This window comes from Ramlibacter monticola (assembly GCF_016722785.1).
GTDB lineage: Bacteria > Pseudomonadota > Gammaproteobacteria > Burkholderiales > Burkholderiaceae_C > Ramlibacter > Ramlibacter monticola.
The window spans coordinates 56,965-111,176 of the sequence record NZ_JAEQNE010000002.1; the positions used below are offsets into that span (position 1 = coordinate 56,965).

At 68.6% G+C, this 54,212-nt stretch carries 57 protein-coding genes and 1 pseudogene (2 of these 58 only partly in view); 28 read left to right on the top strand and 30 right to left on the bottom strand.

What is annotated here, in order from left to right; translation table 11 throughout:
* The 5 genes in view from JJ685_RS08250 to JJ685_RS08270 are tightly spaced (at most 16 nt apart) and all read right to left on the bottom strand, a layout consistent with a single transcriptional unit that may run on beyond the window.
* Positions 1–1,607, bottom strand: partial view of a VirB4 family type IV secretion/conjugal transfer ATPase gene (locus JJ685_RS08250; protein ID WP_201673783.1) — the 5' portion only. It extends 889 nt beyond the left edge of the window; the window shows 1,607 of its 2,496 coding nt (coding positions 1–1,607); the start codon lies at positions 1,605–1,607; its stop codon lies off the left edge, out of view.
* The gene (locus JJ685_RS08255; protein WP_201673784.1) at positions 1,591–1,923 is read right to left on the bottom strand and encodes a type IV secretion system protein VirB3; all 333 of its coding nucleotides are present in this window, start codon (positions 1,921–1,923) and stop codon (positions 1,591–1,593) included. The genes JJ685_RS08250 and JJ685_RS08255 overlap by 17 nt, the downstream gene beginning before the upstream one ends.
* Positions 1,924–1,939: 16 nt before the next feature.
* Complete coding sequence (locus JJ685_RS08260; protein WP_201673785.1) at positions 1,940–2,230, bottom strand: TrbC/VirB2 family protein; 291 nt, start codon at positions 2,228–2,230, stop codon at positions 1,940–1,942.
* Entirely contained in the window at positions 2,227–2,736 is a 510-nt protein-coding gene (locus JJ685_RS08265; RefSeq protein WP_201673786.1) for a lytic transglycosylase domain-containing protein, read from the bottom strand. Before JJ685_RS08265 ends, JJ685_RS08260 begins: the two co-directional genes overlap by 4 nt.
* A gap of 11 nt (positions 2,737–2,747) precedes the next feature.
* Positions 2,748–3,311, bottom strand: a complete 564-nt coding sequence (locus JJ685_RS08270) for a hypothetical protein (protein WP_236598843.1) — start codon at positions 3,309–3,311, stop codon at positions 2,748–2,750.
* A 197-nt stretch (positions 3,312–3,508) separates the two neighbouring features.
* On the opposite strand from JJ685_RS08270, the gene JJ685_RS08275 reads away from it, so the two are divergent.
* Positions 3,509–4,594, top strand: coding sequence for a rhodanese-like domain-containing protein (locus tag JJ685_RS08275; RefSeq protein WP_201673787.1), 1,086 nt, complete (start codon positions 3,509–3,511; stop codon positions 4,592–4,594).
* A 102-nt stretch (positions 4,595–4,696) separates the two neighbouring features.
* On the opposite strand, the gene JJ685_RS08280 is transcribed toward JJ685_RS08275, so the two are convergent.
* Positions 4,697–5,659: a helix-turn-helix transcriptional regulator gene (locus JJ685_RS08280; RefSeq protein WP_201673788.1), complete on the bottom strand. Its 963-nt coding sequence runs from the start codon at positions 5,657–5,659 to the stop codon at positions 4,697–4,699.
* Between the two features lie 1,012 nt (positions 5,660–6,671).
* On the opposite strand from JJ685_RS08280, the gene JJ685_RS08285 reads away from it, so the two are divergent.
* A complete protein-coding gene (locus tag JJ685_RS08285; protein ID WP_201673789.1) occupies positions 6,672–6,971 on the top strand; it encodes a hypothetical protein in 300 nt (99 codons plus the stop codon).
* Here JJ685_RS08285 and JJ685_RS08290 read toward each other — a convergent pair.
* The 3 genes from JJ685_RS08290 to JJ685_RS08300 all read right to left on the bottom strand — a co-directional run bounded on the left by JJ685_RS08290 (position 6,965) and on the right by JJ685_RS08300 (position 8,413).
* Positions 6,965–7,195, bottom strand: coding sequence for an AlpA family phage regulatory protein (locus JJ685_RS08290; protein ID WP_201673790.1), 231 nt, complete (start codon positions 7,193–7,195; stop codon positions 6,965–6,967). The genes JJ685_RS08285 and JJ685_RS08290 overlap by 7 nt on opposite strands.
* A 430-nt stretch (positions 7,196–7,625) precedes the next feature.
* Entirely contained in the window at positions 7,626–8,123 is a 498-nt protein-coding gene (locus JJ685_RS08295) for a GNAT family N-acetyltransferase (protein ID WP_201673791.1), read from the bottom strand.
* The gene (locus JJ685_RS08300) at positions 8,120–8,413 is read right to left on the bottom strand and encodes a type II toxin-antitoxin system TacA family antitoxin (protein ID WP_201673792.1); all 294 of its coding nucleotides are present in this window, start codon (positions 8,411–8,413) and stop codon (positions 8,120–8,122) included. Before JJ685_RS08300 ends, JJ685_RS08295 begins: the two co-directional genes overlap by 4 nt.
* 554 nt (positions 8,414–8,967) lie before the next feature.
* On the opposite strand from JJ685_RS08300, the gene JJ685_RS30380 reads away from it, so the two are divergent.
* From JJ685_RS30380 to JJ685_RS08315, 3 genes and pseudogenes are all read left to right on the top strand, one after another.
* On the top strand, positions 8,968–9,117 hold the full coding sequence (locus JJ685_RS30380) for a hypothetical protein (protein ID WP_201673793.1): 150 nt from the start codon (positions 8,968–8,970) through the stop codon (positions 9,115–9,117).
* A gap of 85 nt (positions 9,118–9,202) precedes the next feature.
* A pseudogene (locus tag JJ685_RS08310) lies at positions 9,203–9,346 on the top strand (helix-turn-helix domain-containing protein); the annotation flags it as partial.
* Between the two features lie 141 nt (positions 9,347–9,487).
* A complete protein-coding gene (locus JJ685_RS08315) occupies positions 9,488–13,564 on the top strand; it encodes a chemotaxis protein CheB (protein ID WP_201673794.1) in 4,077 nt (1,358 codons plus the stop codon).
* A 76-nt stretch (positions 13,565–13,640) separates the two neighbouring features.
* On the opposite strand, the gene JJ685_RS08320 is transcribed toward JJ685_RS08315, so the two are convergent.
* The 6 genes from JJ685_RS08320 to mnmH form a co-directional block, all read right to left on the bottom strand.
* The gene (locus JJ685_RS08320; protein WP_201673795.1) at positions 13,641–13,874 is read right to left on the bottom strand and encodes a hypothetical protein; all 234 of its coding nucleotides are present in this window, start codon (positions 13,872–13,874) and stop codon (positions 13,641–13,643) included.
* A 117-nt stretch (positions 13,875–13,991) separates the two neighbouring features.
* Positions 13,992–14,183 carry a hypothetical protein gene (locus JJ685_RS08325; protein ID WP_201673796.1) on the bottom strand — a complete coding sequence of 64 codons (192 nt, stop codon included), beginning with the start codon at positions 14,181–14,183 and terminating at the stop codon, positions 13,992–13,994.
* A 182-nt stretch (positions 14,184–14,365) separates the two neighbouring features.
* A complete protein-coding gene (locus JJ685_RS08330; RefSeq protein WP_201673797.1) occupies positions 14,366–15,463 on the bottom strand; it encodes a fatty acid desaturase in 1,098 nt (365 codons plus the stop codon).
* Between the two features lie 2 nt (positions 15,464–15,465).
* On the bottom strand, positions 15,466–16,233 hold the full coding sequence (locus tag JJ685_RS08335; protein ID WP_201673798.1) for an autoinducer binding domain-containing protein: 768 nt from the start codon (positions 16,231–16,233) through the stop codon (positions 15,466–15,468).
* Positions 16,223–16,432, bottom strand: a complete 210-nt coding sequence (locus JJ685_RS08340; protein WP_201673799.1) for a hypothetical protein — start codon at positions 16,430–16,432, stop codon at positions 16,223–16,225. The genes JJ685_RS08335 and JJ685_RS08340 overlap by 11 nt, the downstream gene beginning before the upstream one ends.
* Positions 16,433–16,996: 564 nt before the next feature.
* Positions 16,997–18,118 (bottom strand): tRNA 2-selenouridine(34) synthase MnmH, encoded by a 1,122-nt coding sequence (mnmH, locus tag JJ685_RS08345; protein ID WP_201673800.1) that lies wholly within the window; start codon positions 18,116–18,118, stop codon positions 16,997–16,999.
* Between the two features lie 583 nt (positions 18,119–18,701).
* Here mnmH and JJ685_RS29705 point away from each other — a divergent pair.
* Positions 18,702–19,085, top strand: a complete 384-nt coding sequence (locus JJ685_RS29705; protein ID WP_236598845.1) for an IS66 family transposase — start codon at positions 18,702–18,704, stop codon at positions 19,083–19,085.
* A 251-nt stretch (positions 19,086–19,336) separates the two neighbouring features.
* Here JJ685_RS29705 and JJ685_RS08355 read toward each other — a convergent pair whose 3' ends face one another.
* Positions 19,337–20,275 (bottom strand): transporter, encoded by a 939-nt coding sequence (locus tag JJ685_RS08355; protein ID WP_201673801.1) that lies wholly within the window; start codon positions 20,273–20,275, stop codon positions 19,337–19,339.
* 61 nt (positions 20,276–20,336) lie between these two features.
* On the opposite strand from JJ685_RS08355, the gene JJ685_RS08360 reads away from it, so the two are divergent.
* From JJ685_RS08360 to JJ685_RS08375, 4 genes are read left to right on the top strand one after another with little or no spacing between them, the layout of a single operon-like run.
* On the top strand, positions 20,337–20,957 hold the full coding sequence (locus tag JJ685_RS08360; protein ID WP_201673802.1) for an FMN-binding negative transcriptional regulator: 621 nt from the start codon (positions 20,337–20,339) through the stop codon (positions 20,955–20,957).
* Positions 20,957–21,178, top strand: a complete 222-nt coding sequence (locus JJ685_RS08365; RefSeq protein ID WP_201673803.1) for a hypothetical protein — start codon at positions 20,957–20,959, stop codon at positions 21,176–21,178. The genes JJ685_RS08360 and JJ685_RS08365 overlap by 1 nt, the downstream gene beginning before the upstream one ends.
* Positions 21,175–22,413, top strand: coding sequence for a tRNA adenosine(34) deaminase TadA (gene tadA, locus JJ685_RS08370; RefSeq protein ID WP_330901731.1), 1,239 nt, complete (start codon positions 21,175–21,177; stop codon positions 22,411–22,413). Before JJ685_RS08365 ends, tadA begins: the two co-directional genes overlap by 4 nt.
* Positions 22,410–23,324, top strand: a complete 915-nt coding sequence (locus JJ685_RS08375; protein ID WP_201673804.1) for an LD-carboxypeptidase — start codon at positions 22,410–22,412, stop codon at positions 23,322–23,324. Before tadA ends, JJ685_RS08375 begins: the two co-directional genes overlap by 4 nt.
* A 57-nt stretch (positions 23,325–23,381) precedes the next feature.
* Here the strand turns inward: JJ685_RS08375 and JJ685_RS08380 are convergent, their stop codons facing one another.
* Positions 23,382–23,723 (bottom strand): hypothetical protein, encoded by a 342-nt coding sequence (locus JJ685_RS08380; RefSeq protein ID WP_201673805.1) that lies wholly within the window; start codon positions 23,721–23,723, stop codon positions 23,382–23,384.
* A gap of 236 nt (positions 23,724–23,959) precedes the next feature.
* The gene (locus JJ685_RS08385) at positions 23,960–24,412 is read right to left on the bottom strand and encodes a universal stress protein (protein WP_201673806.1); all 453 of its coding nucleotides are present in this window, start codon (positions 24,410–24,412) and stop codon (positions 23,960–23,962) included.
* 216 nt (positions 24,413–24,628) lie between these two features.
* On the opposite strand from JJ685_RS08385, the gene JJ685_RS08390 reads away from it, so the two are divergent.
* Together JJ685_RS08390 and fnr are read left to right on the top strand one after the other, a co-directional pair.
* Entirely contained in the window at positions 24,629–25,015 is a 387-nt protein-coding gene (locus tag JJ685_RS08390) for a response regulator (protein WP_201673807.1), read from the top strand.
* Between the two features lie 16 nt (positions 25,016–25,031).
* The gene (fnr, locus tag JJ685_RS08395; protein ID WP_236598846.1) at positions 25,032–25,874 is read left to right on the top strand and encodes a fumarate/nitrate reduction transcriptional regulator Fnr; all 843 of its coding nucleotides are present in this window, start codon (positions 25,032–25,034) and stop codon (positions 25,872–25,874) included.
* Between the two features lie 7 nt (positions 25,875–25,881).
* Here fnr and JJ685_RS08400 read toward each other — a convergent pair whose 3' ends face one another.
* Together JJ685_RS08400 and JJ685_RS08405 are read right to left on the bottom strand one after the other, a co-directional pair.
* Positions 25,882–26,772: a ribose-phosphate pyrophosphokinase gene (locus JJ685_RS08400; RefSeq protein ID WP_201673808.1), complete on the bottom strand. Its 891-nt coding sequence runs from the start codon at positions 26,770–26,772 to the stop codon at positions 25,882–25,884.
* A 45-nt stretch (positions 26,773–26,817) separates the two neighbouring features.
* Positions 26,818–27,468 carry a BON domain-containing protein gene (locus JJ685_RS08405; protein ID WP_201673809.1) on the bottom strand — a complete coding sequence of 217 codons (651 nt, stop codon included), beginning with the start codon at positions 27,466–27,468 and terminating at the stop codon, positions 26,818–26,820.
* A gap of 120 nt (positions 27,469–27,588) precedes the next feature.
* Here JJ685_RS08405 and JJ685_RS08410 point away from each other — a divergent pair, with 120 nt between their 5' ends.
* Positions 27,589–28,107: a flavodoxin gene (locus tag JJ685_RS08410; protein ID WP_201673810.1), complete on the top strand. Its 519-nt coding sequence runs from the start codon at positions 27,589–27,591 to the stop codon at positions 28,105–28,107.
* A 50-nt stretch (positions 28,108–28,157) separates the two neighbouring features.
* On the opposite strand, the gene JJ685_RS08415 is transcribed toward JJ685_RS08410, so the two are convergent.
* Positions 28,158–28,493, bottom strand: coding sequence for an HPF/RaiA family ribosome-associated protein (locus JJ685_RS08415; protein WP_201673811.1), 336 nt, complete (start codon positions 28,491–28,493; stop codon positions 28,158–28,160).
* Positions 28,494–28,530: 37 nt separating this feature from the next.
* Positions 28,531–29,154 (bottom strand): nitroreductase family protein, encoded by a 624-nt coding sequence (locus tag JJ685_RS08420; RefSeq protein ID WP_201673812.1) that lies wholly within the window; start codon positions 29,152–29,154, stop codon positions 28,531–28,533.
* Positions 29,155–29,283: 129 nt separating this feature from the next.
* On the opposite strand from JJ685_RS08420, the gene JJ685_RS08425 reads away from it, so the two are divergent.
* Entirely contained in the window at positions 29,284–29,916 is a 633-nt protein-coding gene (locus tag JJ685_RS08425) for a phosphoribosyltransferase (protein WP_201673813.1), read from the top strand.
* 59 nt (positions 29,917–29,975) lie between these two features.
* Entirely contained in the window at positions 29,976–30,839 is an 864-nt protein-coding gene (locus JJ685_RS08430; RefSeq protein ID WP_201673814.1) for a hypothetical protein, read from the top strand.
* A gap of 4 nt (positions 30,840–30,843) precedes the next feature.
* On the opposite strand, the gene JJ685_RS08435 is transcribed toward JJ685_RS08430, so the two are convergent.
* From JJ685_RS08435 to JJ685_RS08445, 3 genes are read right to left on the bottom strand one after another with little or no spacing between them, the layout of a single operon-like run.
* The gene (locus tag JJ685_RS08435; RefSeq protein ID WP_201673815.1) at positions 30,844–32,262 is read right to left on the bottom strand and encodes a bifunctional aminoglycoside phosphotransferase/ATP-binding protein; all 1,419 of its coding nucleotides are present in this window, start codon (positions 32,260–32,262) and stop codon (positions 30,844–30,846) included.
* Positions 32,259–32,447: a hypothetical protein gene (locus JJ685_RS08440; RefSeq protein WP_201673816.1), complete on the bottom strand. Its 189-nt coding sequence runs from the start codon at positions 32,445–32,447 to the stop codon at positions 32,259–32,261. Before JJ685_RS08440 ends, JJ685_RS08435 begins: the two co-directional genes overlap by 4 nt.
* A 55-nt stretch (positions 32,448–32,502) precedes the next feature.
* Positions 32,503–33,492 (bottom strand): zinc-dependent alcohol dehydrogenase family protein, encoded by a 990-nt coding sequence (locus JJ685_RS08445; RefSeq protein ID WP_201674705.1) that lies wholly within the window; start codon positions 33,490–33,492, stop codon positions 32,503–32,505.
* 88 nt (positions 33,493–33,580) lie between these two features.
* On the opposite strand from JJ685_RS08445, the gene JJ685_RS08450 reads away from it, so the two are divergent.
* The gene (locus JJ685_RS08450) at positions 33,581–35,335 is read left to right on the top strand and encodes a PHA/PHB synthase family protein (protein WP_201673817.1); all 1,755 of its coding nucleotides are present in this window, start codon (positions 33,581–33,583) and stop codon (positions 35,333–35,335) included.
* 17 nt (positions 35,336–35,352) lie between these two features.
* Here JJ685_RS08450 and JJ685_RS08455 read toward each other — a convergent pair whose 3' ends face one another.
* Positions 35,353–35,733: a TraR/DksA family transcriptional regulator gene (locus JJ685_RS08455; RefSeq protein ID WP_201673818.1), complete on the bottom strand. Its 381-nt coding sequence runs from the start codon at positions 35,731–35,733 to the stop codon at positions 35,353–35,355.
* Between the two features lie 550 nt (positions 35,734–36,283).
* On the opposite strand from JJ685_RS08455, the gene JJ685_RS08460 reads away from it, so the two are divergent.
* Positions 36,284–36,595, top strand: a complete 312-nt coding sequence (locus tag JJ685_RS08460; RefSeq protein ID WP_201673819.1) for a hypothetical protein — start codon at positions 36,284–36,286, stop codon at positions 36,593–36,595.
* 117 nt (positions 36,596–36,712) lie between these two features.
* Here the strand turns inward: JJ685_RS08460 and JJ685_RS08465 are convergent, their stop codons facing one another.
* Positions 36,713–38,644 (bottom strand): sigma-54-dependent Fis family transcriptional regulator, encoded by a 1,932-nt coding sequence (locus JJ685_RS08465; protein WP_236598847.1) that lies wholly within the window; start codon positions 38,642–38,644, stop codon positions 36,713–36,715.
* A gap of 253 nt (positions 38,645–38,897) precedes the next feature.
* On the opposite strand from JJ685_RS08465, the gene exaC reads away from it, so the two are divergent.
* The 3 genes from exaC (at position 38,898) to JJ685_RS08480 (ending at position 42,438) form a co-directional block, all read left to right on the top strand.
* Positions 38,898–40,418, top strand: a complete 1,521-nt coding sequence (gene exaC, locus JJ685_RS08470; protein ID WP_201673820.1) for an acetaldehyde dehydrogenase ExaC — start codon at positions 38,898–38,900, stop codon at positions 40,416–40,418.
* An 80-nt stretch (positions 40,419–40,498) separates the two neighbouring features.
* Positions 40,499–42,073 carry a multicopper oxidase domain-containing protein gene (locus JJ685_RS08475; protein WP_201673821.1) on the top strand — a complete coding sequence of 525 codons (1,575 nt, stop codon included), beginning with the start codon at positions 40,499–40,501 and terminating at the stop codon, positions 42,071–42,073.
* A complete protein-coding gene (locus tag JJ685_RS08480) occupies positions 42,070–42,438 on the top strand; it encodes a hypothetical protein (protein ID WP_201673822.1) in 369 nt (122 codons plus the stop codon). The genes JJ685_RS08475 and JJ685_RS08480 overlap by 4 nt, the downstream gene beginning before the upstream one ends.
* On the opposite strand, the gene JJ685_RS08485 is transcribed toward JJ685_RS08480, so the two are convergent.
* Positions 42,435–44,594 carry an AMP-binding protein gene (locus tag JJ685_RS08485; RefSeq protein ID WP_201673823.1) on the bottom strand — a complete coding sequence of 720 codons (2,160 nt, stop codon included), beginning with the start codon at positions 44,592–44,594 and terminating at the stop codon, positions 42,435–42,437. The two genes, JJ685_RS08480 and JJ685_RS08485, sit on opposite strands and share 4 nt — an antisense overlap.
* Positions 44,595–44,798: 204 nt before the next feature.
* Between JJ685_RS08485 and JJ685_RS08490 the strand changes: the two genes are divergently transcribed.
* The 6 genes from JJ685_RS08490 to JJ685_RS08515 are packed head-to-tail and all read left to right on the top strand — an operon-like array spanning position 44,799 to position 48,725.
* A complete protein-coding gene (locus tag JJ685_RS08490) occupies positions 44,799–45,035 on the top strand; it encodes a hypothetical protein (RefSeq protein ID WP_201673824.1) in 237 nt (78 codons plus the stop codon).
* On the top strand, positions 45,032–45,499 hold the full coding sequence (locus JJ685_RS08495) for a response regulator (RefSeq protein WP_201673825.1): 468 nt from the start codon (positions 45,032–45,034) through the stop codon (positions 45,497–45,499). Before JJ685_RS08490 ends, JJ685_RS08495 begins: the two co-directional genes overlap by 4 nt.
* Before the next feature lie 10 nt (positions 45,500–45,509).
* Positions 45,510–46,361 (top strand): response regulator, encoded by an 852-nt coding sequence (locus tag JJ685_RS08500; protein ID WP_201673826.1) that lies wholly within the window; start codon positions 45,510–45,512, stop codon positions 46,359–46,361.
* A 46-nt stretch (positions 46,362–46,407) separates the two neighbouring features.
* Positions 46,408–47,724 (top strand): cytochrome c3 family protein, encoded by a 1,317-nt coding sequence (locus tag JJ685_RS08505; RefSeq protein WP_201673827.1) that lies wholly within the window; start codon positions 46,408–46,410, stop codon positions 47,722–47,724.
* 10 nt (positions 47,725–47,734) lie between these two features.
* Positions 47,735–48,370 carry a cytochrome b/b6 domain-containing protein gene (locus JJ685_RS08510; protein ID WP_201673828.1) on the top strand — a complete coding sequence of 212 codons (636 nt, stop codon included), beginning with the start codon at positions 47,735–47,737 and terminating at the stop codon, positions 48,368–48,370.
* A gap of 19 nt (positions 48,371–48,389) precedes the next feature.
* Entirely contained in the window at positions 48,390–48,725 is a 336-nt protein-coding gene (locus tag JJ685_RS08515) for a c-type cytochrome (RefSeq protein WP_201673829.1), read from the top strand.
* A 276-nt stretch (positions 48,726–49,001) separates the two neighbouring features.
* On the opposite strand, the gene JJ685_RS08520 is transcribed toward JJ685_RS08515, so the two are convergent.
* Together JJ685_RS08520 and JJ685_RS08525 are read right to left on the bottom strand one after the other, a co-directional pair.
* Positions 49,002–50,429: a sigma-54-dependent transcriptional regulator gene (locus JJ685_RS08520; RefSeq protein WP_201673830.1), complete on the bottom strand. Its 1,428-nt coding sequence runs from the start codon at positions 50,427–50,429 to the stop codon at positions 49,002–49,004.
* Positions 50,426–52,060, bottom strand: coding sequence for a sensor histidine kinase (locus JJ685_RS08525; protein ID WP_201673831.1), 1,635 nt, complete (start codon positions 52,058–52,060; stop codon positions 50,426–50,428). The genes JJ685_RS08520 and JJ685_RS08525 overlap by 4 nt, the downstream gene beginning before the upstream one ends.
* 246 nt (positions 52,061–52,306) lie before the next feature.
* Here JJ685_RS08525 and JJ685_RS08530 point away from each other — a divergent pair, with 246 nt between their 5' ends.
* Positions 52,307–53,071 (top strand): substrate-binding periplasmic protein, encoded by a 765-nt coding sequence (locus JJ685_RS08530; protein ID WP_201673832.1) that lies wholly within the window; start codon positions 52,307–52,309, stop codon positions 53,069–53,071.
* A gap of 34 nt (positions 53,072–53,105) precedes the next feature.
* Positions 53,106–54,212 carry the 5' portion of a methyl-accepting chemotaxis protein gene (locus tag JJ685_RS30245; protein ID WP_201673833.1) on the top strand. Its footprint extends 537 nt past the window's final position, so 1,107 of the gene's 1,644 nt are visible here — the first part of the coding sequence; it begins with the start codon at positions 53,106–53,108; its stop codon lies off the right edge, out of view.

The window sequence follows — 54,212 nt, forward strand, 5'->3', positions numbered from 1 at the left end:
GGGGTTGCCTCCCGCTGCAGCGGGTTGCAGCCCGTGGGCTTGCCGGCTTCGAGGGTGAAGTAGCGGCCACCGAGCGCACGGATGGCGATCTCGCAGCCGCGATCCAGGTCGAAGAGCACGAGGCGCGGCGCCGGATCCCACTTGCGCGTGAGCGTCAGCAGGAACATCTCCAACGTCGTCTTGCCGACCCCCGTCGAGCCGATGATCAGCGTATTGCCCGGAAGCTTCTTGTCGACCGAGTCTTCGGCTTCGGGGCTGCTGTGTAGGTTCAGGTAGAAGGGCTGGCCCGAGGGTGTGCACAGCAGGGCCAGCGCCTCGCCCCAGGGATTGCCGTCTCGCTTGCCCCGGGCGAAGTTGTGTCCGCTGGACAGCGCCGCGAAGGCGCGGGAGCTGAGCTTGGACTCCCGGGGCCGCCACTGCCAGTTGCCCGGCATCTGCGCGAACCAGGCAGCATCGGCCACCAGGTCGACCGGCGACATTTGCAGGCTGGAGGCCTCGCCAACTGCACCAATGGCCTGGGCCGCCCGGCGGCCGGCATCGGCCACGCTGTCTTCACCCTGTGCGCCGAACACGACCAGGCTGTAGTGGTACTCGCCCATGCAGAACTGGCCATCGCCGAGTTCGTTCAGTGCAACGTCCATCTCGACGACCTGGCTGGCCACCACGTCGTCGCTGGCGATCAACTGGTCGCGCTGAAGTTCGAGTGCGCGCATGGCTTCGCGGCGCGGAAGGATGGAAAAGCTCTGGGTTTCGATGAACTCGCTGGCCTCGTAGAGCAACGCGTTGAGAATGCCGGGTTCGACCGCGTCGGCGTATTCCTTGATGTCAACCAGAGCCGCGTAGCGGCGCTGATCGCCCTGGCGCAGTTCGAGCTTGTCGCCGCCGAAGGACAGGCGGGTCGTCGGAAGCGTGCGGTACAGGGGCCCCGCCGTCATCGGGATCGGCCGCCAGCAGCCGTTGACCAGGTAGCCAAGGAATTCGGCCACTTCGGAGTACATTCGCCCGCGAAGTTCCCGCGTGCCCAGCACTTGGGGGCCGAAGCCGCGCAGCACCCGGCCGACCAGTGCGGTGCGTTCTTCCATGATCCGCAGGGCTTCGGCTTGCGCTTCGGCGATGGCGGCGTGCGTGCGCTGCGTCGATTGCAGCGCACGACCCACGCGGGAAACGGTGGGCCGGTAGACCAGCGTGAGGTACAGCTCGGTGCTCATCATCCGACGCTCGCCAATCCTGGCCTGGTAGGCGCGGGACAGGTCGCGCGCGAAGCCGGGCTCCGCGGGGTCTTGCAGCTTGTCGCTGACGACCCGGTGCAGGCGGTGCGTCCACACTGCCCACTGGCCGCCGGCGAGGTTGCGCAGCAGGCTGCACAGGGCCTCGTGCCGCTCGCCGATCTGATGCTCGTCGGCGCATTCGAAGGCCACGCCCTCGAGCCGCCAGACGCGCAGGTAGTCGCCACCGCGCGTGATCACGTCGTGTGGGCTGACCAGTGAGGAGAACGGGATGAAGCAGGCCAGCGCGTTCTCGGCCTGGGCTTGGGCCCAATGCCGTGGGCGAAAAATGCCCCGGCCATGCCTCGTGTCGGCGCCGTTGGCATTAAATATGCCAAGCATCGCGGGCTCCCCGGTAGAGGGTGGGTGCGTAGCTGCGCGCGTGCCAGAAGCGGCGGTTGCGGTCGTGCAGGCGCAACTTCAGGGCGACGAACATCTGACGGAAGCGCTGGTCGTCCTTGGCGGTCACGAAGCGCATCCACAGCAGCGCCGGCACGAAGGCCACCACGACGCCGAGGGCGATCCACCCGCTCACCAGGATGCCGCCCCACAGGATCAACAGCATGCCGGTGCCGAACAGCACCACCAGCGGCACGAGCGGGACGCCCAGCTTCATGGCCGGGCGCGTGGCGCCCTTGTAGATGGCTTCGCCTTGCATGTTGCCTCCGGCTGCGTCAGGTGACGATGTAGCTGGCGAAGGCGGCGGCGCCGCCGATCAGCGTGCCGCCGATCAGCACGTTCGCCACGTCGGCCAGACGGGCGCCCTGGAAGATCATCTTGAAGCCGGCCCAGATGATGGCGATCGTGACCACTGCGATCGAGATAGTCACCAGGATGGCGTTGACGTTGGTGACCGTGGTGTTGATCTTGTCGAAGCCCTGGGCCTGCGCCGCTTGCGACACCATGGCCGGCATCAGGGCTGCCAGTGCCAGCGCTGCGCGGCGGATCGATGCGAGGCGTCTCATACCTTTTCCTTCGGATGGACAGCGGGAACAGGGCGCGCAGCGATGCCCGCGGCGGCCACGACCTTGCGCACGTAGCCGTGGCGGAAGCCGGTGGCGAAGTTTCCGCTGTAGTAGCAGGACAGGGCCTGTCGCAGTGCTGCCTGATCGACTGGAGGGGTCGTGATTGGTGCGCGTGCCCGGTGGAAGCAATCGGCCAGCACGATCTGCATCGCTGCGAGGTTGGTGCAGGGCTCGAAGGCCGTTTCAAGCGTCAACCCCAGGCGCTCGAAGTTGCTGACGTTGATCTGCCCGAGGCCGACGCTGAAGTTCCAGCCGGCGGCTTGCAGGGCGCGAGCCGTGGCCAAGGCTTCTGCCGCATGTCGCGGCTGCCGCACCAGTGCGCCGCCCACCACCCCTATGGCCCAAGGGTTGAAGGCGCTCTCGACGCTGACGAGAGCGCGCGTGGTGTCGGGGTGCACCTGGGGTGCACAGGCCAATGCCAACGCGAGTAAAACAGAGGTATCCATGGTCCGATGCCTCAGTAGCCGGACTCGGTCGGCGAGGCCGGCGGCGGCAGCGCGGAAAGCCATGCGGCGTAGTCCTCGTCGAAGCGCGTATCCCAGGTGCCAAGCTGTGCCTTCGCGGCAGGACTGAACTCGGTGACCGTGTCACCAGCAATCTTCCACCAGGTGCGGGCGAAGGGCGCGCCGTTGACCGAGACGGAGACCGCGCCGGTGTATTCGCAGGAGTAGATCGGCCCGCTCTCGCCGTCGAAGACCCGCGTGTACTGGGGCGGGCAGTAGCTGGAGGCGCTGGCCCAGGCGTGGCTGGCGGAGTTTCCGCCGCCGGTCATGCTGCAAGTCGGGAACGGCTTGCCGCGCGCCAGGTCGCGCAGCACCTGCGTGATCGGCGGCACGCACTGCGGGATGGCGCGCCAGTTTGGGGCGGCAAAGCAAAGCAGCACCTGGCAGCCATCCACCGCGCGGGCTGGCGCGCTGGCAGCGAGGAGCGCGGCAAGGGCCAGCAAGATGGCGGCGTACCGCGCCAGGATGCCCTGCTTGGCAGAGGGGCGGGGCCGGTCTAGAGTGGCGTTTTCCTTCATGGCGGGACCTGAGGTAGAGGCAACCGAGGGCTTCGTGTCAGGGGGCACCACCGCGCCCCGTGTTGAAACTCTAGGTTCATCACCCACCACTTCACGCGATGACTTCGGGCCGAGAATCATCAGCTCGCGCACGCAAGCCGAGCGGGCCTCCGCGGATCGAATCCATTGGCGGGGTTTTCCATCCACATGCGATCGAGGTGCAGGACTTCTCGCACTACGCACTTGTCATCGACGTGCGAACACGGGAGGAATACGAGGACGACCACATCCCGGATGCCGTGCAGTTCTCGCCAGCCGTCGTGAACCAGGGGCCCTTGGTGCCCGGGGTGATCGACGATCGATCCCGAGCGCTGGTGGCGCAGGACAGCGCGTCAGACGGTGAGTTGCCGGCCGCGCTCGCGGATTTGGTCTCACCTTTGAAGTTCGACAAGGCCATTCTGGTCTACTGCGGTCGCGGCGGACTCGACAGCCTGCCCGTGGCCCGAGCACTTCGCTGGCGCGGCTGGACCGTCGATGTTCTCCCAGGAGGATGGATCAACTATCGCCGCTGGGTGGAGGCGGGCATGGAGGTCCTGCCAAGGATGATGGCCTTCCGTGTGATCGCCACATCACTGGGGGGCGAAACGGACCGCGTCCTGAACGCGCTGGCGACTGTTGGCCATCAGGTGCTCAACGTCGAAGCGCTGATGGTTCGCCGCCGCGGTTCGATCGCATTTCATTTCGCGCAGCAGCCCTCGCAGGCGTGGTTCGAGAGTCAGCTGCTGCAGCGCCTTCGCAGCTTTGACCCGCGCAAGCCCATCTGGGTGGGTGATGTCGACTCCCAAGTCGGCGATCTGCGGCTGCCAGGATCGATGGCCGTTGCTCTGGGCGCTGCGCCTACGGCTACGCTGGAAGTGCCGCTCGCGGAGCGCGTTGAGCGGTGGCTCGAAGACGAGTCTGCCTGGGCTTCACCGTTCGCTGCGATCGACGCGATTGCCGCGTTGGAGTCGCCGCCGGATGGTCGCGTGCTTGCGCGTTGGAAGGAGCTGGTCCTCCGAGGACGTGCCGGCCTGGTCGCCAGCGTATTGACGGACCACCTCGACCGACGCCATGCCGCCCGCCTCGTGCAGCGCTTGGCCAAGCCGAATGGCCTCGCGCCACTGGTAGCCGACTCGCTCAGGCCGGAACGACTGGCGCTTGCGGTGCGGGCCTGGCACCCGATTTCGGGTGCCAGGCCGACTTCGCAGCAATGCGACGAAATATCGTCGTCTGTCCCGGGAAGACGGCCAGGGTCCGTCCCCTGATGATGCCCTCGGTCGCGACACCGCCTGACGACATCGCGAGCGAGCTTGGTCGGATGTTGACAGTCGCCGTGTCCAGGCGACTCAGGACTTCGAACGTGTGCACTAGCCAATTAGCAGGCCGCACTCGATGGCGAGCCGCGCAGCCAGTCGACGGTTAGGAACGCCCAGCTTCATGTTCATGCGCTGGAATCGGGAGTTGATTGAGCTCTTGCTGACGTGTAGCTCTGCCGCGATGCGCTTGCTGCTGTGGCCCTGGCGCTCGTGGCGCAGCAATTCCAGTTCGGCCGGCGTGATGCGGGCCTTGACGATCAGCTCACGCCGAATTCTGGCCAGCCACCAGTCGTGCAATTCGGCCGCAAGCAGCCGGGCACCCAGCCTGAAGCGTCCGAATCCCTCGTCCTCGAAGAATCCCGGTGTGGCGGAGCCCAGGCACAGCAGGCTGATCCGCGAGTGGCCTGCGCCGGAGTGCGCTGGCACCAGGGCGGCGGATGCAAAGCCGTTGTGCATGGCCAGCGCGATGACCCGCTGGCCCTCGGGGTCCGGGACCGGTAGCGAACTGGCCGGAATCGGCTCCGAGTTGTGGGCTGCATAGGCCAACCATGGGTCGTGGAAGAAGAAGCCGGCATCGAGGTAGCGCTGGCACCAGCCTGGACCGCAGACCAGCATAAAGCGGCAGGCGGACAGGTCGGCGTTGTCTCGAATGAAACTCACGAAGACGGCGCTTTCCGCCCCGAGCGCGCTGACGCCTTCTCTCAGTAGTGCGAGGGCCGTGGCTTGGTCCTTCGCTTCGGCGATGCGTTCAGCCACGCCCGCGATCCGTGCGGCGTAGTCGCTTGCCGCCACGATGTCCGGCAACGCCGGACGCTCAGGCGTTGCCGGCGCTATCGCAAGGGGCGACGCTTTGCCAGAGATCATCGGCGTCGCGCTTGAGGTTGATGTGGAGTAGCGGGTGCTCAAACCGGATGGGGTCGTTGTCGCACCATTGCTTGAAGTGCTCGGCGTCTGCGAACTGAACGGCCTGCTGCGTTCGCAGCCCGCACCGGGGAATATCTTCTCGTTCGACATAGAGACCTCCCGAAACCCGTTGTAGGAAGAACAGGACCAATCCCCTTCGGCCTTCGGCGCTCAGGGTTCGAGCGCCGGTAGGCACTGCCCCGTTTGTCGCCGTCCCCATGGAGTCTCCCGGCGCGACACGCCGTGGCAGGCCAGGGCGTTTCACGCGGTTCACGGGATGGTCCTCGCTTGGATAGGCCCAGGCGAGCGTCTATTCGTCGCGTGACGACGTTCATCCAACAAATCCGGCGCCTTCGATGCCGCAGCGGCTGCGGCTGGCGCCTCGTGGGAACGGCGCATACCTGCTCAAAGCGTTGAAAGGGACTGCACGATCCGCTCGGACAAGCGGCTTGTGGTGGCCCGCAGTGCACGGGCTTCTACACAGGGTGTAGAAGTACCCAAGTGATGTTGCACTGTCCATCGCGACGTCAATGAATTTAGTAAGCGTTCGTATGTAGCCTCGGGGCGCAAACTTCGTAAGGGCACGTCATCTCGTGCGTGTCCATCCTGGCCTCGGCTGTGATGTCGAGTGGCCCCGCGTTCAGCGGCCGCTCGGTGTGCGAACCGTAGCACCGCGCGCGCCTTCGCAAGGGCCTTTCGCGGCATAGACCGGTGCCTTCCCGCCTGCAGCGGGCACCTCCCGGCTATTCCACGGTGCCCTTGCGCCCGCGCTTGTTCGCGGCGCGGTCGGTGTCGCACGGCGACCGACGAATGCGGGGCAGAAGCCCGCTTGACAGCACACCCAGCGCCGAGGGATCAACAGCCGAATCCGGCTCCCTCGGAAAACAGGGCAGGTGGTTTTCGGACCTAAATGGTAGTCGAGGTTCTTATGCAGGGCGTGATTCAAGGCAACGATTGGGGAGGACGGCGCTTACCAAACGTTGCCGTGTCGTTCATAACTTAGTCCTTTCCATTAGCAAGATGTTCCGCCGTGATCCGTTGTCGAGGAATGATAGCGGGGTGTAATCAAACTATGGAGCGTGGGCGCAGTGAACCCACTCACGCGATCCTGATCGGAGGAGCTATGTGGTTGCTGGTTGCTCGCGAACCCCGGCCGGACGCGCCTGACTGGCCCGGCCGGCGAATGCTCGCGGCCGTCGATGCGGTCATGTGGCCGGTGATGTGGGTGCTGTTGATCCGCCACGCGCCGCAGCCAGTGGGCTTGATCGGGCCGTTCGGCACGGCCATCGCGGTGCTGTTGGGCGTGGGGCGCTTGCATCGCGCTCTGTGGTTGAACCACCGTTACTGGTTCACGACCTGGCGCTGGGGAAAGGTGCTGGCGTCGATCTTGTTGATCGGTGCGATCTTGAAGCTGTCTCAGTGAGAAACCGTGGGGCGCCCAGCGCTCCACTGTTCGAGATCGATTCGACGCCACGCGATAGCCCGTTTGGCGAGGCGTACGGGCGATGGGAACTTGTCCTCGGCCATCAAGCGGTAGATCGTGGAGCGGCCGAGTCCGGTCATGCGCACGACCGCGGCCATGCGGACGAACACCGCCGGCTGAGCGTCCACCATGGGCGGCCTGGTCGCGGTCTGCATCTGGCTCATCGGGCGGCTCCTGCGCTGCGTCTGAGGAATACTCTAGGCGCTGCAAGTGCGCCTGGCGGCGATGACTTTCCGCTAAAAAGTGTCGGGCGGTTGGCTCAGTGCCCGTCCTGCCAATCAGGAAACAAGGAGGTGCTCATCGTAGGGATCTCGCAGGTGCCGAGGGTGCCGTGCGGCGAGGGCAAGTTTCTGGTGTCGACTGGCCTGCGGTGATCTTGGTGAGGGTGCAGGCAGGCGCTGTGATCGGAGCCCGCGAATTCGCCGCCTGAGGCCTGCGCAGGGGGCCGCTGCTTGACTACGGGATGGTCACCTCGTGGCGGCCAGTGGGCGCACCAGACATTGGCCAGTGGGCGCTGGCGGATGTCGGCAGGGATCGAGTCCCAGCGTCGGCCCGTCAGCGGGGTGAAGTCGGGGAGGGATGCGATGCCATGATTCAGCGTACCCAGCGACGGGCGTCCTTGAGGAGCAGCAGCAACTGCTGCTCTCGCAACGGCGAGGCGATGAAGCCGAAGCGGGTGTAGAACTTCGTCGCCTCCGTGTCGATGGGGTGGGTCAGCATCGCCCGGATGCCAGCCTGCTCGGCAATCAGCATCGTGCGGCGGATCGCCTCCTGCAGCAGGCCGAAGCCGATGCCCCGTCCCTGATCTTTCGTGTCCACCGCCAGGCGCGCCAGGATCACCACCGGCACGGGGTACTGGCCCATCCCCTTGCGCACGCGCTCGGGAGCATCCAGGGTGTCGACTTGGCCTACGGTCAGGCTGAAGTAGCCGGCCACGCGATCGTCATCGGCTACCACGAAGGTCTTGGCCGAGCCACTGCCTTGGGCCTGCCGGGCGTGGCGCAGCAGCCAGTCATTCAGCGCGGGCTTGCCGCAGTCGAAACCTTCCAGCCGATGTTGCGCCCCCAGCGACTCCGGCCCCCGCAGGCTCACTTCGCATCCCAGGGCGCTTTGCGGCTGAACAGGTCGCGCAAGCCGTCGTTGGGCTGCTCGGGCCGTTCCAGCAGGTCCATCAAAGCCTGGTACTGGCTGCCAGAGGCCATGAACAGACGCTGATCCAGCAGGGTTTGCTCAGCGGCCAAGCAGGCGCTGTCCAGGATGAAGTCGGTCAGCGACTTGTGCGCGACCTCGGCGGCGCGGCGCAGTACGACTTCCTGTTCAGGCGTCGCGCGCAGGCCCAGCCGGGCGGACCGGGTGGTGGGGGAAGAGGCAGTAGCGACCATGGTGCAGTGTTAGATCAATTGCCGCAATGTTAGTACAAACGACGAACGTTGTCTAGGTGGACGGCGGCGGTCTGGTTGCTGCACTTGGCGTCGCAGTGTCGCAGTTCCCAGGGCCTGCTCTTCGACATCGAGGCGCGCACCAATCAATTCCGAGTGGTTTAGTCAGTTGTTCTGTTGCTCGCCGGGGACCCGGACGGCCACCCAACTTTCCCCACCCATGGTCACCTCAAACTCCTCCACCTGAATTGATCGGGAGAGGGTTGTAAGCCGGCGCCGCCGGCTCCCTTTGGACAGGCCGTGAACTGACCTCCCGAGCGCGCGGAGGTCGCGGAGTTGAACGTCTTGAAGCCAAACCACCATCCAGACGCTGCTGGTGCTGGGCAAGGGCCAGCGAGAGATCGCCCGGGTCACCGGGATCGACCGCAAGACCATCCTCGGGTATCAGCGCAGGTTCGCGCCGGCAAATTCCCCCGGGGTGGGCCACCGGCTCGCTGCCAGCGAGCGCTGCCTCGGCGGCCGAGCAAACTCCCCCACCCCGGCCACCGGCCCACACGTTGGCGTGCGAGCCCGGGCGCGGGTTCGTCGAGGAGCAGCTGAACCTCAAGCGCAACGCCATGGCGATCTACCAGGACCTGGTGGACGTGCACGGCTTCACCACGGCTACAACATGTGTCGGCGCCGAACGAAAACTGAGCCACTTCTGAGGGTCGTGCCGACCGAAAACTGAGCCAGGTGTTTCACCTACCCTGCTGCCTTTTTGTGCAGCCGGGTTTGAGGAGTGTGATCACCATGGACATGGTTGGAAGAATCCGGCGCCTGCACAGCCGGGGCAAGAAGTCGGCGCGCGAGATTGCGCGCATCACGGGGCTGTCGCGCAACACGGTAGCCAAGTGGCTGCAGGGGCCGGTCGAGGTGGCGCCGATCCACCATCGCACCACCGATCGGGTGCGCGCGCACATCCTGTTGTGCATGCTCTCCTACTACGTGGAGTGGCACCTGCGCGGTAAGCGGACGGCAATCTCATCTTGAGTCGCCCGCGCTAAGCGGCAATGATCCTGCCCATGGAGGAAATGGATGGACACGATGGATAACGACGTATTTCCCATCGTCGGGATCGGCGCGTCCGCGGGTGGGCTGGAGGCGTTCATGCAACTGCTGCAGGCGCTGCCCGCGCACACGGGGATGGCCTTCGTGCTCGTGCAGCATCTGGACCCCCGGTACGACAGCAGGCTCGCCGACCTGTTGGCCAAGGCGACCGCCATGCCGGTGCTGGAGGCGGCGCAAGGCCTCGCCGTCCAACCCGATCATGTGTACGTCATCGCGCCCGATACCACGCTCACGCTGGCTGCCGGTGGCGTCCTTCAGACCGAGCCGCGCGGCGACCAGCCGGGCCCTCATCTCCCCATCGACCGATTCTTCAGGTCGCTGGCCGCCATTCGCGCGAGCGCCGCCATCGGCGTCGTGCTCTCCGGCACCGGCACCGACGGCAGCATGGGGCTGGAAGAGATCAAGGCCGCCGGCGGTGTGGCGTTCGCACAGGACGAGGCCTCGGCCAAGTTCGCCGGGATGCCGCTGGCCGCGGCGCATACCGGAAGTGTCGACCTGGTGTTGCCGCCCGCGCGCATCGCGGCCGAGCTGGCGCGCGTCGGCCAGCATCCTTACCTCGTGACAGCCGCGGATCAACGGCCCGACGACGATGCGCAGGGCAATGACCGCGACGGCGGCTTCAGGGCAGTCCTCGCGCTGCTGCGCGAGGCCACGGGGGTCGACTTCGCGGCCTATCGGGACACCACGATCAAGCGCCGCATCACGCGGCGTCTGATGCTGCACGGGGATGACAGCCTGGGCGCCTACGCGCAGCGCCTGCGAGCCGACCGCGCCGAGCTCGACGCCCTGTACCAGGACATCCTGATCAACGTGACGCAGTTCTTCCGGGAACCGGAACTCTTCGAAGCGCTGAAGGAGCGCGTCTTTCCCGCCATCCTGGCCGCCAAGCAGGGCGCGGCGCCGATCCGCATCTGGGTGCCGGGCTGCTCCGCAGGACAGGAGGCGTATTCGCTGGCCATGGCTCTGTTCGAGTTCCTGGACGACAAGCCGGCGCATCCGCCGATCCAGATCTTTGCCACCGATCTGTCGGAAACCGTCTCGTTGCAAAAGGCACGCAACGGCTTGTACCCCGACAGCATCGAGGCCGAGGTCTCGCCCGAGCGGCTGCGCCGCTTCTTCCTGCGCGAGAACAGCCACTACCGCGTGAACAAGGCTTTGCGGGAGATCGTCGTGTTCGCGCGGCAGAACGTGGCGGCCGACCCTCCGTTCTCCCATGTCGATCTGGTGAGCTGCCGCAATCTGCTCATCTACCTGAGCCCGGCGCTGCAGAAGCGCGTGATCCCTACGTTCCACTATGCGCTGAACCCGGGCGGCTTCATGGTGCTCGGCGCGTCGGAGACGATAGGCGCCCACACCGATCTGTTCACCGTGGTCGACCAGCCGCATCGCGTGTATTTGCGCAAGTCCACCGGCCCGGGGCGACCCTACCCGCACTTTCGCGCCGAGGATCATCAGGCGGGCATCGCGGGCCGGCGCGACGCGATCGCCGCACGCGTCCAGCCGGCTGACTGGCAGCGCGAGGCCGACCGGGTGGCCGCGGGCCTGTATGTCCCGCCGGGCGTGCTAATCGACGACAACTTCGACATCCTCCAGTTCCGCGGCCAGACCGGCTCGTTCCTGTCGCCCGCAGCGGGGGAGCCGAGCAACAATCTGCTGAAGATGGCGCGCGAGGGGCTGTTGCTGGCCGCACGGAGCGCCGTGGCGGAGTGTCAGCGCAGTGGTGTCGCCGTGCGCCAGGCCGACGTCCGCATCCGCGGCGACGGCGTGGATCGGGAGATCGATCTCCATGTGATGCCCATCAAGCTGCCGATGGCCGGCGAGCGCTGCTACCTGGTGCTGTTCGAGGAAAAGTTGCGTCGGGTCACGCCCAGCGAACCGGCGCAGGGGGCGCCGCGGGATGAAGCCGGCGACGCCGCCGACGCCCACCACCTGCGGCAGGAACTGGCATCGACCCGCGAGTACCTGCAGTCGCTGATCGAGCAGCAGGACGCAGCCAACGAGGAACTCAAATCGGCCAACGAGGAGGTCCTGTCCAGCAACGAGGAGCTGCAAAGCACCAACGAGGAGCTGGAAACGGCCAAGGAGGAGCTCCAGTCGATCAACGAGGAGCTCACCACCGTCAACGAGCAGTTGCAGCATCGCAATTCCGAGCTGGGCCGCCTGAACGACGACATGAGCAATCTCGTCACCTGCAGCGGCATGTTGACGGTGGTGCTGGGCGTCGACTCGCGCATCCGCCGCTTCACGCCGGCGGCAGGAAAGCTGTTCGGGCTCCTGGCCGGCGACATCGGCCGCCCGCTCGGCCAGCTGAAGACGGCGCTCGAGCCGCTCGACATGGACGCGCTTGTCGCCGAGGTGGTGGCCAGTGTGCAGCCGCAGGAGCGGGAGATCCACGGCCCCGACGACCGCACCTACCAGCTGCGCATCCACCCCTACCGGACGACGGACAACCGGATCGACGGCGTCGTCTTGGTGCTGTTCGACATCGAGGACCTGAGACGGGCGCAGGCGAGCATGCGCGGCGAGCGCGACTATGCCGAGGCAATCGTCGAGACGGTCAGCCAGCCGTTGCTGGTGCTCGATTCGCACCTTCGGGTGCGATCGGCCAACGGTGCGTTCTACACGACGTTCGGCGTGACCCCACGGGACACCGAGGGCCAGCTGGTGTACGAGCTGGGCAACCACCAGTGGGACATCGCCGTGCTGCGCGAGCAACTGGCGCAGGTGCTGAAGGACAGCAGCGTGGTTGTGGACCTGGAGGTGCGTCACGACTTCGAAACGATCGGATTGAAGGTGATGCAGGTGAAGGCGCGCCGGATCGTCCATGAAGGCTCGGACACCGACCTGATCCTGCTCGCCATCGAAGATCGCACCGAAATCGAACGCCTCGGCGAGCAGGTGCGGCAGCATCTGACCGAGCTCATCGAGCGGGACCGCGGCAAGACCGCCTTTCTTTCACTGCTGGCGCACGAGTTGCGCAACCCGCTGGCGCCGATCCGCAACGCGCAGAACGTGCTTGGGCAAGCCGGCATTTCCGAGGAGACGGCGCGCCATATGCGCGACGTGATCGAGCGCCAGGTGCAACAGCTCACGCGCCTGGTCGACGACCTGCTGGACATCGCCCGCATCAACCAGGGGCGGGTCGAAGTGCGCAGGTCCCGCATCGATCTGGGCCAACTGCTGGCTGCGGCGATCGAGGAGGCCCGCCCGTCCTGCGAGGCGAGGACCATCGAGCTGATCACCACGCTGCCGCGGGAGCCGGTGGCGATGGACGCCGATGCAGCGAGGATGACCCAGGTGGTCAGCAACCTGCTGAACAACGCCACCAAGTTCACGGACCCCGGCGGCCGCATCGCGCTGAGCCTGGAACGCGCAGGCGACGAAGCCATCGTGCGCGTGGCAGACAACGGCATCGGCATCCCGTCCAACCAGCTGGCGCGGGTATTCGACATGTTCACGCAGGTGGACCCATCGCTCGAGCGCTCGCGCACCGGGCTCGGTCTGGGCTTGACGCTGGTCAAGCAGCTGGTCGAGGCGCATGGTGGCACCGTGACGGTTGCTAGCGATGGCCCTGGCCTGGGCAGCGAGGTCGTTCTGCACCTGCCCTTGCCGCGGAATGCGGTCCCGATCGAAGAGCCCGACGCGGCGCCGGCACCCGGTGCGGCGGCGACGGCGTCGCGCCGGGTGCTGATCGTCGAGGACAACGATGATGGTGCTCAATCGCTGGCGACGCTGCTCGGATTGCATGGCCACGACGCGCGAACCGCGCCAGACGGTCCCACGGCACTAGCATTGGCGGCATCCTGGCGGCCGGAGGTGGTGCTGCTGGACATCGGCCTGCCGGGCATGAGCGGCTACGAAGTGGCGCGACGCCTCGGCCAGCAACCCTGGCGTCGCGACATGCGGCTGATCGCCCTCAGCGGCTGGGGGCAAGGCGACCATCCGGAGCTGGCGGCGCAAGCCGGCTTCGATGCCCGCCTGGTCAAGCCCGCGGATATCCAGGCGTTGGTCGGCATGGTGAGTGCGCCGCCACCCCCAAAATGAAAAAACCCGGAAAGCCGTTGAACGTCAACGACTTGCCGGGTCTCGGTGTGGGTCGGCGCGTTTCGAATCTCTCGATTCACACGCCCACCATGGCTCGGATGCCCCGATTCTCAAAGACCGGTCCCGAGCGAGCCGGCGTTCCATGCACGGCTGCATCCACCATGACCCTCCCCAAGTCGTCCGCGCGAATCACCTGATTGGGAAACAGCATCCGAAACGCGGGGTAGACGGCGCGCAGGAGGCGGTAGCTGGGGTTCGGCTCTTTCCGCGGTTCCACCGGATAGATGTATGCCGGCCGGAAGATGTACACGCGAGGGAATCCTGCCGCGAGGAGTGCCCCCTCGGCCTCGCCCTTGTAACGCGCATAAGGGATGCGGCTCCTTCGGTGCCGTCGATAGCGCTGGCACCATGAAGGGCCAGGTCCTTTTCATCCCAAGTCGCATATCCACTCCTGCACGTGCCACGCGTTGCCGGTACGTTCTGCGCCCACGAAGCGCAAGCGGTTCGCACTGAGTTCGACAAGCTTCGCGTCGTAGAGGCTCGGCCACTTCTTGTCGGCCCCGATCAACTGCAGCACCGCGACGCGTCGGTTCCGGTTCGTGCGGTAGGTGAGGTGCAAGTCTCCCGTTGCTCCCTCCCGCGGACCGCAGCTGGCGATGAATTCGCCCGTCACTCGCTCAAGAATCACCCGCGCTCGCATACTGTATAGAATAACAGCATATCACCGGCGCCCGCCCTCGCCAAAAGCAATTGGCCCCTCGGCCGACCATCTGCGCCACACGCGTGAGGTCGGCCAAGCCTTCACTGGCGAGGCACGAGTCGGGGCTCGTAGTTGGCCGGCAGGCACACCAGCCGCCAGCGAACCGGCTCGACCTGGGCGAGGGGATCGCGCTTCCAGTTCTCCAGCGCCGGGATCATCAGCCAGCGCCAGAGGGGAGGAACGAACGACGCGAGCAACAGAACGACGTAGCCCGCCGGAAGTCGCGGCGAGCCGGGGTGGGGTGCCAACCGGTAGTACGGCACGGAGGAGTTTTGGTGATGCGCATGATGGAGCGCGAGGTGCAGCATCAGCCAGACCTGGAACTGGCATCGGTCCTCCCACGCGTAGCGCCTTTCATCCGCATCGTCGACGCTGTCCACCCCTAGGCCCCAGTGCTGTAGGTAGGTGACGGCCTGTACGCCGAAATGAACGCCCGCGGCAACGCAGAGAATCAGGGCAAGTCCTGCGAAGCCGGCTGCCAGCGCAAAAGCGAGTACGGTCCCGAGGGTCGCGGCAATTGCTTCGATCAAGCCCCCGTGGACCGCCGAACGCCGTCCACGAGCGGCCAGGATCGCGTTGTATTCGATCGCTGAACGGACGATCCGTACGCTGCGACGTGCCGCGAAGCTCCAGACGGACTCGGTCCTGCGAGGCCACTCCGCGAGATGGACGTTGCCGGACGTGGCGTGATGGGAAAGATGCTCGTGGGCGAGCAGCGGATAGCCGGCGGCCCCGGCGAGCAACCATCCGAGACGCCGCCGCCGTGGGCTTCCGTGGATCAGTTCATGCGCAACCACGACCGCGAAGAACAGGCAGGTCCACAGGCTGAGGCCGAGCCCGATCCAACCGGCGACTCCCGCCGGCGGGTGCCGGTAGAGTTCAACGGCCACACCTGCCAAGAGAAAGGGAAATGCCATGGCATAGAGGGTCGGCAGGCGATCGAGCAAGGTCGCCGTTCGCTCGCCCCACTCGGGCAACTCCGAAGAAGCATTGCCGAGAACCAGGCGAAGCAAGGGGCCAGCGCCAAAGACGACCGCTGCAGCCAAGTACGGGATCCCAAGCGACAACCCGGCAAATAGCAATGCGAAGGGAAGGAAAACGGCGAGGTAGCCCAGTGCGTTGACCAAAGGATGTGTCATGTTCAAATCAGCCCGTACTTGGCCGCCAGATGGGTGGAGACATTGCGATGCGGCGAACCCAGCTTTGCATTGAGCCGCTGCCAGCGCGAATTGATCGAGGCGGCGCTCAAGTTGAGTTCCCTGGCGATCTGCTTGGTGCCGCTGCCATTCAGTTCGAGGTGCAGAAGGAGCAGATCCGTTTCCGTGAGCCCGAGCGTGCTGATCATTTGGTTGCGCTCGTGGCGGCTCCACCAGTCGTGGAACTCCAGGGCCAAGCTGCGGGCGAGGACCGTGAACACGCCAGGTGCATCCGTTTCGAAGTAATCCGGCCGCGGCGATCCCAGGGCCAGCATTCCGACGCGCGCGCCAGTCGGCGAGGCCGCCGGAGCGATGCAGACCGAAACCATCCCGAACTTCCGGGCGAGCGCTTGCACCTTCTGCTGCTGCGGCGTATGGAGGGGGATGCGCGACGCAAACGTGACTTCCGAATTGATCGAGCAATACAGAAGCCAGGGATCTGATGCATACCAAGCACTGGCTTGGTATTCGAGGCACCAGCGCGGATCGGCGGCAAGCATGAAGCGGTAGCTTTCATGAGCGTCTCCACCGCGGAGGTAGCTGACGAACACTGCTTGCTCGACGCCCATTTCCGCTTTCGCGGCGTACAGAAGTTCGAGCGCGTCCATCGGGCAGCCCGCCCCAGCGATCTGGGCGGCCAGGTCGAGCACACGGCTGGCGAAGTTCCGCTCGGACACGATCTCGCTGAGGATATGTACCGCTTCAGAGGACAAGCGATTTCTCCACCACGCGTCGCAACTCCGAGAAGACCAGCGGATACGTGAACCGCAGGTCGTCGGCGTCGCAAACGCCCCTGAATGAGTCGACGTCGTCGAATCGCATAATGTGCGACAGGCGACCTATGCCTCCCAGCGCCTGGACGCGTTCCACATAGACGTTGCGGGTCACCGACCGAATGACGAACTGCAGCACGCCATCGTCGCTCCTTACGGTCTGCCCCCCGTCACATTCGCACGGAAGCATCCGACGCCAGTGCTGTGGCCGACGACCGCAGCACATGCCCACATGCGTTGCACCAAAGCGCTTCCAGGGCGGGAACGGACGGCCGCTCCCGCCAGCTAAACACACTTTCCTCGACACATGCGTCGCAGCATGCCAGGAGATAGAAGAACTTCCCTTTGCAGGAATCGCAATTCGTCCAATCCACTCTGTCGCGGGCCATGGTTTCGAAGGCGTCTTCCTTCGAACCGGAGCAATAGGGGCAAGACACTGAAAGAACTTCCATGTCGTCTTTCCTTCCTGGGCGGCGCGGCCCTCGCCCGGTCTATATCAGCTTCAGGCAGTTCCGGCAATCCGTTGACCGACGCTACTTGGCCTGTGCGCTCCAAGGGCGCCGAATTCCTTCGAAAATTCAGCGCCCGCGGTCAGCGCACCGCCGTTTGCTTAAGCGGTTGGCTAGGATGGAGTTAAGCAAGCGCGCACGGAACCGCATGCAGTACGCGTGCGTATCGCATTCCCGCCGAGCCGACCGGCTCGCTAACGAGCTTCGGGGCCGGCTTCGTCCTGCGACCTGCTCCCGAAGCGCATGGCCAACTCCGACGCCGCCGCGGTCAGTTGTTCCGCGGCCAGAGAAGGCAGTTCGATGCATGGACCGGAAGATGCGGCCTCGTACGACCTGCTGGTCGAGCGTTCGTAGCAGGGATCGTAGTGTTTCCTCATCACGCGCTCGAAGAGTGCGTCAACCTGCTTCGCCGCCGCCAGCGAATGCCACAGGGCGAGTTCTTCGCCGCCCACCAAGGGCTTGAGCGGCGCCAGCTTCTCGACCATGGCCAGAGGGTTCGCGGCGAAATGTGCGTAGTCCTCTCGCAAGAGTCGCACACGTTCATGCATTGGAGCGGAGACTCGCAACGGCGCCACGCTGTGCATGGCAGCGTGCAAGGCTTCGGGCAACTGCAAGTTCCCGATCTTCTTGGACTCCGCCTCCAGCCACACGGGCCGCGATGGGTCGAATGCGCGCAGCGTGTCGAGCAAGAGCGTGTCGAAGAATTTCTGCGAAGGCTGAGGTTCATCAGGAACCGCGCCGAGCAGGGAGCCGCGATGGGCAGCAATCGCCTCCAGGTCGAGGACCTGCTGGCCGGTTCCGGCGAGGGCCTGCAACAACCGCGTCTTGCCACAGCCCGTGGGGCCGGAAAGTACACGGAACTGAAAGTAGCGGGGCAGGGCTTCCAAGCTCGCGCGCACCCAGCTGCGATAGTTCTTCCAGCCCCCGGGCAGGACGTCCACGTCGAACCCGATAAGGCGCAAATTGTCCGCCCAGACTTTGCTGCGCTTTCCGCCACGGAAGCAGTACACGAGCATCCGGTCGGCCTTCTTGTGGTCTCGCAGGAGCTGCGAGATGTGCCTGGAGATGTTGCGCAGCGAATACTCCGCGCCGATCAGATAGGCCGCGTGCGGGTCCTGCTTGTACTTGATCCCGACTTCCGCGAATTCCTCGTCGTCCACCACCGGCAGGTTGACGGCGCCAGGCAGGTGATCCTCTTCGTACTCATGCGGCGATCGTGCGTCGATCACGAGCGCGTACGTGTTGAAGTCCTTGATTTCGAGCTGCGAGGGATGCGGCAGCGGAGATGTGTCAGCCGCGGATTCGAGGTGAGTCATGCGAGGCTATGCGTCTGCTACCGAAATGATGGCGTCAAAACCAGCACGACAACACGCTCCGGCTGTAGCGCATCTGCCGTCCGGCATCTGATTCCGAGATCCCGCAGGCGGTCGGGTGATTGCACGCAGGAATGTGGGAGGACGTACAACGCGGCCGCAGCATCAATCGTGCCGAACAGTGCCGTGCGCTCGCTCCTGGAGGATTGTGCACTCGGGGCCTGGCCTTGGGGAAGGTCGGCTCCCTGGGACTTCTCGAATGAGCAACCGTACGTCATTCTCGCCCTCAGGACCTACGGCGGAAGCGAATTCCTTGTTGCCGGGCCCGCTCCATCGGGACAGCGACCCCGCATATTCCGCGGTTTGCTCGGGCCCGGGCCGGTAATGATGCTGCCATTCGCTGACGACTAGCTCCTGTGCCGGAGTCCATGCCGATACCGACCACTGCACGTTTCTTAGGGTCGCCTCGTATCGCGCAAACGCATCTCTGATTCCGGATCTGCTCATAGGTTCTCTGTTGGTCAAGGTTCAGGCTCTTCGACCGGCAAGTCGCAGAAGTTCGGACTCGGGTTCTCGGTAGCTGACGATGCGTACGATCGGCCCAGGCACCTTGTCGATGGCAGTGCGGATTGAATCCTGGATCCATTGCCGCTCATTGCCGAACGCGCCGCCCCCGAGCGGGATGGTGGCGCACACGCTGATCAGCCGCTTTGCAGATCACCTGCCGTACTACCGGCAGGAGGACATCAACGCCCGGGCGGGCGTGCACACGCCGCGTTCGACGCTATCCGCCTGGGGCGGCTCAGGCGGTGCAGCGCTGCAGCCGTTGTACGAGGCGCAAAAGCGCTTCGTTCTCAGCGCCGCCCGCAGCCGACTCAGCCAGCGTCTTGGCTACGCGGTGTCTACCGATCGGCGTAAACTGCTCGGGTCACGACTACGGAAGGCCGTGATACCGTCAACCGCCCCTTGAATACCGTCTTCTCCCTCTGGAGCGAGCAGTCGATACCGTCATTGCGCTACAGGACATGCCAATTTCGCCCTCCAGTCGCTGTCGCGAACCATCGATGGGGTGACATCGAGAGCAAACAGCCCTGGGGGGCGCTCTCGAACGCGACGGTAAATCTGTCGGTATCGTGCCCGTTTTCGGACGTCAGGCAGCACGTTTTCCCTCTGAGCGGCGACGGACTGTTGACAATTGAGTGGGAGTGAACTCCCCGGGCTTCAGAGGCCCCCGCCCCAGCGGTACTGCAGCGCGACACCGAGAAGGTCGAAGTTGTTGCCGGTCCGGGCGGAGACGCCGCGGCTCGCGTTCAGCTTGACCGAGACGCTGGGGTTCACCGGATAGGCGAAGGTCGTGCCGACCCGCCAGTTGCGCTGCAGGTTGTTCTCGGGCCGCCCGTCGAGGGTGGTTTCGCCGCCGGTGAAGTAGCTCGTGTCGACCGAGAGCCAGGGCCCGGAGCGGAAGTTGTAGATCGCGTTGGCGCGCGCCGTCAGGATCGGGTCCTGGTGCCGGTGCTGCCCGCCGAAGAAATCCTTGTTCGTGGTGTAGAGGACGGCTCCGGTGGCCAGTTCCAGCACCCACCGGTCCATCGCCTTGGAGACGCCGATCTCCGGATGGAAGGCCCACCGGTTCGCGCTCAGGTTCACCAGCCGCGTGTTGTCGTACTGCCCGAGCGGCAGCGAGACCTGCAGGCTGGCGCCGACGATCACGTCCTGCCGGTAGGACCGGAACTCCTCCAGGGCGAGGGCCGGTGAGCCGACCAGGTTGACCGACAGGCGCACCAGCGGATCCATCAGGCCCGAGACCTGGCGCTCGACCGGCTGGCCCTGGAAGGTGGCGGAGCCCGAAAGGCGTGCGGAGGGGACGATCGCGTCGAATTTCGCGAGCTGCCCCAGCAGGCCGAAAGTGCGCGCGTAGCCCAGGATGGGCCCCTGCACCGCCAGGTGCGGGTCCTTCAGCGGGGTGGAATTGTCGGTGGACAGGCCGCCCCGCGTGCCCACGTACGCGAGGACGAGGAAGTTCACGCCGGTGGGCGCGGGGGCATAGGCCCGGGGCTCGATGTTCTGGGCGTGCACCGGCGCGCCGGCCGCGCCGCAGGCGAGCAGGCCCGCGCCCGCGAGCAGCCGCACCGGTCCGGGCGTTCGGCGGTCCGCAAGCATGCGCATGACTCTAAAGGCGCGCCCGGCCGGCGTCCAGAGCGGCTGCGGTCACAATATGTCCATGTACCACCCACCCCAGTTCCGCTCCGACGACCCCGCCATCGCGGCGGACCTGATGCGGCGGCACGCCTTCGCCACGCTGGTGTCCAACGACGACCAGGGCTTCCCCTTCGCCACGCACCTGCCGCTGCACCTGGAGGAACGCGAGGGCCGTTTCGTGCTGCTCGGGCACTTCGCCAAACCCAATCCGCACTGGCGGCACCTGCAGGCCGCGCCGCAGGGGCTGGCGATGTTCATGGGGCCGCATGCCTACCAGTCGCCGCGGATCTATCCCGACCTGCAGCGCGTTCCGAGCTGGAACTACCTCACCGTGCATTGCAAGGTGCGGGCGAGCCTGGTCGAGGACGCGGCGGGCAAGGACGCCCTGCTGAAGAAGCTGATCGCCGACCACGAACCGGCCTACGCGCAACAGTGGCGCAGCCTGCCCGAGGACTACACCGGCAAGATGCTGGCCGGCATCGTGGGCCTGGAACTGGAAGTGCTGGAGTGGGCCTGCAAGCTCAAGATCAACCAGCACCGGCCGGAAGCGCACGCCCGCATGCGCGAGATCTACGCGGCCGGCAACGAGGACGAGCGCGGGCTGGCTGCCTGGATGCAGCGGCTCGGACTGGGAGAAAAGTGATGCGTGCGATTTTCGGCGTGCTGGGCCTGCTCATCGTGGTTGCGATCGTCGGCATGCTGGCGAAGAAGCAATTGTCGGCGGGCGTCGCCCCGCGCGTGCAGGACGCCCCCGCGGGCGTCGCGGCGCCGGCCGGCACGCCCAGGCAGCAGGTGAAGCAGTTCGAGCAGGCGGTGCAGGGCGCCATGCAACCGGCCCGCCCCATGCCCGACGACACGAAGTGAAGCTGCCCCCGGCGGGACCGGCGCGCGACGAGGCCTGCATGCGCGAGGCGCTCGCCCAGGCGCGGCTGGCGCTCGCCGCGGGCGAAGTCCCGGTCGGCGCGGTCGTCGCCCACGGCGACGCGATCGTGGGGCGCGGCCACAACGCCCCGGTCTCGGGGCACGATCCGACGGCCCATGCGGAGATCCGCGCGCTGCGCGCCGCGGCGCAGGCACTGGGCAACTACCGGCTGGACGGCTGCGAGCTGTTCGTGACGCTGGAGCCCTGCGCGATGTGCAGCGGCGCCATGCTGCACGCCCGGCTGGCCCGCGTGGTGTATGGCGCGCGGGACGCGAAGACCGGCGCGGCAGGCTCGGTGCTGGACCTGTTCGCGCAGCCGCGCCTGAACCACCAGACCGCCCTCGCCGGCGGGGTGCTGGCCGACGAATGCGGCGAGCTGCTCACCGGCTTCTTCCGGGCCCGCCGCCAGGAGGCCCGCAGCAACGCCCAGCCCCTGCGCGACGACGCCCTGCGCACGCCCGAGGACCGCTTCGCCTCGCTGGCGGACTACCCCTGGGCCCCGCACTACCTGAACGACCTGCCGGCACTGGCCGGCCTGCGCCTGCACTACCTCGACGAAGGACCGTGCGACGCACCGCGCACCTGGCTGTGCCTGCATGGCAGTGCGTCCTGGAGCCATGCGTTCCGGGAGATGATCCCCGTCTTCCTGCAGGCCGGCGACCGCGTGGTCGCGCCGGACCTCGTCGGCTTCGGCCGGAGCGACAAGCCCAAGCGCGAGGCGGCGCACGGCTTCGAATGGCACCGGCAGGTGCTGCTGGAATTCGTCGAGCGGCTGGACCTCGCGGACGTCGTGCTCGTGGTGCAGGACTGGGGCGCCCGGCTCGGGCTCACGCTGCCCATGGAGGCGCCGGAGCGCTACGCCGGGCTGCTGGCAGTGAACGCCACGCCCGCCGGCCCGGGGGAGGGCGCGGCCCGCGACGCGCCGTTTCCGGACAGCGGCCACCGGGCTGCGCCGCGCGCCTTTGCGCGCATGCTGCCGGACCGGCCCGATGCCGGCGGCGCGGCGGTCTCGCGCCAGGCACGCGAGTTCCTGGCGCGGCACTGGCGGGGCCGCAGCCTCGTGGCGGAGGGCGCCCTGGACGCGCTCGCGGGCGTGACGATCCCGCAGGCGACCTCCTTCGTACAGGAGCAGGGCGAGGCGATCGCGCGCAGGGCGGTGGGATACTTCCGCCCGTGACGAAGCGCATCTACATCTTTTCCCCCTCCAGCGCCGTGCGCAACAAGGCCGCCGTGCGGCGCGGCATCGCGCGCCTGAAGGCGCTGGGCCACGAAGTCGAGCTCGATCCGGCGGTGTTCTCCTCCCACATGCGGTTCGCCGGCGACGACGACACCCGCATCGCGGCGATCGAACGCGCGGCCGCCAGCGGCGCCGACGTCGCGATCATCACGCGCGGGGGCTACGGGCTCACGCGGCTGCTGCCCCGCATCCCCTACAAGGCGGTCGCCAAGGCGATCGACCGCGGCACGGAGTTCGTGGGCCTGAGCGATTTCACGGCGTTCCAGAACGCGGTGCTGGCCGAAACGGGCCGCGTGACCTGGTCCGGCCCCGCGGTGGGCGAGGACTTCGGCGTGGAAGCGGAGCCCGACGAGATCATGCAGGCCTGCTTCGAGGACCTCGTGACGGGGCAGGGCGAGGGCACCGGCTGGCAGCTCCCCGCGGCCGAGGCCGTGGAACGCCCGGTGGAGGCCCGGGGCGTCCTGTGGGGCGGCAACCTCGCGATGCTGGCCGCGCTGGTCGGCACGCCGTGGATGCCGAAGGTGAAGGGCGGCATCCTGTTCCTGGAGGACGTCAGCGAGCATCCGTACCGGATCGAACGCATGCTGACCCAGTTGCTCTATGCCGGCGTGCTGGCGCAGCAGAAGGCGATCGTCATGGGGCAGTTCACCAACTGGCTGCCGGTGCCGCACGACAAGGGGTTCAAGCTGAAGACGGTGTTCGAGTGGCTGCGCGCGGTGGTGAAGTGCCCGGTGTTCACGGGGCTGCCGTTCGGGCACGTGCCCACCAAGGTGTGCCTGCCGGTGGGGGCGAAGGTGACGCTCGCGGCCGAAGGACGGGATGCGTTCCTGCTGTGGGGGCACCGGCACTGAAGCGGCGCCAATGAAAAAGCGCGGGGAACCCGCGCTTCGTGCGTTGGACGGGGCCGGTCAGCCCATGAGCGGGCTGGGGCGGGAGGTCAGGCTCCCCGGCAGCATGCCATGGAACATCTGGGTGATGCGCTGCACCTGCTCGCGTGCCGCCGCCTCGCCCAGGGTGGTGGCCAGCGCCGCCATCAGGTCGCCGCGCAGGTACCAGAGCCCCTGGATGTCGTTGGCATAACGGATCCGGCGGGTCACGTTGGCGAACTGTTTGGTGCCGCCCTCGCCCAGGAGGGCCAGCATGGCCTCGCGGATGTCCTCGGTCCGGTCTTCCAGGACGGAGTCGCTCGGGACCCCCTGGTTGCCCAGGAGGCCATATACGCTGTTACGTACGCCTTTGAACCAACGCATCTTGAGTTGTCCTCCCCCCTTTGGGGGACATGCTTGCCACCAGGCTCGAAATTATTCCCATTGTGCGCGACTGGCAAGGCCCAGGCGTGCTGGATTGCACGCAATTCGCCGATTGGTGCCGTTCGGTCACTCTCCTTCGTAACGAAAAGTCACAAAATCGCCGCTTCGCCTGCTAAAACGGCGGATCCCCGTCGCGACCGGCCCCGCGGGGCCCATTGGCAGCTGGCGGTAGGGCTTCAGTGGCCGTCGTGCCCGTGCGGAGTGCGCACCGCCAGCACCGGCACCGGCGCCAGGCGAAGCACCTGCTCGGCGCCGCTTCCGAGCAGGAAGCGGCTCATGCCGCGCCGGCCATGGGTGCCGACCACCACCAGGTCTGCTTCCCACGCCCGCGCCTCCTCGGCGACCAGTTCGCCAAGGCGCCGTCCGGCGGTCTCGACCAGCTTGCCGTCCGCCGGCACGCTGGCCGACTGCGCCATGGATTGCGCGTCCTCCAGGACGCGCGCGCCCTGGTCGCGCGCCTGCTTCAACAGGTCGGCGCTGTATTCATAGCCGGACAGGTAGGCCAGTTCGTCGAGGGCATGGACCAGCCGCAGCCGGCCGCCGTTCTCGCGCGCCATCTGCAGAGCCGCGACCACGGCGCGGTTCGACGTTTCGCTTCCGTCCACGGGGACGAGGATGCGGCGGTACATACGAGCTCCTTTCGGATGGGTGTGTCGTGTTGCCGACCATCTTGGTCCTTTTGCGGCGAATGCCCTTGAGGCGCATCAATGCGGCATTCCGTGACGGTGACTAGGACGATTCCTAGCCGGCATCGGCGCCCGCCCCGATCCGTTTCGGACTCGTCCGAGCCGGCAATTCAGCCCGCGCCGATGTTCCACAAGAGCCAGCCGCGCGATAGTTGCGTCATGAGTTCGAACGGTTCCATCAAGGTGTACCTCGCCGACGATTCGCTCCAGATCCGCCAGCGCGTGAACGCCTTGCTTGCCGGCCAGCAGATGGACATCGTGGGAGAGGGAGCCACGCCGGGCACCTGCATCGAGGGCATCCTCAATTCCCAGCCCGACGTCGTCGTGCTGGACGTGCAGCTGGAGGGCGGCACGGGCCTGCAGGTGCTCAAGGCGGTGAAGTCGGCGGACCCCGAAGTCGCCTTCGTGGTGTTCAGCAACAACTCCGCGCCCGCCTATCGCAAGCGCTACCTGGGCGAGGGCGCCGTGCGCTTCCTCGACAAGAGCACCGAATTCGACCAGCTGGCGCAAGCCGTGGCCACCGCCGGCCGCCGGTCCGTCCACTGAGGCAGAAGCAATCAGAATGAAAGAGGGCACCACCATGCAGACCGCCACGCGCCGCGACCCCGCCACCCCTGCCGACCGGACCGCCACCGAAGCTCCCGTGCACGTCGTCCCGCGCGCCCGCGCCGACTCCGGCAGCAGCGAGGACGTGCCGTCGCCCCTGAAGACGCTGTGCTCCACCTGCCACCTGAAGGACCTGTGCCTGCCCTGCGGCCTGACCGGCAGCGACGTGCAGCGCCTCGACAGCCTGATGTTCGCCCGCCGCCGCGTGAAGGAGGGCCAGGCCCTGTACCACGAGGGCGAGAAGTTCCAGTTCATCTACGCCGTGCGCAGCGGCACCTTCAAGTCGGTGCTGACGCTGAAGGACGGCCGCGAACAGGTCACCGGCTTCCAGATGGCCGGCGAGCTGATGGGCCTGGACGGCCTGGCCGCCGGCAAGCATGCCAGCGCCGCCATCGCGCTGGAGGATGCCGAGATCTGCGCCATCCCCTACGGGCACCTGAGCGAGCTGGCCTCCGTGAGCCCCGACCTGCAACACGTGATCTCGCGCCTGATGAGCCGCGAGATCGTGCGCGAGCACAGCCTGATGATGCTGCTCGGCTCCATGAACGCCGAGGAGCGCCTCGCCGCCTTCCTGCTGAACATCTCCCAGCGCATGAAGGCCCGCGGCTACTCCGCCAGCGAATTCCACCTGCGCATGTCGCGCGCCGAGATCGGCAGCTACCTGGGCATGAAGCTGGAGACGGTCAGCCGCACCTTCTCGGCCTTCCAGCAGCAGCGCCTGCTCGAAGTGGACAAGAAGCACGTGCGCATCGTCGACCTCGACGGGCTGACCCACGCCTTCGAGATGCGCGTGCAGTAGGCGCCGCTCACCCCTCCAGGAAGCCCCGCACGCCCTCGGCCAGCCATGGTCCGAGGGCGATTGCGTTGGTGGGATGCGGCACGGTGTCGCAACTGAGGACGCGGGCAATGCCGGCGCGCTGCAGCAGGTCCATGCCCGAGGCATCCAGCAGCGCATGCACGGCGATGCAGAGCGGCCGGCCCCAGCCGGCCTCGCGCAGCACGCCGGCCGCCGAGGCGAGCGTGTGGCCGCTGGAGGCGATGTCGTCCAGCAGCACCGGCACGCGGTCCGCGCAGCTCGCGCCCGGCGGCATGCGCACCTGCACGTCGCGGTCGCCATGCCGCACCTTGGACATGACGACATGGGGCGCACCCAGCAGCCGCGCGACGGCGCCGACCCACTGCTCGCTCTCGCTGTCCGGCCCCACCAGGAAGGCCCGGGGGACCTCGCGCGCGAGCCATTCGGCGATGGCCGAAGCGGCGGCCACCACCCGGGTGGGAATCGGGTAGATCTCGTCCAGGGAGGCGAAGCGGTGCAGGTGCGGATCGACGGTCACGAGGAAGTCCACCGCGCCAGCGAGCATCCTGGCGTAGGTGCGCGAGGTGATCGCCTCGCCCGGGCGGAAGCGGTCGTCCTGTCGCATGTAGGGCAGGTAGGGGGCCACCAGGCCGACTTCGAGGGCGCCGAGGTCGCGCGCCGCATCGGCAGCGAACAGGAGCGGCAGGGTCTTGTCGTCCGGGTGGTCCAGGTGGGCCACCAGCAGCACCCGTTGCCCGGCCACCTCGGTGCGCAGGCGCACCAGGCCTTCGCCGTCCGGGAAGCGGTGCACGTCCAGGGGGCTGGCCGGGCACCGCAGCAGCGCTGCGAGGGACTGCGCGAGGTTCTCGGCCCCGGGGAGGGCCAGGAGGGTCGTGTTCATGCGTGCTCGCCGAAGCGGACCGGGTCCGACCCGGGCAAGCGTACCTCAGCCCACGCGCAGGTGGTCGACCACGCGCGTGACGCCGCGGGCCCCGAACGCCGTGCCGATCGCCGCGTCGTGCTCGGCCAGGGAGCTCACCCGGCCGCTGAGCGTGACCACGCTGCCGTCGACGGCGATGGTGACGTGCGTCGCGTCGCGCTGCGCCCGGCGCGCGAAGGCGGCCGCGATCTCGTCGCGCAGTTGCTCGGGATCCGCCCGGCGGCGCAGCCGGATCGCGTTGCTCACGCCGCGCACGCCCAGCAGCGGATGGATGCACTGCTCGGCGCTCGCGGACTGGTAGCTCCAGTCGACCTCGCCGGTGAGCGTCACCCAGCCGTTCTCCACGCGGACCTTCACGCTGTCTTCCGGCACCAGCGAGTGCCAGTCCAGCGCGTGCAGCGCGGCCTTCGCAATTTCCTCGTCGCTGCGCTGCAGGCCGGGGGGCAGCCGGACCTGCAGCTCCGTCGCGAGCCCGCGCGCGCCCGAGACGCGGTGCACGGCACCCTCGGCCGCGCGCTTCTGCAGGCAGGTGTCGACCACGCCCGAGAGCCGGACCACGCCCTCGCTCACGCTGACCGCGATGCCGCTGGCGTTGACCCCCGGATCCCAGGCGAGTTCGGCTTCGACGTCGGATTGCAGTTGCAGGTCGTTCTTCATGGCCCCTCCTTGCCCCGCCAAGATCGCGCCACGGCTGCGGCTTGCCGTTGACGCAGCTCAAGCTACCTGCGCCGGCATGGCCGAAGAATGTCGCCCTGTAGCCCGCAAAGGATGAAACAGATGGACAGCATGCTGGTAGTGGTCTATTCGGAGACCGGGCTGGCCCGGGGACTCGCGGCGCAGTTGCACGAGGAGCATGGCTGGCCGGTGGGCGAGATCCACGACCTGCGTTCCCATCCGGAGGCGCCCGGGCTGCTGCGACCCATCCTCGATTCGCTGCTGCACCGCGACGCGCCGATCGCCTACGACGGCCCCGAACCCGGCGACTTCCGCACGGTCATCCTGATCACGCCGATGCGCGCCGGCCACGTGCCCGCCGCCATGCGCGTCTTCCTCACGTCCCACTGCGACCACCTCCGGCGCGTGGCGATCGTGTCGATCCTGAAATCCGAGGACGCGGTGAGCGCGGTGCCCGAGATCGCCGCGCTACTCGGGCACGCGCCGATCCACAACGCGACCTTCACGGCCGCCGAACTCGCCGAGGGCAGCGCGGTGGAACGCGTGCGCAACTTCGGTGACTTCCTGCAACCGCGCAGCACCGCGGTGCAGTTGCCCGAATCGGGCCTGTCGGCGGCCTGAAACGACAAGGCCGGCGTCGCCGCCGGCCTTGCCCCGTCACCCCAACGCGCTCAGCCGGCGTTGTGCTGCTTCACCTCGCCGCGCCGGATGCGCATCGATTCGTCCACCTTGCGCCGGGCGGCGTCGAAGGCGTCGCGCAGCGCCACGTAGGCATCCTCGTCCTGCACGCGGTTGATCGCGAGCTCGTGGCCGGGCAGCGTCACGTCGATGCGCACGCTGAAGAGCCGACCCTGGTTCTGGTGCTTGTGTTCCTGTTCGATCGTGACGCGGCAGGCCATGACCTCCGAGCCGAAGCGGTCGAGTTGGGCCACCTTGCCTTGCACGGCTTCTTCCAGCGCCGGCGAGGGCGCCATTCCGATGAATCGCAGGTCGAGTGGCAGTTTCATTCTTTCCTTCCTTCTTCTGGGTCGCGAATTCCGTTGTTCAATGGGTGTGGGCCGGCCCGGCGAATCCGACCGACTGCGCGAGGGCGACGCGCTGGTGCGGCCGCAGCCCCAGCGCGGCGCCGAGCTCCCGGCGCTGGAGCTGTCCGCGCACCACCGTCGCCAGCCCGGCGCCGGCGCAATACAGGTAGATGTTCTCGACGATGCAGCCGATGTCGGCGCCGGCGAGCACGCCGTGTTCCTCGGGGTCCAGCCCGTCCTCCAGCTGCAGGTGCTCGTGGTCGATCACGTACACCAGGTTCAGCGGCGCCACGGAGACGAAGTCCTGGGTGCCGGTGAGGGCGCGCAGGTCGCCGGTGCGCGCGCGCAGCAGGCGGTGCTCGCGCGCGTCGTAGCGCCAGGCGCCTTCGGCCAGCACGGCATAGACCACGATCTCCTGCGAGTCGCAGGCGGTCGGCGCCGTGCGGCCCCAGCTGCCGGGGCGGTTCACGCCGAAGCCCGCCCACAGAAGGGCCGAGACCTGCTCCAGCGAGAGGGGGTCGGCCAGGTACTCGCGCGTGCTGTGGCGCTTCTTGAGGGCCGCTTCCAGCGTCAGGCCGCCCTGCAGACGTGGCGTCGGCAGGGGCATGGTGTCCATGAGCGGATCGGACGGGATGGTGGCCATGGACTGGATCCTCCTGAGCGTTGCCACAACCCGAAGATGACGCACGGAGGCCGCCATCCACTTGCGCTGCCTCAAGAAAGAGGCGCAACATTGCCCTTCCGCCGCGCACGCGGCGCCTCTGCACCACGCATGTTCACCGATCGCCTGGATGCCGCCGGACGGCTGGCCGATGCCCTGGCGCACTGGCGCGGCAGCAAGCCGCTGGTGCTGGCCATTCCGCGCGGCGCGGTGGCGATCGGCGCGCTGGTCGCGCGCCGGCTCGAAGGCGAGCTGGACGTGGCGATGGTGCGCAAGCTGCACGCGCCGGGCGCGCCCGAGTTCGCGGTGGGCGCGGTCGACGAGTCCGGCTGGACCTACGTGGCGTCCCACGCCGCGGAGGTCGGCGCCACCGCCTCCTACCTGGACGAGCAGAAGGACTACCAGCTGCACGAACTCGCGCGGCGCCGCCGTCTCTACACGCCCGGCCGCGGGCCGGCCGAGGTGGCCGGCCGCGTGGTGATCGTCGTCGACGACGGGCTCGCCACCGGGGCCACCATGATCGCGGCCCTGCACGCGGTGCGCGAACACGGGCCGAAGCGGCTGGTGTGCGCGGTGCCGGTCGCCTCGCCGGAGGCGGTGGAACTGGTCGGGGAGTACTGCGACGAAGTGGTCTGCCTCGATGCGCCGCGGCGGTTCGCGGCGGTCGGCCAGTTCTATGCTTCCTTCCCGCAGCTGGAGGACGAGGAGGTCGTCACGCTGCTGGCGCAGGCCCGCGCCACCTGAGCGGCGCGGTTGCGGCATCATTGGCGCTCCGCAAGCGCGTCACATGCGTGGGGGGATGCATGAAGCCGTTTCGCCTGTTCCTCGTGGTCGCCGCCACGCTGCTGCTGTCCTTCTCCGTCCGGGCCGCCGGCCTGCTGGGCGCGGAGGCGCTGGTGGCGCGGCACGGCGCGCTGGGGCCGCAGCTGTCTTCCAATGCCTTCGGCGGCCCGCTGGTGCTGCAGTCGGAGGAACTGAGCCGGCGCATCGAAGGGGATGTCTTCGCGGTGCTGGAGCACCCCTTCGCGGGCGTGTCGGCCGCGCTGTCCGATCCCTCGCAGTGGTGCGAGATCCTGATCCTGCACCTGAACACCAAGTACTGCCGGCGCACCGACGCGCAGGGCGCCCCGCACGTGCAGATGCGGGTCGGGCGCAAGGAGCCGCAGGCGATCGAGGCGGCCTCCCTGCTGGATTTCGTCTGGCATCCCCCGCAGGCGCGGCCGGATTACCTGTCGGTGCAGATGGACGCCCCCAAGGGCCCCTACGACACCGGCGACTACCGCCTGTTCGCCGAGGCCGTGCCGCTGGAGGGCAACCGCACCTTCCTGCACCTCGGCTACGGGATGAGCTACGGCGGCGCGAGCCAGCTGGCGATGAAGCTCTACCTCGCGACGGTGGGCAGCGACAAGGTCGGCTTCACGCGGGTGCAGGACGCCTACGTCGCCGGGGTGCGCGGGGTGGTGGAGCGCAACACGATGCGCTACTACCTGGCGATCGACGCCTACCTGGATTCGCTGGCCGCGCCCTCGGGCCAGCAGCTGGAGAAGCGGCTGCAGGCCTGGTTCGACGCCACCGAGAAGTACCCGCGCCAGCTGCACGAGGTCGAACGCGATGCCTACCTGCGGATGAAGCGCGACGAGGTGCAGCGGCAGGGGACCGGCCGCTGAGGCCTCATTCCGGCAGCGGCTGCACCCACGCGCGCTCGTCCTCCTGCAGCGGCTCGCGCCCCGAGCGCAGCAGCTCCAGCACCCGCAGGTCGGCTTCCGAGGCGTCGCCAGTGCGCGCGGCGAGGCGCTGGCGCAGGATTTCGGGCGGTGCGTCGCAGTCCAGGATCGCGAACGGGACTTGCAGTTCCGCCGCCAGCGCGTGGGCCTGTTCGCGTTCGACGCGGCGCAGGAAGGCCGCATCGAGCACCACCGGCCAGCCCGCGCACAGCAGCCGCCGGGCCAGCAGGAACAGCCGCGCGTAGGTCTGCTGCGTGGACTCGGGCGTGTAGAGGTCGCGCCCGGCGGCGCGCGAGTCCGCCAGCGGTGCCAGGCCGTGCAGGCGCTTGCGCTCGACGTCGGACCGCAGCCGGATCGCGCCGGTCCGCTCCAGCAGCTGCTGCGAGGCGAAGGTCTTGCCGGACCCCGGCAGGCCATGCGTGATGACCAGCCGCGGCTGCGCCGGCGTGGTCCAGCGCAGCGCCTCGGCCGCGTAGCGCCTGGCCTCGGCGCCCTGCGGCTGCCGCAGCTGGCAGGCCATCGCCCGCACCAGGGCCCGGTACGCGAGGCACAGGCGCAGGCCGGGCACGCCTTCATGCTCGCCCGTGCGTTCCAGCCAGCCATCGAGCAGCCGCCAGGCGAGCCGGGGCAGGCCGTGCGCGACCAGGTCCATCACCGGGAAGGCGATGTCCTCGATGACATCGATGCAGCGCAAGGCGGGATCGAACTCGATGCAGTCGAAGGCCATTACCTCGCCGCCGAGGGCGAGCAGGTTGGCGAGGTGCAGGTCGCCATGGCCTTCGCGCACGTGGCCGGCCGCGGCACGCGCCTGCCACAGCGGCTGCACGGCGACGTCCTCGCGAGCGATCCAGCCGGCGAGTGCTTCGCGCGGCAGCAGCTCCGCGGCCCCGGCCAGCGCCGCCAGCGCGCGTTCGCGCAGGTCGGGTCCGCCCGCGGCGCAGGCGGGCGCTGCCGCGTGGAAAGCCGCCAGCACCGCCGCGAGGCGATCGACCGCGCCCGCATCCAGCAGCCCTTGCGCGGCGCGCTCGCTGAAGAGGGCGCCGGGAGGGAAGCGCCGCATCCGCACGGCGTGGGCCAGCGTCGGCCCGGCGCCGTCCAGGTCCGGCGCGGCCAGGCTGCCCGTGACGCGCGCCACGCCCAGGTACAGCCCCGGCGCAAGCCGGCCATTGAGCCGCACTTCCTCTTCGCAGAAGTGGCGCCGCTTTTCCTCCGTCGCATAGTCGACGAAGCGCAGCCGCAGCGGCTTCTTCAGCTTGTACGCGAACTCCGGCGTGAGCAGTACCCAGGAGATGTGCGTCTCCCGCACTTCGGCCCGGAGGCGCCGCGCGAGTGCCGCCACCAGCCGGCCGGTCTCCCCGGCCTTCACGGGCGACGCGCCTGCACGCGCTGTCCGTCCTCGACGCGGAACACGCCCATGCCGCCGTCGCCGATCGGGAACAGGGCGCCCACGGGCGCGAACACGGCCTGGTCGACGGAGCGCAGCGCCTGCACCGCGGAGTCGCCGCTGCCGTACACCTTCGACAGCGCGTGGGCGCGCAGCACCGGTTCCATGGGCCCAATGTAGGCAGCAGCCGGGGGGGCACCTTGATCCTGCGCAAGCCCCCGTTCAGGGCACGAGGACCGCCGCGCCCTCGAGCCGGCCGTCGCGAACCGCCTCCACCGCCGCATTGGCGTCCGCCAGTGCGAAGCGCTGCACATGCGTGCGGACCGGGACCCGCTCCAGCAGGGCGAAGAAGTCCTCGCCGTCGGCGCGCGTGAGGTTGGCCACCGAGCGGACTTCGCGCTCGCCCCACAGCAGGGCGTAGGGGAAGGCGGGGATGTCGCTCATGTGGATGCCCCCGCACACCACCACGCCGCCCTTGCGCACCGTGGCGAGCGCGGCGGGCACCAGCGGGCCGGCGGGGGCGAAGATCAGCGCGGCGTCCAGCACCTGCGGCGGCCGCTCGTCGCTGGAGCCGGCCCAGGCCGCGCCGAGGCTGCGCGCGAAGGCCTGGCCGGCGGCGTCGCCGGGGCGGGTGAAGGCATGCACCTCCTGCCCCTGGCCGACGGCGAGCTGGCAGACGATGTGGGCGGCGGCGCCGAAGCCCCACAACCCGATGCGACGGGCGGTGGTGCCACCCGCCAGCCGCCAGGTGCGGAAGCCGATCAGGCCCGCGCACAGCAGGGGCGCGGCGTGCAGGTCGTCGAGGTGCTCCGGCAGCGCGAAGCAGAAGCGCTCGTCCGCCAGCGCGTATTCGGCGTAGCCGCCGTCCCGGTCGTAGCCGGTGAAGAGCGGCTCGTCGCACAGGTTCTCGCGCTGCGCGCGGCAGTAGGGGCACTGGCCGCAGGCTCGCCCCAGCCAGGGGATGCCGATGCGCGTGCCCGGGGCGAAGCGCGTCGCGCCTTCGCCGCGGCCGACCACCTCGCCGACGACCTCGTGGCCCGGCACGAGGTCCTCGCGGTGCGGCGGCAGTTCGCCGTCGATCACGTGCAGGTCGGTCCGGCAGACGCCGCAGGCGCGCACCCGCACCAGCACCTCGTGCCGCCCCGGCACGGGCACGGGCCGGCGCACCTCGCGCAGGCGGCCGGCGGCGCGGTCCACGGCCATGGCTCGCATGGAAGAGGGCAGCATCCACCCATCGTAAGCGCAATGGCTTTTGACCTGCGGCAAGCTCGGTGTTTCGACGAAGCCGGACGATCCCACCATGGCGGCACCCCTCAACGGCACCTATACCCCCCATCCCGATCCACTGGATCAGCCCCTCAAGACCGCGCTGGTGCGGCTCGCCAGCGGCATCTCGCCGGCCTCGGTGGCGATGGCGCAGGTGGACTGGCTGACGCACCTGGCGGTGCTGCCGTCCAAGCAGTCCGCGCTGGCGATGAGCGCCTGGCGCAAGTCGTTCTCCTGGCTCCAGTACGCGGCGAGCTGCGGCTGGAAGCCGGACGCCTCGCACTGCATAGACCCTCCGCCGGACGACAAGCGCTTCAGCCATGCCGCCTGGCAATTGCCGCCCTACAACGCCCTGGCCCAGGGCTTCCTGCTTGCCCAGCAATGGTGGGGCGAGGCCACCACCGACGTGCGCGGCGTGTCGCGCCACCACGAGGAGCTCGCCGCCTTCATCGTGCGCCAGTGGCTGGACATGCTGTCGCCCTCCAATTCGCCGGTGCTCAATCCGCAGGTGCTGGGCGAGACGGTGCGCAAGGGGGGCTTCAACTTCGTCGACGGCTTCGCCAACTGGTGGCGCGACGCGCTGGCCGTGGCGGCCGACGGCCGGCCGCGCCATGTCGAGGAATTCCGTCCCGGCAAGGCCGTGGCGCTCACGCCGGGCAAGGTGGTGCATCGCAACGCCCTGGTGGAGCTGATCCAGTACGCGCCGAGCACGCCCAAGGTGGGCAAGGAGCCGGTGCTGATCGTGCCGTCGTGGATCATGAAGTACTACATCCTCGACCTCACGCCGGACGACTCGCTGGTCAAGTACCTCGTCGACCAGGGGCATACCGTGTTCATCGTGTCCTGGCGCAACCCCGGCGCGGCCGACCGCGAACTGGGCCTGGACGACTACCTCGAATGCGGCGTGCTGGACGCCGTGGCGGCGGTGCAGCGCCTGTGCCCGGGCACGCAGGTCCACGCGGCCGGCTACTGCCTCGGAGGCACCCTGCTGGCCATGGGCGCGGCGGTCCTGGGCGCCCGCAAGGACCACGCGCTCCGGACGGTGACCCTCATCGCGGGCCAGGTGGACTTCCAGGAGCCCGGCGAGCTGGGCCTCTTCATGGACGAAAGCCAGGTCGCCTTCCTGGAAGACCTGATGGCGGAGTGGGGCTACCTGGATGGCCGGCGCATGGCCGGCGCGTTCCAGTTGATCAACTCCAAGGACCTGGTCTGGTCCAAGCTGCTGCACGAGTACCTGATGGGCGCGCACACTCCCATGACTGCCCTGCGCGCCTGGAACGCCGACGCCACGCGCCTGCCGGCGCGCATGCACGGCGAGTACCTGCGCCGGCTCTACATGGACAACCAGCTCGCCGACGGCGAGTACCGCTTCCGCGGCCAGCCGGTCAGCCTGCGCGCGATCCGCGTGCCGCTGTTCGTGCTGGCGACCGAGCGCGACCACGTGTCGCCCTGGCCCTCGGTGTTCAAGGTGCTGCGCCTGGCGCATGCGCCGGCGCGTTTCGTGCTGACCTCCGGCGGCCACAACGTCGGCGTGGTGAACCCGCCCTCCGGGCCCGCGGCGCACGAAAAGGCGAGCTATCGCTGGGCCGACCATCCGGTCGACGAGGTGGCGGCCGACCCGCTGGCCTGGTTCGCCACCGCGCGCCAGGAACGCGGCTCCTGGTGGACCTGCTGGCACGAGTGGCTGCACCGGCACGACAGCGGCAGCGTGCCGGCGCGCGCCGTGCGCGACGTGCGCTTCGGCGGCAAGGTGGTGCCGGCGCCCGGCACCCACGTCTTCCAGGAGTAGGAGACGGGGCTCCCGCTTCAGCGGCGCGGCATCGGCGGCCGCTCGTGGATCGCCTGGCACGCCGTGCAGAACGGCGTGGCCGGCATCGCGAACAGGCGGCGTTCGTCGATCGGTTCGCCGCAGTCCTGGCATTCGCCGTAGCTGCCGTCCTCCACGCGGCGCAGGGCCGCCACGATCTGGTGCAGTTCGGCGGTGGCGTGGGCGAGGGTGGCCTCGTCGATGATGGCCTGCCGGTCTTCGGCGGCGACGTCCTTGAAGTCCAACACGTCGGGCGGGTTGTCGGAGGCGCCGACGGCCGCGCCCGCATGCTGCTGCAGGAGGGCCCGCAGTTCGGCCGCGCGCTGGAGCAGCCTGGCGGCCAGCTGCTGCGTGGAGGGCGAAACGACGAGGACGGGCATGTCTGGGGCTGCGGGACGGAACCTCCGCGGATTCTGGGCAGCACGCCGGTGCGCGTCTTGATCTGGAGCAATGATGGCTTGCGGCGGAGCCTACCCCCGACCGCGTTCAACGCTCCCACACACTTCTTGCACGTTGGTCCGCCACTTCGACACCGCTGTTCGCTCCAAGCCGCGGCACGGCACAGGTGTTCGGCAGTGCCTGCTGCAGGACAGGGCTGGCCGCGCTCGCGCGCAGTGTTTCGAATTGCAGCGGAACGCGGACCACACGCTGCACGTGCGCCTACGCTTGTCGGCGAGCGCCTGACGCGCCGGGCACGCGAGGCTCACACGCGCTCCTGCGGGTCGGCCCATCGCCCTGCATGCGCGTTACACGCGATCTTCGCGAGTGCGCCGCTGAGGATGTACCCGCGGAATTTTGCGAGGGTACATGCTCCCCAGGGTAAACGTCGGTAATAGCGCCGCGGCCCCTCGTGCGACTCGAAGGCGCGCCCGTATCTTCGCATCACACGACGCGGAATGTCCCGTCGCGTAAACCTTCAGGAGGAATGAAATGAAAGTCAGATACATCGCAGCTGTGGTCGGCCTGAGCGCCATGCTGGGCACGGGTGCGTTCGCGCAAGGTGGCGCCGGGCTCGTCAACGTCAGCATCAACAACGTGGCGAACGACATCGCCCGCAACCTCAGCGTCGACGTGAACCGCATCCCGGTGACGGTGCAGGCGCCGATTGCCGTGGCCGCCGCGGTCTGCGGCGTGACGGTCAGCGTGCTGGGCACCGTGGTCCCGGGCGCGCCGGCCCCGTCCTGCACCGCGACCACCACCAACCCCGCGCTGAACGCCATCGTGCAGCGGCAACTGGGCTGAGGGACAGGATCGAGGCGCGAGCGATCCATCGCATGAAGGAACAGGCCGCTCGGGGAGCGGCCTGTTCTTTTCCGCCAATTGCGGACGCGCGCGGCCAGGTGCCGCCGCGGTTCAGGCTCAGTCGCCCTGCCGCCTGTACAAGGTGTTGCGGCTGATCCCCAGCCGCCGCGCCGCTTCCGAGACGTTGCCGCCGGACTCCGCCAGCGCGCGCCGGATCGCGCCCCGCGAAATGCTGCGCAGGTCCTCGGGTTCCGGCGCCGTCGCCCCGGCGGTCACGCTGGGGGGGCGCAACTGCTCCGCGAAGTCCTCGCACAGGTGCTGCCAGCCGATCACGCCTTCGTGCGCATCGAGCAGGGCGCAGGCGGTGCGCAGCACGCTCGCGAGCTGGCGCAGGTTGCCGGGCCAGGCATAGGCGCGCAAGGCGGCGAGCAGGGTCGCCTCGACCTCCAGCTCGCGGCCAGGCACCAGCGCACGCAACTGCTGCGCGAGCAGCGCCTCCAGGTCGCTGCGCGCCCGCAGCGCCGGCACCTTCAGGGTAAAGCCGTTGAGTCGGTAGAACAGGTCCTCGCGGAAGCGGCCCGCCTCGATCTGCGCACGCAGGTCGCGGTGGGTGGCGCAGATCAGCCAGAAGTCCACGGCCACCGGCTTGCCACCTCCCAGCGGCGTCACCTGCCGGTCCTGCAGCACGCGCAGCAGGCGCGTCTGCATCGCCAGGGGCATGTCGCCGATCTCGTCGAGGAACAGCGTGCCGCCGTGCGCCTCGCGGATGCGCCCGGTCGCCCCTTCGCGCGCCGCGCCGGTGAAGGCGCCGCGCTCGTAGCCGAACAGCTCCGCCTCGATCAGCGCCTCGGGCAGGGCGGCGCAGTTCACCGCGACGAAGGCCTGCCCGCGGCGGGGCCCGCAGCCGTGCATGGCGCGCGCCAGCACCTCCTTGCCGGCCCCGGATTCGCCCTGAACGAGCAAAGGGATGGCGCTGGGGGCGAGCTTGCGCGCCCGCTGCAGCGTGGCGTGCATCGCGAGGTCGCCGGTGTCCAGCGCCGCCAGTGCGTCGACCGGTGCGGCTTCCTCCACCGGCGCGCTCGGGCGCGCCGCCAGCGCCGGCCGTGCCGCCTCCACCCGCGCCCACAGCGCGGCACCGCCGTGGCCGTGCACGATGCGCGGCACGGAGGGCGAGCGCCGGAACCAGTCCATCAGCAGTTGCAGCGGCTCGGCCAGGACGTCCTCGATGCGGCAGCGTGCGAGCTGCGGCCACTCCAGGCCCAGCATGCGCAGGGCGGCGCGGTTGGCGCCGGCCAGGCCGCCGTCCTCGCGCACCGCCAGCAGGCCCTCGGTGAGCGTGCCGATGCCTTCCGCCTGCGCGTGCAGGCGCAGCACCACGCCGTGCCAGTGGCGCACGTCGTGCCGCGTCTCGAACAGCCGGTGCTCGATCATGCGGGCGGCCGAGCGGACCAGGCCGATGGTGTGCGGGTGGTAGCCGCGGTGGTCGCCGGAGACGTCCAGCACGCCGAGCAGCTGGCCGCCCGGCGCGAGGATCGGCGCCGCCGCGCAGGTCAGGAACGCGTTGCGTTCGAGATAGTGTTCCTCCGAGTGCACCACGATCGCCTGGCGCTCCGCCAGCGCCGTGCCGATCGCGTTGGTGCCGCGGTACTGCTCGGACCAGGTGGCGCCCGGGCGCAGCGCGACGCGCTCGGCGCGGCTCACGAACTGCAGGTCGCCCAGCGCCTGCAGCACCACGCCGTCGGCCCCGGCCAGGATCACCATGCTGTCGGTGCCCTCGGTCTGTTCGGCCAGGAACTCCATGACGGGCCACGCATGCGCGACCAGCTCGCGCTGCTGCTCCAGCGCGCGGGCCAGCTGGGCGCCCGAGGCATGGGGCGCACCGGGCATGCGGCCGGCCGGCTGCAGGCCGGCCTGCCAGCTGCGCAGCCAGGAGCGCGCCAGCTCGGGGCCGACCAGCTCGCGCGGCAGCTCGCCGCCGTCGAGCAACTGGCGCCTGGCCCGGCGCAGGCCGCTGCGCGCGGGCCTCTGGGCGATCTCGTGCATCCGCATGGCTTTGTCTCCTCCACGCATTCTGGAAGGGCCGTGAACCCGGTTCAACCCGGAATCCGGCTCGGCCTGTTCACTTCTGACACAGCGGGGGGTGGCGACTGCACCGTCCCGGCACGCTGGCCACCCTAAGGCAGGCGCCTTTCTGCAGGCTTGCGGCGACCCGGCGCCGAAAGCCCGCGGTGGCACGCCGCCTGCAATCCGGGGGACGGAGGCGCACAAGGGCGCTTCTTCCTTCCACCTACCGGAGACAAACGTGATCTATGCCAAGCCTGGTGCCGCCGGCGCCCCCGTCGCCTTCAAGAGCCGCTACGACAACTTCATCGGCGGCAAGTTCGTCGCGCCCGTGCGGGGCCAGTACTTCGACGTGCTCACGCCCATCAACGGCCAGCCCTACACGCAGGCCGCGCGTTCCACGGCCGAGGACGTCGAGAAGGCCCTCGACGCCGCCCATGCCGCCGCGCCGGCCTGGGGCCGCATGCCGGCCGCCGAGCGGGCGGGCCTGCTGCTGAAGATCGCCGACCGCATCGACGCCAACCTGGAGAAGCTGGCGTACGCCGAGACGGTCGACAACGGCAAGCCGATCCGGGAGACCCTGGCCGCCGACATCCCGCTGTCGTCCGACCACTTCCGCTACTTCGCCGGCTGCCTGCGTTCGCAGGAGGGCAGCCTGTCCCAGATCGACCACGACACCGTGGCCTACCACTTCCACGAGCCGCTGGGCGTGGTCGGCCAGATCATCCCGTGGAACTTCCCGATCCTCATGGCCGCGTGGAAGCTCGCCCCGGCGCTGGCGGCGGGCAACTGCGTGGTGCTGAAGCCGGCCGAATCGACGCCGATCTCGATCCTGGTGCTGATGGAGCTGATCGGCGACCTGCTGCCGGCCGGCGTGATCAACGTGGTCAACGGCTACGGCAAGGAGGCGGGTACGCCGCTGGCCACCAGCAAGCGGATCGCCAAGCTGGCTTTCACCGGCTCCACCGCCACCGGCAAGGCGATCGCGCAGGCTGCGGCCGCCAACCTGATCCCGGCGACGCTGGAACTGGGTGGAAAGTCGCCGAACATCTTCTTCGACGACGTTGCGGCCGCCGACGACGAATTCTTCGACAAGGCGATCGAGGGCCTGGTGCTGTTCGCGTTCAACCAGGGCGAGGTCTGCACCTGCCCGTCGCGCGCGCTGGTCCAGGCCTCCGTGTACGACCGCTTCATGGAACGCGCGATCAAGCGCGTGGCCGCGATCAAGCAGGGCAGCCCGCTCGACACGGAGACCATGATGGGCGCGCAGGCCTCGCTGCAGCAGATGGACAAGATCCAGGCCTACCTGAAGCTGGGCCGCGAGGAGGGCGCCGAGGTGCTGATCGGCGGGGACCGCGCGCGCCTGCCCGGCGAGCTGGTCGAGGGTTACTACATCCAGCCGACCGTGTTCAAGGGCCACAACAAGATGCGCATCTTCCAGGAGGAAATCTTCGGGCCCGTGCTGGCCGTGACGACCTTCAAGGACGAGGCCGAGGCGCTGCAGATCGCCAACGACACCGCCTACGGCCTCGGCGCCGGCGTGTGGACCCGCGACGGCAGCCGCGCCTATCGCCTCGGCCGCGCGATCCAGGCCGGCCGCGTCTGGACCAACTGCTACCACGCCTACCCGGCCCACGCGGCCTTCGGCGGCTACAAGGAGTCGGGCATCGGGCGCGAGACCCACAAGGTGATGCTGGAGCACTACCAGCAGACCAAGAACCTGCTCGTGAGCTACAGCCCGAAGGCGCTCGGCTTCTTCTGACCGGCCCCGCGGCGCGTTCGCCCCACGGGCGCGCCGCTCCTCGCTAGACTCGCCCGCACCCGCATCACGAGGGCGAGAACATGCACCGAACGGTCTTTGCCAGGCTCTCTTCCGGGGCGCTGCTGGGCGCCTGCCTCGCCTTGCTGCCCGCGTGCAGCGAGAAGATCCCCGAGCGGCCGGCGGCGACGCCGGCCTCCGCGCCCGCCTCGGCGCCGGCCTCCGCGCCGGCCGCCGGCACCTCGCAGGGCCCTGCCGACGGCTACGACATCGCGAGGATGGACCTGAAGCCGGTGCCGTCCGCGGTCTCGGCCGAGCGCCACACCGGCTCGTTCGCGCTGGGCGCGTCCCTCAACATGGGCGCCGCGCTCAAGCCGCTCGATCCCTCGCCGGTGAAGGAAGTGCGGCTCGACACCACGCACAAGGTCATCGACATCGCCCCCGGGGTGAAGTTCAGCGCCTGGACCTTCGGCGACACGGTGCCGGGGCCGACGGTCCGTGCCCGCGTGGGCGACCGCATCAGGTTCACCATGACCAACCGCTCCGACGAGGCGATGCCGGGCGTCAACGTGACGGCGGCGCCGATGATGCACTCGATGGACTTCCATTCGGCGATGGTGTCGCCGCAGGACAAGTACAAGTCCATTGCGCCCGGGCAGACGATCTCCTTCGAGTTCACCCTGAACTACCCGGGCGTGTACATGTACCACTGCGGTACGCCCATGGTGCTCGAACACATCGCCTCGGGCATGTACGGGATGATGATCGTGGAGCCGCGCGGCGGCTACCCCACCAAGGTGGACCGCGAGTACGCCATCATCCAGAGCGAGTTCTATACCAGGCCCGACCCCGGCAAGCGCAAGGTCGACGGCGTGCCGCTGTACGTGCTGGACGGCGAGCGCGTGCGCACCAAGGCGCCCACCTACACCGTGTTCAACGGCCGCTACAACGGGATGGTCGAACAGCCGCTGCCCTCCAACCCCGGCGAGCGGGTGCGCCTGTTCGTGCTGAACGTGGGGCCGTCCAACACCTCCAGCTTCCACGTGGTGGGCACCATCTTCGACCGGGTGTGGTTCGAGGGCAATCCGGACAACCAGTGGCGCGGCGCGCAGACCGTGCTGCTCGGGTCCTCCAACAGCGCGATCGTGGAATTCATGGTGCCCGAGGCGGGCAGCTACGTGATGGTCGACCACCACTTCGCCAACGCCTCGCAGGGCGCGATCGGCCTGATCGCGGCCGGCGCGCAGCCGCCGGGCGGCGACCCCGAGCACCACAACATCCCGGCCACGCAGCTGGTGCCGACGGAGCCGGTCGCGCAGAAGGCGCAGCTCGCCTTCCAGTCCAAGTGCCTGGCCTGCCACTCGCTGGGCGGCGGCGACAAGCTGGGGCCCGACCTGCTGGGCGTGACGAAGCGGCACGACGCGGCCTGGCTCGCGCGCTGGCTCAAGTCGCCGGAGCAGATGCTGCAGACCGACCCGACGGCCAAGGCCATGCTGGACCGCTGGAAGGTCCCCATGCCGAACCAGGGCCTCAGCGACGACGAGGTCAAGGGCTACCTCGCGTACTTCAAGTGGGCGGATGCGAACGTGCAGCCGGCGAAGACGGCCGTGGCGCCGGCCGCTGCGGCCAGCGCGCCGGCCTCGGGGCCGAGCCGATGAAGGCGGCCGCGCTCGCCCTGCTGCTCGCGGCGGCGGTGCCGGCGCACGCCTGCGGCGTGTGCGCCGAGGACAAGGTCGCGGCGACCTATGACCATCGCTCGGTGCAGGAGGCGCTGGCCCGGGGCCGGGTGGTGGTCTATTGCGAAGTGACGGGCCTGCGCGACGTGCAGCGGGCGCGCCAGGCGGCCGCGCGGGTGCGCGGCGTGGACGCGCGCAGCGTGCGCGTCTCCGCCGAGCCGGCGGCGCTGTCCTTCGTGCTCGACCCGAAGCAGCAGCCGGCGCCGGCGGCGGTGCTTGCGCTGCAGGCGGCGCTGCCGCCGGGGGCGAGGCTCGCGATCCTGAAGGTGGAGGGCGGCGCGCCCTAGGCGGCCGCCACGCCGTTGCGGAACGCGTCCGCCAGCTTGCGCCGCAGCAGCTTGCCGGTCGGCGTGCGCGGCAGCGCGGGCAGCTCGTGGAAGGACCGCGGCCGCTCGTGCGGCCGCAGGGCCGCGGCGCGCTCCTGCAGCACCTTCTCGACCTGCGCGTGCTCGCCCGGCCTGGCGGCGTAGAACAGCACGACGGAATCGACGCCGTCCTCGTCGGGCACGCACACCGTCGCCGCCTCCAGCAGGCCCGGCGTGCCGGCGCCCAGCTTGTCCTCCAGCTCCACCAGGTTGACCCAGCGGCCGCGGATCTTCACCAGCGAGTCCTCGCGGCCGGCGAAGCGCCAGCCGCCGCCCTGCGTGTGCACGAACAGGTCCGCGGGGCAGAAGGCGTCGCCCCGGAAGGCCTGCGCCTGCGCCGCGGGGCGATCGAGGTAGCCGCGCGCCACGGTGGACACGCGAAAGCCCAGTCGCGTGGGCAGGCCGGCGGCCGCCGCTTCCGGATCGAGCGGGTGCACCTCCACGCCGGGCGAGGGTTGCAGGCCGTCGTCGCCGGCCATGGCCGTCAGCACCAGCACCAGCGTTTCGGAGGCGCCGTAGCCGTCGATCATGTCGATGCCGGTGGCCTGCCGCCAGGCCTCGCGCAGGCTGGCCGGCAGCGTCTCGCCGGCCGACACGCACTTGCGCACGCCCGCCGCCACCAGCGCCGGCGCGAGCCCCGCGTGCAGCAGGTTGCGGTACAGCGAGGGCACGCTGAAGAACACGCTGGGCGTGTAGCGTTCGACCGAAGCCGCCGCCGACGCGGCCGTCGGCCATTGCGGATCGAGGATCACCGTCGCGCCGATCTTCAGGCCGGCGAACAGGCTGTTGGTCTGCGGATAGGAGAAGAACAGGCGCGAGGTCGCGAACAGGCGGTCGCCCGCCACGATGCCCAGGCGTTCGCGCGTCACGCGCTCGATCTCGCGCGCGAAGCGGTGACTGTGCACCACCGCCTTCGGCTTGCCCGAGGTGCCGGAAGAGTGGCACCAGAAGGCCGGCGTGTCGTCGTCGACGAGTTCCGGCGCCAGCGGCTCGGCGGCCGCCACCTCGCGCCGGCCCGGCTCCAGCAGGATCACGCGGCTGGTCCAGGGCGCCGGCGTGTCGTCGGCGTGTTCCGCCAGGATGATGCTGAAGCCCGCCTCGTCGAGGATGTAGCTCCATTCGGGCGCCGGGATCTGCGGGTTGACGGCCACCGCCACGCCGCCGGCCCAGAGGGTGCCGAGGAAGGCCACGACCCAGTCGATGCCGTCCGGCAGCTTGATGGCCACGCGGTCGCCGGGGCGCAATCCCCGCGCCTTCCAGGCGCCCGCCGCGCGGGCCACGCGATCGCGCAGCTGCGCGTACGTGAGCTGCTGCTCGCCGCAGACCAGCGCCACTTGCGCCCCGTCGGCCTGCGCCAGCAGCAGGGCCGCGCCGTTGATCCGCGCAGCCTCCGCCGGCGCCGCGGCGGCGGCCTGGCCTTCGCGGCGGTCCGGCTGGCGGGCCAGCCAGCGCTTGTATTCCGCGCACAGGAGGTCCGCGTGCTCGCGCTCCTCGGCGCCGAGTTCGAGGTAGAGGCGCTGCTCGCCCGAGCCCGAGGGCACCGTCGCCGCGCGCGTGCGGAAGAAGGCGGCGGCGCGGTCCTCCAGCGCGATGGCGATGCGGAACAGGTTGTCCGGATCGTCCGGCCGGTGGTCGACGTGCGCGAAGATGCCGGCCACCTCGAGCCGGAACGCGGGCGAGGGCTCCGGCACGTCGACGTGGTAGCGGCGCCGCAGCGTCTCCATGTGCTCGCCCTCCATGACCGCGAAACGCGAGAACAGCGCGCGCAGTTCCTCGTCGCCGCAATCGGCCGCGGCGCGCTGGTAGAAGGCGCGGCCGCCGAGCTCGATCTCGAATGCCATCCGGACCGCATTCACCGCCGCCCGGTCGGCGCTGAAGACGGCCCGCGTGTCGTGGCGCAGGGTCAGCCGGCCCCCGCACTGTGGGCAGCGGCCATAGGGGAAGGCGAAGCCTTCGCTGAGCTTGCCGCACTCCTCGCACTTCCAGTGGGTGGGCGCGTCCGCGCAGCAGAGATCCGGGGGCTCGGCGCCTTCGGCCCCGGGGGCCTGGCATTTCGGGCAATGCGCGGTGCGGTCCATGGCTGACTCTCCATGTGGACGTGTTGATGCGACGCCGGCCCGCAGCAGGGCGCGGCGTGCCCGCGGTGCGGGCGCGTTTGACTTTGTCTCCAGCTCTCGTTCTTTTCGCTGCTCGCCGCAGTAAACAGCGCGGTGCCATTTGCTACTTTGACGTGGCTCAAGGCTTGCGGCGGCATCAGGGTCAGTCCCGAGGAGGCCGGGTGCATGAAGCAATGCTGCACCCCCTGCCCGCACCAGACCCTTGATTCCATTGGGTTTCGATTGCCGCAACGGGCCGGGGTGCATATCGCGCATGTACTTCGCGCCGCCGCCCGCGCCGTCGCTGGGGCCGACGAAATCGCGCAAGTGCGTGCCGCCAAAGGAGAAACGCGGCACCTGCTCGGCTTGGCACGGCTGATGCTCAACCCCAGTCAAGCAAAACAACACCAACCGACACCATGAAACCCGCCGCAAGGATCCTGATCGTCGACGACGAAGAAGTCGTCCGCCTCAGCTACATGCGCATCCTGGCCAGTGCCGACTGCCAGGTGGAGGCGGTGTGGACCTGGGCGCAAGTGAAGCAGGCGATGGACGAAGAGCCCTTCGACCTCGTGCTGCTGGACCTGCGCATGCCCGGCATGGACGGACTGGAAGTGCTGCGGAACCTGAAGGCGCGCTGGCCGGACAGCGAGGTGATCATCATCACCGGCTATCCCACCCTCGCCTCGGCGAAAGAAGCGGTCACGCTCGGCGCGTACGACTACCTGACCAAGCCCGTGGGGCCGGCGCAGGTGATCGCCGCCGCCAACGCAGCGATGCTGCACAAGCTCTGGGCCCTGCACGACGACAGCGCGCGCACGGCCCCATCGGATCAGGAAAAGAGTGGTCCTGAAGCGGCCGGGTTTCCGTCTAACCCGATTCATTGAGGGAAACATCATGACAGCACTGCGCAAACTTCTCGTCGTCGACGACGACCCCGTGGTGGGAGCGAGCTTCAACCGCGTTCTGTCCGGCAAGGGCTACATCGTCGTGTCGGCCGAAAACGGCAACGACGCGCTGGCGAAGCTGCAGGCCGAAAAGTTCGATGCCGTCTTCACCGACCTGCGCATGCCCGGCATGGACGGCCTGCAGGTGGCGGAGCGGGTCCGCGCCGCCCAGCCCTGGACCCCGGTGGTGATCGTCACCGGCTACGGATCGCCCGCCAGCGAGGCGAGGGCGCGCGCCGCCGGCGTGAGCGCCTTCCTGCAAAAGCCGCTGTCGCCCGAGGTGATCGAGGACAGCGCCGCCATGGCGGTGCGCACCGTGGTGCAAGGCGTGTCGGCGCCCGTCCTCGAGGTACCGGCCGTGGCCGCGGCCCCCATGACCGCCGAGGCGCCTGCCGCCGAAGAAGCACCGCGCGGCGGCGTGCTCACGCTGCTGAAGAACATGGTCCTGTTCCTGGCAGCGCCCTTCATCGGCCTGCTGTACGCGGTGCTGCTGCCCTTCGTCGGGCTCGGCATGCTGGCCTGGACGGCGATCAAGGGAATGCGCGAGGCCAGGGGCAGGGCGGCGGAACAAGCGGCGGCGCCCGCGATGAAAGAGCCGGTGGTCGAAGCGGTCGTGCCCGAAGCGATGGCTCCGGCGGCCGCCGAAACGCCGAACCGCGGCATGGCGGGCGCGGCCAAGGTCGCGATCGGCATCGTGGCGGCGCCCTTCCTCGGTCTCGCCTGGATCCTGGTGATGCCTTTCGCCGGACTGGCCGCCCTGACCTGGTTCGGGATCAAGGCAGCGGTCGAACGGGCCAGCTAAGTTCGGCAGGCACGCGACCCCCAAGGCACGAAGCGGGAGAAAAGAAATGACAAGCAGTCAACGATCGCGGCTCGCAGCCTCCTGGGCGACGGCCCTGGCACTGGCCCTCACGCTGGTGTCGGGGCCGGCGCTCGCTGCCGACCCGAAGGACGCCACGCTCTCCAGGGAAGACCAGGCCTGCCTCGAATGCCATGCGAAGCCGGGCCTGCGCAAGACCCTCGCCAACGGCGAAACCCTGCCGCTGTACATCGCGCCGCAGCCGTTCGCCGAGTCCCGCCACGCGCGGGAAGGCTGCGAGGGCTGCCACTCGCAGATCGACACGGCCACGCACGGCAAGCCCGGCAACGAGCAGAAGCTGGCCAGCAAGCGCAGCCACGCCGTGGAGTCGATGGAGACCTGCCGCGACTGCCACCAGAAGACCATGAAGAAGTACGACGACAGCGTGCACTGGGCGCTCGTCAAGACCGGCAGCGCCAAGGCGCCGCTGTGCGCCGACTGCCACAACCCGCACGCCACGAAGTCGACCAAGGAGGCCAACGCGGCGGACGACGCGCTGTGCCGCCAGTGCCACGAGAAGGTGACGCAGGCCTTCACCGCCAGCGTGCACGGCACGGACGGCGAGAACCTCGAATGCAAGGACTGCCACCGCACGCACGACGTGAAGGCGGCCACGGTCGGCGACCACCTGCGCGGCCAGTGCCTGTCGTGCCACAAGGAAACGGCCGCCACGCACGCCAGCTGGCTGCCCAACGCGGGCCGGCACCTGGAGGCCGTGTCCTGCGCCGCCTGCCACGCGCCGAACGCGACGCGCCGGGTGGACCTGCGCATCCACGAAGCCCGGGGCGAGAAGGCCGCCGAGAAGGTGGGCGTGCCGCAGTTCGTGCAGTTCACCAGCAGCGCGTCCGGCAAGGGCGGCCTGGACGGCCGGGCCCTCTGGAGCCTGCTTCAGGACCTGAGCCGCGGCAACGGCGACGACAGCCGCACCTTCGTGCGGGGGCGCCTCGAGGTGCAGACCGGCGTCGAGGCGCACTCGCTGGCCGCCAAGGGCAAGGCGCTGAAGGACTGCGCCACCTGCCACAGGAAGGGCGCCGCCGCCTTCCAGAGCGTCACGGTCAGCATGATCGGCGCGGACGGCCGGCCGCTGCGCCAGGGCGCCAGCCAGGGCATCCTGAACTCCGTCGAGTCCATCGGTTCCGTGGCCGGCTTCTACGCGATCGGCGGCACCCGCATCAAGCTGCTCGACGCGCTGCTCGTCATGGCTTTGGCCGGCGGCGTGCTGCTGCCCGGCGCGCACCTGGCGATGAAGGTGATCAGCGCCCGCCGGCGCAAGGCGGCCGACCAACGCACTTCGGACTCGGATTGAGGAGAACACCATGAGCAAGGTCTATGTCCATCCCCTGCCGGTGCGCATCTGGCACTGGGCCAATGCCGTCCTGTTCCTGCTGCTGGTGGCCACGGGCGTGCAGATCCGCTACCTGGACCTGTTCGACTACATGGCCTTCGGCACGGCGGTGCAGCTGCACAACTGGGTCGGCTTCGCGCTGATCGCCAACTTCTTCGTCTGGCTGCTGTTCTACCTGTTCTCCGAACGCAACAAGGCCTACCACCCCGAGTTCAACATCGTGAAGCTCGCGCAGGCCTCCTTCGAGCAGGCGAAGTACTACGGCTGGGGCATGTTCCGCGGCGAGCACAACCCGCACCGCATCGACCCGTACCACAAGTTCAACCCGCTGCAGCGCACGCTGTACCAGATCCTGATGCTGTTCCTGCTGCCGCTGCAGTTCGCGACCGGCATCCTGATGTGGGACATCAAGCGCTTCTCGGCCTTCGTCGAGATGATGGGCGGGCTGCGCGTGGTCTCGACGGTGCACGTCCTGATCTTCATCTTCTTCGTCTTCTACCTGTTCTTCCATCCCTACCTGGCGACGCTGGGCCACACGCCCACCGCGCACATCAAGGCGATGGTGACGGGCTACGAGGACGTCGAGGAAGAGCAACCGGCAAGCTGATTTCAACGAGGAGGGAAAGATGAAAGCGAGAACCTGCCTGGCCGCCGCGGCGGCGCTGTTTGCCCTGTCGCTGCCCGCGACGGCGGCGGTGGACGCCGACGCGGCGCTCAAGCTGGCGAAGGACAACGGCTGCACGAAGTGCCACTCCGTCGACAAGGCCAAGAAGGGCCCGGCCTACCAGAAGGTGGCGGCCAAGTACAAGGGCAAGGCCGATGCCGAGGCGAAGCTGGTCGACTTCATGACCAAGAGCCCGAAGGTGAAGCTGGACGACGGCAGCGAGGAGGACCACAAGGCCGTCAACACCAAGGATGCCGCCCAGCTGAAGAACCTGGCACAGTGGGTCCTGTCGCAATAGGGTAAGGCCGCCAGGATCGGGGCCCTGCCGGGACGAGGGTCGGCGACAGGGTCCCTTTCTCTTTCTATTGGGGACTGAAAAACCAAACAGCCGAACGCAGAGGGCGCAAAGGTTACGCGGAGGACGCAGAAAAAGCCCTGAAGAAAATCTTGTTCTTCGGCTGTCCTTCTGCGTCCTCTGCGATTTCTCTGCGCCCTCTGCGTTCGGCTGTCTGGTTTTTTGCTGCGGCCGTCGACCGCTTCTCTTCCTGGGCCCGGAATTCGGTGAAGAGCCTTTCTATTCGGGCAGCTCCTCGTCCGCCTGCGCCTCCGTGTCCCGCACCCGGATGTTGTACTTCTTCATCAGAGCCTGGAAGTTCGCCCGCTGCATCCCCGCCGCCTCCGCGCTGCGCGTGACGTTCCACACGTTGCGCTTCAGCGTCTCCTGCACGAACAGCTTCTCGATGTCCTCCACCGACTTCTCGCGCGCGATCTTCTTGATGCGCTTGAGCTCCTCGCCGGTGCGCGGCACCTCGAGGCCGCTGGGGGGCGCTCCTTCCAGGATGCTCGCCAGGTGCGCCTGCCGGATCATGTCGTCGTCCTGCGCCAGGATCACCGCCCGCTGGATCGCGTTCTGCAGCTCGCGCACGTTGCCGGGCCAGCCATGGTTCACGAGCAGGCTCAGCGCGCCGTCGGAGATCCGCGGCACCGGCCGGCCCAGCTCCCCGCAGAACGCCTTGAGGAAATGGATGGCGAGGGCAGGGATGTCGTCGCTGCGCTCGCGCAGCGGCGGCACGTGGATGGGGAACACGTTGACGCGGTAGTACAGGTCCTCGCGGAAGCTGCCCTCGGCCACCATGGCCTTGAGGTCGCAGTTGGTCGCCGCGACCAGCCGGACGTTGGTGGCCTGGATGCGCGTGTCGCCCACCGCCCTGAACTCGTGCTCCTGGATCACCCGCAGCAGCTTCGCCTGCGTCGACAGGGGGATGTTGCCCAGCTCGTCGAGGAACAGCGTGCCGTTGTTGGCCAGCTCGAACACGCCCCGCTTGGCGGAGACGGCGCCGGTGAAGGCGCCCTTGACGTGCCCGAACAGCTCGCTTTCCAGCAGGTTCTCCGACAGCGTGTTGCAGTCCACCGCCACGAAGGGCTGGTCCTTGCGCAGGCTGTTGTAGTGGATCGCCCGCGCGACCATCTCCTTGCCGGTGCCGCTCTCGCCCGTGACCAGGACCGTGCAGTGGGTCGGGGCGCACTGGGCGACGAGGCGGTAGACCGCCTGCATGGGCGCGCTCGCGCCGACGATGTTCTCGAACCGGTACTTCGCCCCGGCCTCCGACTTCAGCGCGCGGTTCTCGCGCAGCAGGCGCTGGCGTTCCAGGGCGCGGTCCACCACCAGCTTCAGCTCGTCGGGGTCGAAGGGCTTGGGCAGGTAGTCGAAGGCGCCGATCTTCATCGCCCGCACCGCGGTCTGGATCTGCGACAGGCCGGTCATCATGATCACGTCGATGTCCGGGTGACGCTCCTTGACGTGCTGCAGCACCTGCAGGCCGTCGATGTCGGGCATCATGATGTCCAGCACCACGACGTCATAGCCACCGTCGTCGATGCGCCGCAGCGCCTCCCAGGGCTCCAGCACCGTCTGCACTTCGTAGGCGTCGCCCGCCAGGATGCGGGCGCAGCTGCGCAGGACGATGTCCTCGTCGTCGACGATCAGGATGCGTGCTTTCATGCGATGGCCTCCGGCGTGCCGTGCCCCGTCTGCGAGGGCTGCGGCGGTAGCGCGACGGGCAGGAACACGTGGAACGTGCTGCCGGCGCCGACGGTGCTCTCGACCTCGATCTCGCCGCCGTGCGCCTTGACGATGCCGTAGCTCACCGACAGCCCGAGGCCGGTCCCCTTGCCGACTTCCTTGGACGTGTAGAAGGGTTCGAAGATGCGCTGCAGGTTGGCCTTGTCGATGCCGCAGCCGGTGTCGCTGATCGCGATCTCCACCACGGGCTGCGGGTCGCGCAGGGGCAGCTTGCGCGCGGGGTGCAGCCGGGTGCGCACGGTGACGCGGCCGGCCGCCGGAATGGCCTGCTGCGCGTTCACCAGGATGTTCATCAGCACCTGCTTGAGCAGGTCGGCGTCGGCGTGCAGCCGCGGCAGCCCCGGGTCCGCTTCCAGGGTGATCTGGACCTGCTGCAGCGCCGCGGAGCGCTCCACGAAACGGACGGTCTCCCGGGCGATCTCGTTGAGGTCGACCTCGGCCTTCTCGGGCGGCTTCTCGCGCGCGAAATCCAGCAGCCGGCGGATGATGCTCGCGCAGCGGCGCGTCTCGCGGATCACGAGGTCGAGGTCCTCGGCGTCCTGGCTGCCCGCCGGCGCCTTCTGGCGCATCAGGGAGGTGAAGGTGAGCACGCCGGTCAGCGGGTTGTTCAGTTCGTGCGCGATGCCGGCGGCGAGCTGGCCGATGGCCGCCAGCTTCTCGCCGCGGGCGACCTCGGCCTCGGCCAGCCGCAGTTCCTCGGTGCGTTCCTTGACCTTCTCGCCCAGCGTGGCGACCCAGTCCTCCAGTTCCTGGCGCGATTTCTTCAGCGCCGCCATCATGGTGTTGGTGGACCGCGCGAGCTGGCCGAATTCGTCCGCGCTGCGCACAGGGATGGCCTGGTCGAAGTCGCCGGAGGCGATGCGCTCCGAGCCGCGCGCCAGGTCGCGCAGCGGCCGGTAGATCAGGCGGCGCAGCAGCCAGCCGACGCTCACCGAGACCAGCAGCACGAAGCCCAGCGAGACGAGCATCATGCGGACCACGTGGGTGGTAAGGTGCTCGTTGGCCTGGTCCAGGGAATAGGTGATGTCCACGACCCCGAGCACCGGCTCCTTCTCCGGCGACGCGTGGCAGGACGCGCGGGCGCACGAGGGCTCGTTGCGGATCACCTCCATGTTCCCGAGCAGCTGGTGGTGGTCCGGGGTGTCGAAGAGGCGCCACCGCACCTTGTGCGGTTCCTCGCCCAGGACCTTTCTCCCGGTATGGCACTGGGAGCAGTGCTCGGCGTCCTCGTCGATGTGCTGCCCGACCTCGCCGGCCACGTTGGAGTGCGCGATGGTGCCGTTCTTGCGCAGCACGCGCACCCGGCGGATGCTTTCCTGCTTGCCGATGTCCTCGATGATCCGGTCGACGATCGCGGGCTCGTCCTGCATCATCGCGAAGCGGGTGCTGCGTTCGATCACCTGCGACAGCTGCGCCATGTGGGTGACCATCGTCTGCAGCTGCTCGCTGCGCTCCTGGCGCACCAGCAGGGCGATGAACAGCATCATGGTCGCCCCGAGCACGAGGGTCAGGTAGAGACTGACTTTGAACTGGAGGCTTTTCGGCGTCATTGCCGGTTTGTTCTTGTTCCCAGCCGGGGCAGAGCCGGACAGGCCGAGTGTGCGCCCATGGCCGCCGCGGGCTCTTGATGGCCCGCAAGGAAAGAATGCGCATGTTGCGCGCACGTGAACGCCGCGCGAGGGCGGCGCTTGATCCATGTCATCGGGCGGCGAAGCGGCAGACGTTTTCGGCAAGTCTGCAACGCTGGGTTTCTGCACCAGAAACTACAGTGCGAATCACTACTACACGGACCTCCAATGAAACTTACTCGTCGTCAGTTGGGATTCGCCGCCGCGGGCTTCACTGCCCTGGCCACCTTGTCCTCCTCCGCGTTCGCCGCCGGCCAGGTCACGATCTATACGTACCACATCCACCCGCCCTTCGTCCTGGAGGCGGGCAAGGGCCTCAGCTACGAGCTGGCCGACACCCTGACCCGGAAGGCCAAGGGAGCCGCCACCTTCAAGATCGAAACGGTCACGCGCGCGCAACTGGACAAGCTGATGGCGACGCCCGACTTCTCGGGCGTGGTGGCGTGGGTGGCCCCCAAGTGGATGAAGGACGAGGACAAGACGACCTACCTGTGGACCACCGGCGTCATGGAGGACGCGAACCTCATCCTGTCCAATGCGAAGGCGAAGATCGACTACAAGGATCCGTCCTCGCTGAAGGGCAAGCAGTTCGGCGGCATCACGGGCCACAAGTACGCGGGCATCGACGATCTCGTCGCGACGGGCGCGATCAAGCGCGAGGACGCGGAGAAGGAGCGCAACAACCTGCGCAAGCTCGAGGCCGGCCGCCTCGACGCGGCGCTGCTGCCGCGCGCCACCGCCAACTATCTGCTCAAGGAGATGGATCTGGTGTCCAAGATCTATATCGCTCCCACCCCCCAGAGCACCTACACCCGCCAGATCCTCGTTCCCAAGCGCAGCCCGGAGCTGCAGAAGCTCCTGAACGACCTGCTCGCCGACATGGGCAAGGACAGCGCCTGGCAGACGACCCTGAGCACCTACGGCGCCAAGTAAGCCACCGACCCGACACTCGATTCCCGGAAACGCCATGCAGTTCAACCGGCTTCACATCGGAACCCGACTGACGGTCGGCTTCGCCACCGTCCTCACGCTGCTGCTGATCTCGGTGATCGCGGCAAACCTCGTCAACCGGCGCAACAGCTCGCTGATGGTCGCGGGCATCACGCTCGCCAACAGCAAGATGACGCAGGCGAACATCATGCAGAGCTCGCTGCTCGAGGCCGGCCTGGCCATGCGCAACATCGGCATGTTGGCCGAGACTGCCGCGATGGAGCAGGAAAAGGCCAGGGTGCAGGCGCAGCAGAAGCGCTACGAGCAGGCCCGCGCGACCCTGGCCGAGCTCGGGCTGGACAGCACCGAGCAGCAGGCGGTGGAGGACGTCGGCCGGCTCACCAAGGAGATGGACGCGGCGCTGGAGCAGGCCTATGCGCAGGCCGTCGCCTTCAACCCCGAGGCGGCCGGCCGCATCATCACGGGCAAGATCGAGCCCCTCAACCAGCGCGCGCTGGCCGAGATCCGGAAGCTGCAACAGGCGCAGGAGGCGGCGGCCGCCGTCGTCCTGAAGTCCTCCGTGTCGGCGGGCGAGAGCTGGATGAACCTGCTGCTGGGCGTCGCGGCGCTGGGCCTGGTCATCGGCGCCGTGGTGGCGTGGATGATCACGCGCAGCATCGTCGTGCCGCTGCAGGGCGCAGTGAGCCTGGCGAAGCGGGTGGCCGCCGGCGACCTGCGCTCGCGGGTCACCGTGCTGGGGTCCGACGAGATCAGCGAGCTGCTGCATGCCCTGCAGGACATGAACGACAGCCTGTTCCGCACCGTGTCGGAGGTGCGCCGGGGCACCGACAGCATCACCGGAGCCTCGGGCGACATCGCTTCGGGCAACGCCGACCTGGCCGAGCGGACGGACGCGCAGGCGTCCGCACTCGCGCAGACGCGCCAGACGATGGCGGCCCTGACCGACGCCGTGCGGGAGAATGCGGCCAGCGCGCAGCAGGCCGACGGCGTCGTGCGTTCGGCATCGGAGCATGCTGTGCGCGGCGGCGAAGTCGTGCACGAAGTGGTCCAGACGATGGGCGCGATCAAGGAGAGCTCCAGCCGCATCGCGGACATCACCTCGGTGATCGACGGCATCGCCTTC

Excerpts from the sequence above, each read along its gene's own strand:
- JJ685_RS08255 (WP_201673784.1), bottom strand. The coding sequence starts at position 1,923 with ATGCAAGGCGAAGCCATCTACAAGGGCGCCACGCGCCCGGCCATGAAG.
- JJ685_RS08260 (WP_201673785.1), bottom strand. The coding sequence starts at position 2,230 with ATGAGACGCCTCGCATCGATCCGCCGCGCAGCGCTGGCACTGGCAGCC.
- JJ685_RS08265 (WP_201673786.1), bottom strand. The coding sequence starts at position 2,736 with ATGGATACCTCTGTTTTACTCGCGTTGGCATTGGCCTGTGCACCCCAG.
- JJ685_RS08270 (WP_236598843.1), bottom strand. The coding sequence starts at position 3,311 with ATGAAGGAAAACGCCACTCTAGACCGGCCCCGCCCCTCTGCCAAGCAG.
- JJ685_RS08280 (WP_201673788.1), bottom strand. The coding sequence starts at position 5,659 with ATGTCGAACGAGAAGATATTCCCCGGTGCGGGCTGCGAACGCAGCAGG.
- JJ685_RS08285 (WP_201673789.1), top strand. The coding sequence starts at position 6,672 with ATGTGGTTGCTGGTTGCTCGCGAACCCCGGCCGGACGCGCCTGACTGG.
- JJ685_RS08290 (WP_201673790.1), bottom strand. The coding sequence starts at position 7,195 with ATGAGCCAGATGCAGACCGCGACCAGGCCGCCCATGGTGGACGCTCAG.
- JJ685_RS08300 (WP_201673792.1), bottom strand. The coding sequence starts at position 8,413 with ATGGTCGCTACTGCCTCTTCCCCCACCACCCGGTCCGCCCGGCTGGGC.
- JJ685_RS08315 (WP_201673794.1), top strand. The coding sequence starts at position 9,488 with ATGGACACGATGGATAACGACGTATTTCCCATCGTCGGGATCGGCGCG.
- JJ685_RS08330 (WP_201673797.1), bottom strand. The coding sequence starts at position 15,463 with ATGACACATCCTTTGGTCAACGCACTGGGCTACCTCGCCGTTTTCCTT.
- mnmH (WP_201673800.1), bottom strand. The coding sequence starts at position 18,118 with ATGACTCACCTCGAATCCGCGGCTGACACATCTCCGCTGCCGCATCCC.
- JJ685_RS29705 (WP_236598845.1), top strand. The coding sequence starts at position 18,702 with ATGCGTACGATCGGCCCAGGCACCTTGTCGATGGCAGTGCGGATTGAA.
- JJ685_RS08355 (WP_201673801.1), bottom strand. The coding sequence starts at position 20,275 with ATGCTTGCGGACCGCCGAACGCCCGGACCGGTGCGGCTGCTCGCGGGC.
- JJ685_RS08360 (WP_201673802.1), top strand. The coding sequence starts at position 20,337 with ATGTACCACCCACCCCAGTTCCGCTCCGACGACCCCGCCATCGCGGCG.
- JJ685_RS08365 (WP_201673803.1), top strand. The coding sequence starts at position 20,957 with ATGCGTGCGATTTTCGGCGTGCTGGGCCTGCTCATCGTGGTTGCGATC.
- JJ685_RS08380 (WP_201673805.1), bottom strand. The coding sequence starts at position 23,723 with ATGCGTTGGTTCAAAGGCGTACGTAACAGCGTATATGGCCTCCTGGGC.
- JJ685_RS08385 (WP_201673806.1), bottom strand. The coding sequence starts at position 24,412 with ATGTACCGCCGCATCCTCGTCCCCGTGGACGGAAGCGAAACGTCGAAC.
- JJ685_RS08390 (WP_201673807.1), top strand. The coding sequence starts at position 24,629 with ATGAGTTCGAACGGTTCCATCAAGGTGTACCTCGCCGACGATTCGCTC.
- fnr (WP_236598846.1), top strand. The coding sequence starts at position 25,032 with ATGAAAGAGGGCACCACCATGCAGACCGCCACGCGCCGCGACCCCGCC.
- JJ685_RS08400 (WP_201673808.1), bottom strand. The coding sequence starts at position 26,772 with ATGAACACGACCCTCCTGGCCCTCCCCGGGGCCGAGAACCTCGCGCAG.
- JJ685_RS08405 (WP_201673809.1), bottom strand. The coding sequence starts at position 27,468 with ATGAAGAACGACCTGCAACTGCAATCCGACGTCGAAGCCGAACTCGCC.
- JJ685_RS08410 (WP_201673810.1), top strand. The coding sequence starts at position 27,589 with ATGGACAGCATGCTGGTAGTGGTCTATTCGGAGACCGGGCTGGCCCGG.
- JJ685_RS08415 (WP_201673811.1), bottom strand. The coding sequence starts at position 28,493 with ATGAAACTGCCACTCGACCTGCGATTCATCGGAATGGCGCCCTCGCCG.
- JJ685_RS08420 (WP_201673812.1), bottom strand. The coding sequence starts at position 29,154 with ATGGCCACCATCCCGTCCGATCCGCTCATGGACACCATGCCCCTGCCG.
- JJ685_RS08425 (WP_201673813.1), top strand. The coding sequence starts at position 29,284 with ATGTTCACCGATCGCCTGGATGCCGCCGGACGGCTGGCCGATGCCCTG.
- JJ685_RS08430 (WP_201673814.1), top strand. The coding sequence starts at position 29,976 with ATGAAGCCGTTTCGCCTGTTCCTCGTGGTCGCCGCCACGCTGCTGCTG.
- JJ685_RS08440 (WP_201673816.1), bottom strand. The coding sequence starts at position 32,447 with ATGGAACCGGTGCTGCGCGCCCACGCGCTGTCGAAGGTGTACGGCAGC.
- JJ685_RS08445 (WP_201674705.1), bottom strand. The coding sequence starts at position 33,492 with ATGCGAGCCATGGCCGTGGACCGCGCCGCCGGCCGCCTGCGCGAGGTG.
- JJ685_RS08450 (WP_201673817.1), top strand. The coding sequence starts at position 33,581 with ATGGCGGCACCCCTCAACGGCACCTATACCCCCCATCCCGATCCACTG.
- JJ685_RS08455 (WP_201673818.1), bottom strand. The coding sequence starts at position 35,733 with ATGCCCGTCCTCGTCGTTTCGCCCTCCACGCAGCAGCTGGCCGCCAGG.
- JJ685_RS08460 (WP_201673819.1), top strand. The coding sequence starts at position 36,284 with ATGAAAGTCAGATACATCGCAGCTGTGGTCGGCCTGAGCGCCATGCTG.
- JJ685_RS08465 (WP_236598847.1), bottom strand. The coding sequence starts at position 38,644 with ATGCGGATGCACGAGATCGCCCAGAGGCCCGCGCGCAGCGGCCTGCGC.
- JJ685_RS08475 (WP_201673821.1), top strand. The coding sequence starts at position 40,499 with ATGCACCGAACGGTCTTTGCCAGGCTCTCTTCCGGGGCGCTGCTGGGC.
- JJ685_RS08480 (WP_201673822.1), top strand. The coding sequence starts at position 42,070 with ATGAAGGCGGCCGCGCTCGCCCTGCTGCTCGCGGCGGCGGTGCCGGCG.
- JJ685_RS08485 (WP_201673823.1), bottom strand. The coding sequence starts at position 44,594 with ATGGACCGCACCGCGCATTGCCCGAAATGCCAGGCCCCCGGGGCCGAA.
- JJ685_RS08490 (WP_201673824.1), top strand. The coding sequence starts at position 44,799 with ATGAAGCAATGCTGCACCCCCTGCCCGCACCAGACCCTTGATTCCATT.
- JJ685_RS08495 (WP_201673825.1), top strand. The coding sequence starts at position 45,032 with ATGAAACCCGCCGCAAGGATCCTGATCGTCGACGACGAAGAAGTCGTC.
- JJ685_RS08500 (WP_201673826.1), top strand. The coding sequence starts at position 45,510 with ATGACAGCACTGCGCAAACTTCTCGTCGTCGACGACGACCCCGTGGTG.
- JJ685_RS08505 (WP_201673827.1), top strand. The coding sequence starts at position 46,408 with ATGACAAGCAGTCAACGATCGCGGCTCGCAGCCTCCTGGGCGACGGCC.
- JJ685_RS08510 (WP_201673828.1), top strand. The coding sequence starts at position 47,735 with ATGAGCAAGGTCTATGTCCATCCCCTGCCGGTGCGCATCTGGCACTGG.
- JJ685_RS08515 (WP_201673829.1), top strand. The coding sequence starts at position 48,390 with ATGAAAGCGAGAACCTGCCTGGCCGCCGCGGCGGCGCTGTTTGCCCTG.
- JJ685_RS08520 (WP_201673830.1), bottom strand. The coding sequence starts at position 50,429 with ATGAAAGCACGCATCCTGATCGTCGACGACGAGGACATCGTCCTGCGC.
- JJ685_RS08525 (WP_201673831.1), bottom strand. The coding sequence starts at position 52,060 with ATGACGCCGAAAAGCCTCCAGTTCAAAGTCAGTCTCTACCTGACCCTC.
- JJ685_RS08530 (WP_201673832.1), top strand. The coding sequence starts at position 52,307 with ATGAAACTTACTCGTCGTCAGTTGGGATTCGCCGCCGCGGGCTTCACT.